The organism is Clostridium sediminicola (assembly GCF_050402865.1).
GTDB lineage: Bacteria > Bacillota > Clostridia > Clostridiales > Clostridiaceae > Clostridium_AF > Clostridium_AF sediminicola.
In genome coordinates this window covers 57,672-115,342 of record NZ_BAABMF010000009.1, presented here as the reverse complement: position 1 = coordinate 115,342, position 57,671 = coordinate 57,672, and the positions used below count along the sequence as shown (strand labels likewise).

Below are 57,671 nucleotides of genomic sequence, written 5' to 3'. Positions count from 1 at the left end.
TTAATTCAAACACTAAAAAAGAAAAAAGAAAATCTAAAATCTATAATTTTAACACATTATGATGACTTCAATTATGCTAAAGAAGCTATTAAACTTGGAGCATCAGACTATATTCTAAAATCTAACTTAACTAGTGAAAATTTATTACAGATTTTGAACAAGTTATCTAAAGAAATAGATAAGGAAAAAATATACATGGTTTGTGAAGAAATTAATACCACCAATGAATCCTCTGATTCAATAAACTTCATAGAAAATTATCTATATGAAATGTTTTATGGAAACGATAGTTTAGTAGCTCAAACTAATATGAAGAATGAAAAAATGTTTAGATATGCTGATTTTATAGTTGTTTATAGTTCTATCTACAAAGATGTAAGTAAAGGTTATCACTATTATGGTAAGAATTCAACATTTAGAAACACTGTTTATAATATTTCAAATAATGTTTTTGATAATTTACAAATTAATAAGTATATTACATTTGTTAATGATAACATAGTATACCTTTTAAATTTCCCCAAAATTAACAATGTAGTAGATTCAACGAGAAAAATATATAATCTAATAGATTCTTTAAAAAGAAATATAATACAATTTCTTGATGTTGATATGTATATAGGTGTTAGTGGAATGGAATCTAATATTAACTCAATTCCTAAATTATTTGTACAAGCTAAAACTGCTCATGAAAAAAATTTCTTTGATAACAATAAAATTACCATTTATACGAAAAACACTAACAATGATTTCAAAATTGATTATAATGTATCATTACAACAATTAAATGAATATTTAATCACTTATGATGAAACTGAATTAGCTAATTATATAAACTCTATATTCGATAATTTAAAGAAAATAAAAAAAATTAATCTTGTAAAAAATACACTAGGAGACTTTATGAGTTATGGAAAAATATTAGCTGAACAACTTAACTTAAGTGATTTCACTTCTAAAAAAATCGATAGATTTAATTATAGTAATATAAACAAATTTAAAAAATTCGATCATATGAGGCAATATGTTTTAGACTTATATTCTGAGATGCTACATGCTAAAAAACATAATAACATCCATAATTATTCATACGCCGTTTATAAGAGTATTGAATTTATCAAAAAAAACTATCAGCACAATATATCTTTATCCGATATTTCCGAACATGCAGAAATAAGCAAAAGTTATCTTAGTGTACTTTTTAAACAAGAAACAGGAATTAATTTTAGCACCTATTTAATACAATATAGAATTGAAAAAGCCAAAAAACTTTTGTTAGAAACTAATTATAAAATGTACGAAATAGCTGAAATGGTTGGTTTTCTTAATCCTTATTATTTTAGTAAAGTATTTAAAGATATTACTGGATATACTTGTAAACAATTTAAATCATTAAAATATTAAAAGAGACTCAAAGGAGTCTCTTTTAATATTTTATTCTTGATAATTTGATATAGTATTTTGAGCTTGTTGACAAGCATCTTCCACAGCATTTAAAGTTTGTTGAATTTTTTGTTTGTTTTGTGGTTTTTCCACTGTGCTAATCGCTTGATTTAATTGAGATTTACATGTTTCAAGTTCATCACATACTTGTTGAACGTTTTGTCTTGCATTTTTTCCTTGCATAGTATTACCTCCATAAATTCAGTAAAATTTTAATTAAAGTTTCTAACAACTTTAGTATGTGAAAAACTCTTAAAAAAATTCACAAATGCGCCAAATTTTATTCTATTTTTTACTTCTATTATTTTTTTCAATTATATTCTTAATGTCTTAATCTGTTCATATGCTATGACTTGATCTTCAATAGTAAATAAATATTCTGTAGAATTCATTCTTAAATCATAACTCATAGGTCTCTCTCTATTATGTTTTACTTTATGCCTTACAAATTCCTCCATATTATTTCTAACTGATATAGTAACATAATCACCAAAAGGATTTGTGCCTACTTTATAAAGTTTTATTGCCTTTATAATACTTAAATAACAATGCTGTACCAAATCCTTAAACTCATAATCTGGTATATGATACTTAGAAGCTTCCTTAATTGCTAACGGAGTATATTTTTTTATTATTTGCTGAATAGCTTGAGAATCTCCATTTTTCGCTCTCAAAATTAACTCTTTCACTTAACAACACCCCTTACGATTTCAAAAATTCAATTATTCTCATATAACAAATACTAACCTATTTGGTTTATCTAGTGATGCTTTGTCATAATCTTACAGTTTCAATACTCGCTATTAAATAGCGTCTCTTTTCTTTTTTATTCGTCTGTATAACTCACAATTGTGTATTGAATATAACTATATTACACCAAATCATAAGGTTTTTCATCACCCAAAATGGGTGATTTTTTGTTAATTTGAATTTAAATAAAATTTGAATTCAAATTAACAAGCATTACATTGATTCTTTAATAACACCATCATATTTATAGTATTTAAACTTTTATAATACAATTTTCTTCAAGAAAATTGTAATTTATGATATAATTATGTATCAAAATTAAAGGTGATGCTATGAAAGATAACAAATTTATTTCTAACAATATTATAAACAGACAATCTGAACTTCAACTACTAAAGGACTCTTTTGAATATATAAAAAACCAAAATAGTAAAGTTATTATTATAAAAGGTGAAAGTGGAATAGGTAAAACTAGTTTAGTTACCAAAGGATTGTACAAAGAAATTACAGAAAAAGCTTTTTTTGGATACGTTAAATATTTAAATATCCAAAATACTCCTTACTACGGTATTATTTCAATATTAGATATCCTTTTTGCCAAAATTCTTTGCGAAAATAACAAATCATTTTCTTTTTGGAAAGAAAAAATTTCAAAAGGTCTATCATCTAATAGCAAATATTTAGCCAATGTATCAATTAATTATAGAAAAATTTATGGTATAAATAGTTCTGTTAAAAATTTAGACTTTTCAAACCTATCCACTAATCTCCAAAATAGTTTTATGGATATTCTAAAAATCTTTTCAAGAAACGGAAAACCGTTAGTACTATTTATTGATGATTTGCAATGGGCAGATAAGGAAACTATTTCCTTTTTAGATGCCTATTATGATCAAATTATGGATTTAAATATACTTTTTATTTTAAGCCATAGATGTAATGAGCTTGAAGATAATAAAGCTGCTAATAATTTTATTAATGGTATAAATACTTTATATGATATAGAAGAATTAGAACTTAAAAATTTTTCTATAGAGGAAATCCAAAAATTTTTACTCCAAAATTTTACTTTTAAAGAAAACGATTTGGAACTATTAGCTAAATATCTCAAAGAAAAGACTTTAGGAAATCCCTATTTTTTAACTGAACTTATAAAACTTCTATATGACAATGGATTGATAATTTTGGACGAAAATAATCAATATCTTAGTATAACTGAAGATTTATTTATTCACGAAATAACAATAAACAATGAACTTATCCAATTAATTCTCAATAAACTTCATACTCTTAGTGAAGATGATAAAAATATATTAAAATATATTACTTGTATTAAAACTAATTTCACTTTAGAATATCTAAAAGAATTAACTCACTTTGATGAATTTGAACTAAAATCAAGTCTAAACATACTTATTAATAAAGGAATTATAATAAATAAAGGTAGCAATTCATATGGATTTTTTCACGACAAAGTATATACTGCTGCATTAAATATGTTTGAGGAAAATATCTTAGAAGAAATAGATGTAAAAGTTGGTTTTTACCATTTACACCACCAAGAAATAACTGATAAAAATATTTTAAAATATATCTATTTTATTAATAAGACAACTAAAGATATAAAAGATTTAAAACTATTAAAAAGAATTTGTAATTTTAATATCTTAGCTGCAGAACAGTCTAAAATGATAGCTTATTTTAGCCAAGCTCTAAATTACTTAAATCTTGCCTATTCTATTTATAAAGATATAGATTTACAAGAGAATGAATTATCTTTTACGATTTTATTTGAAAAAGCAAACATGCATTATCTATTGGGTAATTTAGGTGAATCCGAAAAAATTATAGATTCATTATTTTTCACTAAATTAACTGATTTTCAACTATCAGATTTGTATACACTTAAGTTACAGATATCTTTAAATTACGAAAATTACTCGTTATCTATTGATTATGGTAAGAAAGCATTATCAAAACTAAAATTTTATTTCCCAAGAAATAAGCTTCTCTTACTTTTTTTACTAAAGGAATTAATAAATTTAAAATGGGTTCTCAGAAATAAAACTAAGGATGATTTATTAAACCTAAATGTTCCAGAAGACTCTATTTTCGAAAAACAAATGAATATTATTCTTTATGTTATTCCATGTACTTTCTTAGTAAATCAAAATTTATTTGCTTATATTACTATAAAATCTATTATTCATTCTATAAAAAATGGTAATTCTAAACTAGCTTCTATTTATTACGCAGGACTTAGTGTTATTTATTATTATATATTTAATAATTATGAAAAAGGATTGAAAATATACAATGTATCAAAAAGTCTTTTAGATAACAATAACGATTGCATGGTTTCAAGTTTTTCTAATTATACATTAGGTGTTTTTGTTTCTCATAAACATTTTCATTACTTAAAAAGTAAAGATCACTGTGAAACTGCAATTATAGATGGTGAAAAATGTAATAATATTATTTTTGTAAGTTATAGTATGATAGGGATATATGAAATTTTATCCTTTTCAGGTAATAATCTAGAGATTTTATATAATACTTGTGAAGATCACAAAAACTTTACAATTAAGAATAATTTATCTATGCAAATTAGTGCTATTTCAAATTATCAATTGTATGTAAAACTGTTGCAAAATTATCCATTTGATACAAAAAAAACAAAAGGTTTATTTGCATATAATATTAATGAAATAGAGCATATTGAACAGACTTTTAATTTGAACATGCTAATAGTTATAATTTTTACAATTTATGGTGAATACACTACAGGGCTTCACCTTTCTAATATCCTAATAAAAAAGATTGGTGAGCAAAAAACATATATCGAATATATAAGAACTTTATTCTACGACTGTATTCTAATTTTAAAGAATTTTAATAAATTTAGTGGATTTGAGAAAGTCAAATATAGATCAAGACTAAAGAAGCACCTTAAAATAATAAAAAAAGCAGCCTATCATAATCCTTCCAATTATGAGTGTAGGTATATTCTGCTATTGGCAGAATATGATAGAGTATTTAAAGTAAGTGATGGTGCTTTGCTTAATTATAATAAATCAATTGAAAGTGCCAAAAAAAATAAATTTACTTTAATTGAAGCTATGGCAAATGAATTTGCTTCTTCATATCTTATGGAAAACAAATTAAAGTCAAAAGCAACAGATTATTATTTATCTTCTACTAAATTATTTAATAAAATCGGTGCTTATGGTAAGCTATTTCATATGCAAAAAAATGAGGTTTTATTAATGAATGATAATTTTGAAAATCAGTCTTATAGTGAAAAAATGGAAACTTATTTTAATAAAACCATATTTGATACATCAGGAAATCTTCTAAAGTTATATGGTCTTATGGAAGATACAAATAGAAGTTCAAATCAAAATATAATTGAATTTTTTGTTAAATTTCTTAAAAGTGATTTAATCACTGATAAAATATATCTAATTCATGAAGAAGATGATGATTTTATTATTGCTGAATATTTCGATAAAAATATTCCATCTGCTGTTGTTGGGAAAAGTATTGATAATATTGGAGAAATTCCTGCTAAAATTATAAGATTCTGTTGTAGAACAAATGAAGACTTTATAAGTTTTGATAATAGTAAAAATAACAATTTGTTTTTAAATTTCAATAACTACTTAAATAAAGATAAGACATTAATTTGTTTGCCTATTATCAAAAATAATGGTCTTGTATCTATTTTATATATTGAAAAAACAGGCGGATACAAACCACAAAACATATACTTAATTAAAAATATATTTAGACAAGTTTTAAGCTGCATTAAATTTGAACCTAGCTGTACTAATATAAATAATTCAACAATAAATACTTTTGAAAAACTTACCTCAAGAGAAATAGAAGTGATAAGACTTGTTTCTAAAGGAAATACTTATACTCAAGTTGCAACCATTTTATCTTTAAGCCCAAATACTATAAAAACTCATATGAAAAAAATTTACTCTAAATTTTATGTATCAAAAAAAGCTGATGCTTTAAAAATTGCAGAAAAAGAGGGGTATTTAAACAATAATTAATAGTAATAAACTATCTTATAAACCTAGTAGATTCACCTATCTACTAGGTTGTGTTTTTTAATTACGAAAATATACAATATTATCACCAATATTTTTTTAATGACATATTTTATTAAAAATTGCTGTAATAACAGTGAGCCACCTACAATCTGCAATCCATAATCTTCGAATAGTATAAATAATAAAAATAGCTGTAGATACTTTTTATGATACAGCTATTTTTTATATTTGTGTTGTTTGCTTTAATATATTCAACTATTTACAACTTTATTTAGAAATTTACCAAAACTTGTTGTTACAAATCTTTTAAAAATATTTATTTTACATTTAAAATAATATGGAGCATCATTCCACCCTTTTTCTATCCAGTACTGGCTATCTAAACCTATCAATTTATATGCAAGAACTTTTTGAACTTGAAAATTTATAAGAGCACTAAATGAAGGTTTATAATTTTCCTTATTTTTACGAAGATGTTTTACAAAATTTTCACATTCACTATTTTCTATCTCATTATCTATATTCCTAATAGTTCTTCCTATACTACCTGTATAAAAACCACCCCACTGAATAACCACTCTTTTTAAGTACTTTAAAGTTGGTTTTAAGCCTGAGCCCTTTGTTGTTGATACAACCAGAACCGGCTTACCATAGATATCCGGGCGATGAAACCAACTACAAGTTCTATCAATAAATGTCTTTAGTTTACCAGATACATTTTCTAAATAAACTGGTGAAGTTAAAATTATGCCATCCATTGACTTTATTTTCTCCATAATCTCAAAAGCCTGATCCTTAAACACACACCCTCCTTTAACTAAACAATGTTCACACCCAATACAGGTTTTTATATCGTAATTAAATAAATTTATTATTTCTACATCAATATTGTCTCTTTGTAAAATCTCCTTCAATTGTACAATAAGACCATATGTATTCATCTTTCTATTGCTTGAATTTATCGCAAGTACCTTTATCATAAGTAATATTTTCCCCTTTTCTTCCTAATTATTAAAACATACACTTCTACAATTAGTAATATAACTATACTTACAATTGTAGTGATCATTATTAAAGGATATTTACCTATTATTTCAAATCATCCCTTCTATATATATTATATATCATTTAAATTCACATTAATATACTAATAAAAAATCAAAATATTTAGTAATAAATTTGTAAATAATCATATATTATATAGTAGTATTTTATATTGGAGGAAATTATTATTAGCAAAATTAATTATGAAATGCATAAAAGAGATAAGTATTCAGATCCTTCCCCTTACCCGGAAGTAAAAGTTCTTGAATCAAATATAAACTATGCAGAAATCTTGATGGATGATTATGCAGGTTTAGTAAGTGAATTTACTGCAATAAGTCAATACCTTTATCATTATTTTTTCTTTAAAGACACTGATGAAGAACTTGGAGAACTTTTAGAAAATACAGCTATTACTGAAATGCTGCATATGGAAATATTGGCAGATGTGATAAAAAAACTGGGTGGTAACCCTGTAATAAGAGGCTCTTATAGCACATGTATGATGCCTTGGAATGGAAGTTTCGTCTATTATGGTACAACATTATGTGAAAGATTGAAAGCAGATATTGATTCAGAATACAAAGCTATTAAAGAATACAAAAAGCATATAAACATTATTGAAGACCCATACGTAAAAGAAATACTTGAAAGAATTATACTCGATGAAAAAGTCCATATACATCTTTTCAATGAAGCTCTTCTTAAGTTTTGTGGATGTACCTATAAACCTTTAAGTTCCTAAATAACAACAAAAACTGAACCAGTAGATTCAAATCTCTACTGGTTCATATTCTAATTGATTTAAACCACAAACCAAAAAACAACTCCATAATCTGTATTTTCTACTCCGTATTCACAACCATGACCTTCCAAAATTGTTTTTACAATAGAAAGTCCTAACCCAGTTCCTCCAGTTTCTCTGCTATGAGAAATATCTATTTTATAAAATCTATCCCAAACACGTTGTAACTGTTCTTCTGTAAAAGATGTACATTCATTAAAAAATTCAACTTTAGTTTTATGATTTATTGAAGTTCCTTTTATAATAATTTCAGAATCATTATTACAATATTTCACTGCATTACTCAAAAGGTTAGTTATAACTTTCTCAAATTTAGATTTATCAATATTTACTTTAGGAAATTTGCCTATGCTTTTAATTTTTACGTTTTTATATTCCAATAAATCCTCTTTAAATATTGAAATATTTCCCTTTATCATTTCTTCTAAATCCGTCTTTTCTTTAATATATATTATTTTTTCCTCATCTAGCTTTGAGAGTTGAAGCATTTCAATAATTAACTCATCCATTTTTTCAGCTTCATCAAGGATTACACTAATATAATACTCACGTTTTTCTTTTTTTATATTATCTCGTACAGCTTCAGAAAAGCTTTTTATTACTCCTAATGGAGTTTTAAGTTCATGTGATGCATTAGCTATAAACTCTTTTCTCACTTTTTCCTGTTTAAGTTTTTCAGCATAATTTTTCTCTAGCTGTTTATTTGCTGTTTTAAGTTGATTTATTGAGCTAAGCAATTTTTCAGATAATGTATTAATACTCCCTGCAAGTATACCCAGTTCATCATTCCTAATAATATCTGTTTTGATACTAAAGTTCATATTAGCCATTTCATTAGCTACATTAGCAACCTCTATTATAGGTTTTGATACAGTTTTGGAATAAAAAAATGACATGATTGCAGAAATAACAATAGCAAATATTAATAAATACGGTGAAAAGCTCATCAAAGCTGAAGATGCTTCTTCTATTGATTGAAGGGATGTATTAACATATATTTGAGCAATCTTTTTATTCCCTATACTCACTTGTTTTATAAAATTGACTTCCTTATAATTTGAATAAGGAATACTTGTAATTACATATCTAACCCCATCTTTAATTTTAGAAATTTTAGTTGGGATGGATAGTTCCTTTCTTGTTTTATACTCATAAGATGAATTAGAATATAAAGCTGCTTTTGCAAAAACAACTTTACCTTCAAAATAATTTTCCTGTAATAAATTATTTGTATTAATTTTTCCTATATCCTTGTCATTTATTTTCATCACTCTTAAAGTATTGGTATCATTAGTATAGCCCTTTAAATTGAATAAATCACCTTTTTCTATTCCCTTAAGAGTTTTATTGTAGTTTTCTTCAGATATAAAAAATTGTTTTAAATTTCTTTCCTCATCATATACAACCACTATATACCTATTTTCAACTTGGTCATTTCTATCAAAATATTTTATTTTAAAATTGCATGTATTATCAGCTGAGAATTTTTCTCCTTCAATCATTACAGTCTCATAATCCCATTTATTATCTTCAAATTTTGTAGTAAAACTGTTAATATTGCTAATAACACTATTAATTTTATGTGTTTCATAGTATTTATTAAAATAAAACCATTGCGCTGTTATAATTACTGTTATTGTAAGTATAATTAAAGAGAATATCATTAAAAACATTTTAAGAGCTAGTGTCTTTTTCATTCTTCACCTCAAATTTATACCCCACACCTATTACGGTGTAAATATATTTTGCGTATTTTCCAAGCTTTTTACGCAATGTTTTAATATTTGTATCTACAATCCTTCCATCACCAAAATAATCATATCCCCATATATCTTTTATAAGTCTATCCCTTGTCAAAACTGTTCCTTTATTGTCTATCAATTTTTGTAATAATGAAAATTCCTTTATAGTCATGTGTATTTCTTTTTTTTCTATTGTTACCCTATAACCTGATTTATCAACACACAAGTCTCCAATAGCAATTAAATCATTTGTTTGAACAGTCTTTATGTTCCTCTTTAAAAGCGCATTAACACGCGCAACCAACACCTTTGGACTAAAAGGCTTTGTTACATATTCATCAGCCCCAAATTCAAAACCCATTAATTTATCATCTTCACCTATTCTAGCACTTAGTATAATAATAAGTACATCGGATTTTTGGCGAATTTTTCGGCATACTGAAAATCCATCTATTTTAGGCATCATAATATCTAAAATAACAAGATTTATATCTTCTTTTTCAAATAGCTCAAGAGCTTCTAATCCATCATAAGCCTTAAAAACATTATAATTCTCCGTTTCAAGATAATCACATACAATTTCATTTGTTCTTTTATCGTCTTCAATCACTAAAATGTTCTTCATAATTCTTACTCCTTTACTGTCAGCTATAACTTTCCCCCTAATCTATATAAAGCGCAATAAACTGCCGTTAGTACAGCAGTTTATTATATATTGCTTATATTCAATATTTTATCATTTTATTACTTCTTTTCAATAGCAGCTTTAAACTCCTCGACTGTCATACCTTTTAGTTTAGCTTTTTCCTCAATAGTCATACTATCCCATTTTTCTTTTCTTTCTTTTTTATATTTTGCCATTTCTGCTTTGAATTCTTCCACTGTCATTCCTTTTAATTCTGCTTTTTCTTCAATAGTCATCTTAAACCACTGTGCTTTTTCCACTCTAGCTTTTGCCAGTTCTGCTTTATACTCATCCACTGTCATATTTTTTTTCTTAGCTATCTCTTCAATTTTCTTCTCTCTCATTTCTGCTTTCTGTTCATCAGTCATTTTACTCCATTCAGCCTTTTTTTCTGCTATTACAGCTTTGTATTCTTCTACTGTCATGCCCTTTAATTTTGCAATTTCTTCTATGTTCATTTTTTGAAAACGTCTTATATTATTTACATCTTTCACTTTTTTTCCAGATGTTGAACCAAAAGCTGTTGTTGCAGTTGTTAATGCTAATGTTGCCACCATACAAATTAATATTAATTTTTTTTTCATAAAACCACTCCTTTTTTTGATTAACTTTAGTATAACCTTTCCATGTGTAATCTCTGTGAAATTAATATGAAATCCGTACGTTTGCTGTAAAATTATATTAACCCCAAGTTTTTTTCTAATTTCTTTACGAATCTTAACAAACTCATCAAATTGATACATAAATAAAACTTTTTGATCTTTTATTGCATTTCCTTCTGATAAATATCTTCCCAGAATTTTTGGAAGAATTGATTAATATAAGATTCTTTTGAAGTTGTCCCCTCTTGGGTTTGAAAAGAACCTTCTTCAGAAACTTTATTTAAATCTTGCATTTGAGTCTTATTAAGAGTAATTACATGTGCAAATTCATGTACTACCGTTTTAGTAAATTCTTCATTAAAAGTACCATCAGTATTTAGAGCATCTTTTAAATCTATCACTAATCTCCACTGACTTAAATCATCATTTTCTGGTGACACAAAAGCCATTGTATTAGCATAGCCATCTGTATTTATTGCAAATATATTTAGCATGGACATATACTCAACTGGAATAATCTTTTTTATATTTTTAAATATTCCATTTTAATTAAATTAGTATAAAAAACAAGGCTCAAAATGAATATAAACAACCTTTAATTTACAATTATATATTGCCTGGTTATCTTTATAGTATATACAATTATCAAACTCCTTCTTTACAAAATCATAAGGTAGTTGATACTGCTCACAAAGGGTTTTAATTTCTTTATAGTTCTCATGAATATCCTGAATTTCTATAGGCTTATTAACATCTAGTATCTCTACATTTGGGTCTATGCCTATTTCATATAAAATATTCACAAGATGAATATATTCTTGACACCTTTCGATCCCCTTTTTCACCGTTTTATTAAGGATATCATCGTATATATTCCGTTGCATTGTCCAGACTATGACTACATTTTCTTTAGCCATATTATTCATCTTTTTAAGGGCACTTTCTATATTAATAATCCTATAATTAGCGTTGATGCAGTATATACTATCCACTTTATCTATATCAATGTCCTCAAATTTACTATGTAATAATACCACATTATCAATTTTATTAGCTTTCAATTTATTTGATATCTTTTCTAACATATGCTCTGAAAAATCCACTGCAATTATCTTCTCACTTTTATGCGACATAGGTAAAGTAAACTTACCCGTACCACATCCAAACTCCAGTAAAGTTTTATTCTCCCCTACAATACTAAGGAGCTTATCAAATGTATGAGGGGCATAGTCATAAAGAGAAGGATTTTTATCATATTTTTCACTATAATCCTTCCAAAATTCTGCCTCAACTTCATCAAAAAAGCCTCTGCTTCTATTTCTTTCACCCTTACAATGTATAGCCTTTTTCCAAACTTCATTAAAATCTACACCATAATCATTTTTTAAAATCTCTATAAAGTTACTATAATTCATTATTCACCCCTAATTAAAAAACTCAAAATTTTCTATGAGTTTTTTTGTATATGATGATTTTGGATTTTTCATAATATCATCTATCCTGCCCTTATCAACAATTCTCCCTTTATTCATTATAGCTATATGGTCACATACCTTGCTTAATACTTCTAAATCATGAGAAATGATTATATATGTAAGGTTTAATTTATTTTGTAATTCCTTCAGTAGCTTAAGAATACTAGCTTGAGTAGAAACATCAAGCATTGAAGTAGGCTCATCAAAGACAATTATTTTTGGTTCAAGAGATAATGCTCTTGCAATTGCAACCCTTTGAGCTTCTCCCCCACTTATCTGATGTGGATATCTATCAAAAAGAGTATCTTTTAAACTCAGTAGTGCTATTAACTCTCTTATCCTTCTTTCAGACTCTTCTTTTGTATATAGACCATTAATTCTCATAGGTTCTAAAAGGGAATCTTTTATCTTCATTTTAGGGTCAAGAGAACTTTCCGGATGCTGAAAAATAATCTGAATCTGTCTGCTGATTTCTTTTCTTTTTAACCCTTGAATTTTTCTACTATCTATTTCTATGCTGCCTTTTGAGCTGTCTAAAAGTCCTACTATTATTCTTGCTAAACTAGATTTTCCACAGCCGCTATTTCCAGCTATGCCAAAGACAGTTCCCTCTTTTACCTCTATCGTTACATCATCAACTGCAAGAAAATTATTAAAAATCCCTTGTTTAAAACTCTTAGATACATTTTTTATCTTAATCATATAATTTGCACCTCACGAGTCTACCATCATTTAATCTTTTCATATCTATTCTATCAGTTACGCATTTTATATTGCTGCTAGTGCATCTATCATAAAATTTACAACCAGATTTTTCTTTCTTATTAATACCTTCTGGTATGGGTATCATACCATTTTGTGGAGTAGCATTTATCAACCCTTTTGTATAAGGATGCTTAGGACTGTTAAAAACATCCTGAATTTTTCCTGCTTCCACAATCTCACCTTTATGCATCACAACGATATTATCACAGATTTTTTTAGCAAAGTATAAGTCGTGTGTAATAATAATCATACTCTTTGTATAATGTTCTTTGATGTTTAATAGAACTTCATATACACTTTTTCTTAATATGGAATCAAGTCCTTTTGTAGGCTCATCAGCAATAATCCAGTTAGGTTTACAGATAAGTCCCATAATAGATATTATCCTCTGATTCATACCTCCACTTAATTGAAAAGAGTATTTTTTCATAATCTCATTAGCATTATCAAAACCAAATTCTTTTAAGTGTTTTATACAAATACCGTAAGCCTCTTTACCACTCATTTTAAGATGTTTTATAAGGGGCTCTTTAAGTTGTTTTCCTATTGTTAATACAGGATTTAGAGCTTGTATGGGGTTTTGAGCAATTAATCCGATATCTTTACATTTTATCTTTTTTATTTCTTTTCTGTCTAATTTATATAAATCTTTACCTCCATACATACAAGTTCCTGTAACAGTCGCAGTGCTAGGAAGAAGCTTTAAAATAGACATACCTAGCACAGATTTTCCACTACCACTCTCCCCTACTATCCCTGTTATTTGTCCAAATGCAAAATCTACATTAATATTTTCTATCACTTCAATACCAGAAAATCTAGTTGCAAACTTAACGTTAAGATTCTTTATATTAATATTATAGGTTGTCATTTATGCCTCCATTAACATCTAGTTTATCCCTTATATTATCTCCAATAATATGAACACACCAAACAAAAATAACAATACAGGTCCCAGGTGCTAAAGCTAACATTGGATTACTCCTAAAATATGGTCTAGCATCGCTTATCATAATAGCCCAATCAGGCTCAGGGGGTTGTAAGCCAAGACCAAGATAACTCAATGCTGCTACACTTAATATTACAGAACCTATACGGGAAGCAAATAAAATAATAAGACTGTCAGATAAATTAGGAATGATATGTCTTATAAAAATCCAAAAATCACTAGCCCCTAAACTCTTTAATCCATCAATAAAATACTCATTCTTAACATTCATAATTTCTCCTCTAATAATACGTGAGAACCCAACCCATGAGTTAACTACAATTCCTATAAGCAAACTCTTCATACTAGGTCCTAACGCACCAGCAAATGCAATCATAATACTAATGCCTGGAATCCCTAAAAATACATTTGAAACTGTAGTAACTACCATATCTACTTTGCCACCATAATAACCAGAAAAAAATCCAATAGTTGTACCAATCATCATAGATATTATTGTAGCTAGAAAAGCAAGCAAAATAGATTTTCTTCCTCCATGTATTACCCTGCTAAAAGTATCTCTTCCTAAAGAATCAGTACCTAAAAAATGCTCTTTACTATATGATGTAAGCCTATTTGCCATATCTATTTTTTCAGGGTCATACGGGGAAATAAATGGAGCAAGAATGCTAATAATAACAATAACACTTAGAATTACTATGGGTATTATCATATCTTTATTTTTCATTACAATCCCTCCCCTTGTTTGATCTTAGGATTAATAATAAAATATAAAATATCAATAAATAGGTTACATAAAACATAAATCGTTCCAGTTATAAGAACATATGCTTGAATAACAAAATAATCTCTACTAAAAATCCCCTCAATAGCATAACTGCCCAATCCTGGTAGCGAAAAAATTGTTTCTATTACACTTGAGCCACCTAATATTCCTGCAAAATACATTCCAAAAAAAGTAACAATAGGAATTAGAGAGTTTCTAAAAACATGGACACATCCAATTGTCTTATTGCTAAGCCCTTTAGCATCAGCAACTAAAACATACTGTTTAGAAAGTTCTCCTATAAACTTGGCCCTTGCAAGCCTAGCAGATGTCCCTATAGTGCTTAAAGATAGAACTATAGACGGCAATATAAGAGATTTAACACCCTCATACCCACTAGTAGGCAGAAGGTGCAAGAACTCTGCAAAAATAGTTATAAGTATAATAGCCATCCAAAAACCAGGTACAGATACTATAAATGTACATATGCTCCTCAATATCTTATCAATAGCAGTACCTCTTGTCATTGCCATAATACCACCTAACCCAAGTCCAAAAATCACTGTGATTAAAAGGGAGCTAAGAGATAATTTAACCGTCATAGGTAAACGTCGTAAGAGCTCTCCTAATATATCTTCACCAGTATAAATGGACTCTCCTAAATCCCCTTTTGCCACCTTTGACACCCAGTTAAAATACTGGGTGTGCATAGGTAAATCAAGACCTAATTCATGTCTTTTTTCTATTATTTCTTCTTCTGTTGGTTCTGTTATATTATCCCTAGTAAGTGACATATATGCAGGGTCACCTGGAGAAATTATTCCAATAAAAAATGCAAAAATAGTTATTCCAATAAGTACAGGAACTATACTTATAAGCCTTTTAAGTAAATATATTATCATTACTCAGCCCACTTAGTTTTATCTAAAGATACTCCATAATTTAAAGCTTCATAACCTTCTATTTTCTTGTTATATGCTATAAGATTTACATCATTAAAATAAGGTATAGCTGGCAACTCTTCAACTGATATCTCTTGTAGTCTATTATACATTTCTTTTCTTTTTTCCATATCCAATTCCCCAGATACGTTAGCTATAAGTTCATCAACCTCTGTATTACTGTAACCAAAACTCCATGATTTATTAAGTCCACTATCTGTTTGCATCATACTCTTAAATAAACTGTTTGGTTCAGAACTAGATAATCCTTTAATTTTTAAAGACATATTATAGTTACCTGACTTTGTCGCATCTGACCAAGCTGCACTATCAAGGATAGTGATATTAGCATCAATTCCAATTTCAGCTAATTGGCTTTGTAAAAGTTCTGCTTCCTCTTTGTTTGGGTATCTATTTAGTTCTCCACTTTTTAGAATCAACTCTATAGATGCTCTTTTGTCCCCTAATACCTCTTTTGCTAAAGACTTAGCCTTTTCCACATCATGCTCAATCTTGAATTCTTTATAAAAAGGTGTAGATTGATTAAGTACATTAACAGTTGGATAACCAAGCCCTCCATAGAAACTATCTAATATTAAATCTCTATCAATCAATAAACTAACTGCTTGTCTCATTCTCACATCATTAAAAGGAAATCTATTACCATTAACTAGAATATAATGAGTAATTGTATTTGGTTTGTAAGATATGGCAAAGTTTTCATCTTTTATAAGCTCTTTTGCCATAACAGGCTGAATTGCACCCAGGTCTATAACACCCATTACTTCACCTGATTTAAGTGCAGAATATCTTGTATCTGGATCAGATATTACTTTTATTTTAATATTTTTTGCAAGTGCTTTTTCACCATAGTACTCGTCATTTCTTTCAATTATTGTATACTCATCTAGTACATTCTCTTTTAATTTAAAAGGCCCTGTCCCCATAGGTAATCCATTAAAGTTTCCTTCATCATCAAAGTTTTTTGGACTAAACATTGCACTACCAAAATCAGTCATAGCGAAATCAAGCGTTGGTAATGCTTTTTCAAAAACTAACTCAACGGTATAATCGTTAGTCTTATTAACTTCTAATAAACCCGGGTAAGTTTTGTTTATATCCATAGAGTAAAAACTTGATGGCTTTTTGCCAAGTTTCATTCTGTCAAAATTAGCTATTACTGCATCCGCATTTAACACTTCTCCATCATGAAAAGTTACACCTTTATTTAATTTAAATGTCCAAACTGTATAATCCTCATTAGCAGAATATGATTCAGCTAACTTTAGAACTGGGCTACCATCCTCTGCCTTTGTCAAAAGAGGTTCCCAAACCATAAGTACTGAACTGCAATAATAAGCATCCTTCTCTCCAGGTGCTATGTTTCTTGTGCCTGCAATGACAATCTCTTCTGTATTCTCTTTTTTGTTTTCTTCTGCCACATTGTTATTGCTATTACTATTGCTAGAACACCCAACAATTCCTATTGCTAACATTAAAATTAAAAATACTGAAACGATTTTGTTGATAATTTTCATAATAAATTTCCTCCTAATTATTATTTGTGTATATAGAAAAAGCTTTGACTTCCGTATGAAAGTCAAAGCTTAACAAGAAATTTCTATGTATAATAAAACTTTTTTACATAAAAAAATAAATTTTCTCCACTTTGTATTTCAATCTTTCATCGGAAGATCAATACTTACTCTGTATAAGCAGGTTTCCTGACTTATGGATCTTAGCTTTTTCTCACCTTCCCAGAAAATTCCAGTGGCATTATTGAAAAATCGCTCTCCATTTACAGTGGCCGGACCGCTCAGGATTTTCACCTGATTCCCTATTACCTTTGACCAATAGTCAAAGCACTTAAACAGTTTTATTAAATTTTCCCTAACATGTTTAATGTTTCTACAATATTATACACTATTTGTGAATATTAGATATAATAAAATATATATTTCTTGTAATTTGTTTAGAAATTATAAGAAACATATATTTTATTTCTACAGTAAATTGTTATTATTTCTTAAATATTTTAATTAATCTCATTATAGATTCAGTTGTTTTAAGCAAATTTTCTTTGCAATTAATTTTAGCTTTTTCAAAAGGTTCTGGCTTTAAGTTAGTTGTAAAAACTGTTGTTATTCCTTTCTTATAAACTTCTTCAATTTCATCACCAATTGCTCCAACTACAGCTATCACTGGAACATTATATCTTGAAGCCTTTTGTGAAATACCAATAGGAACCTTTCCTCTTAAACTTTGACCATCAATCTTTCCTTCTCCGGTAATTACCAAATCAGCATTAGATACTACTTCATCAAATTTTACTGTATCCAAAACAATATCTATTCCTGATTGTAATTTTGCACCGGTGAAAGCAACTAATCCAGCTCCTAAGCCACCAGCCGCGCCAGCACCTGGTACATTTTGTATATCTATCTCTAAATCTCTAGCTAAAATACCTGCATAATTTTTAAGATTATGATCTAATAATTTTACCATTTCTTCATCGGCACCCTTTTGCGGAGCAAATACATAAGCAGCACCATTAACTCCATATAAAGAATTATTCACATCACAAGCAGCAATTACTTCACAATCATTTAGTCCATCTATTAAACATGAATTATCTATTTTATCTAAGTGCTGTAATCCGCCACCATTTAAATCAATTCCATCTTCATTAATATCTAAAAATTTAACACCTAATGCTGCAGCCATTCCAATTCCACCATCATTAGTGGCACTTCCTCCAATGCCTACAATAATTTTTTTACATCCTTTATCTAACGCATCAATTATCAATTCTCCAGTACCATAAGTAGTCGTTAATAAAGGATTTTTCCTACCCTCAACTAAAGTAATACCGGAGGCAGATGCCATCTCAATTATTGCAGTATTGCCATCAGGTAAAATACCATAATAGGCTTCAACTTCATCCCAAAGTGGTCCTTTTACCCTTACATAAACCTTTTCTCCCCCAATAGCTTCAAGAAAAGCATCCACAGTTCCTTCTCCTCCGTCAGCTATTGGTATTTTTATAACTTCTACATTTTGCATAATATTATTTATACCTTTTTCAATTATGTCACATACTTCTAACGAGCTCATTGTTCCTTTAAATGAATCTGGAGAAACGATTATTTTCATCATTCCCTTTTGCCTCCTTTCCTAGATTAGCTTAATTTCACCTTTGCATAATTCATTTTATAAATTTTATTTGCAGGTTTCATGTTACAAGCCATTGAAAAATATTCTTCTGCCTTCTGTTTATCTTTTATATAATTTAAATATATACCACCTATTTGATTATATATATTAGCTTTATCAGTAGCATCTCCTAATGCCTGCTGGTAATAGGCTATACTATTATCATATTTTTTCTCTCTTATACATTTTAAAGCTAAATAAATGTTTTTGTTATGTGTAGCATATCTTTCTCTTTTGTTTTCATCTTTTATAATCTTTATTAAAGTCTTTACACCCTTTTTATTCTTATGATTTTTTATAACTTCATTAGCATTATCCCATTCTTTAATTTGTATATATATTTCAAATAAAACTCTTGCACAATTATAATCTTCTTTTAAAGATAGAGCATGTTCTAAATTTTCCTTTGCTTTATAAAAACTTCCCATCTCAAAGTAACAAACTCCCTCATAAAAGAATTTTTCATATTCAAGACTTTCAATGCTCTTAACTAATTTTAATGCTTTTTCAACTTTTCCCTTACTTATACAAGTACTTGCATATTTAATTATAATTTTTTGTACAAGATTCATCTACTCACCTCTAAATTATTATAATAAGAACAATGACATAGCACCAATAACAACAATAGCTGTTATACCTTGAACTAAAGTAACCCCAGTCTGACATTTATATGCTGTAGCCGTATCAAGATCTGAAAATTGAGATACTACCCAGAAATAACTATCATTAGCATGTGATACAGTCATAGAACCCGCTCCTATAGCTAGCACAACTAAAACCTTAGCCAACTCTGATGTCATTCCCATTTGTACCATAAGCGGTGCTACCATTGCAGACGTTATAATCATAGCAACTGTTGATGCTCCCATAGCAGTTTTTAATATAGCAGCAATAATAAATGGAACTAAAATTCCTATATTTAATTTTATTAAAGAACTACCTAGCACATCAGCAATTGGAAGTGCTCTTAGTACTGCCCCTAAAGCTCCACCTGCTCCAGTTATAGCTAATATTGAAGCTGAATTAACAATCCCGCTTGATATCCATTCAAATTTATTTTTATCTTCACTCTTTGGTATAAGTCTCAAAGCTAAGAAAACTCCAAATATTAATGCTGTAATAGGATTACCTATAAAATCAAATACTTGTTTTACCATACCAGTTCCAACAGGGTTTGATGGGAAATCAGCTATTGACTTTAAAGCAATTAAAACAATTGGTAATAATATTGGTGAAAATGATGCAAATGCAGGTGGTAGTTCTCCATATTTTTGAAGTAACTCTTCCACAGTTGTTTCAGGATTAGCTGGTACATCATATTTAGATGCAACTTTTATAGCATATATATATCCTGCAATCATTACTGGAATTGATACCAAAGCTCCCACTATAATAACCAATCCAAGATTAGCCTTTAACGTATCTGCCATAATTATTGGTCCAGGAGTCGGTGGCACTAGACAGTGAGTAGCATATAAACCTGAACTTAACGCTGTAGCCATAACTGCAAGAGAAACCTTGGATTTCTCTGCTAGTGCTCTATTAATTGGTGATAATATTACAAACCCAGAATCACAAAATACGGGTATACTAGTTACATATCCAGTTAAACTCATAGTAAGCGGAGCCTTATCTTTACCTACTAATTTTAATATAGTGTTCGCCATAGTAAGTGCTGCTCCTGTTTTTTCTAAAATAGTACCTATAATTGTTCCAGCAATAATAACGATACCAATATTACCCAATATGCCACCGAAACCAGATTTAATTGTACTTAACAAATCATCAACAGACATTCCTGAAGCTAACCCTACAAAATACGCACTAAGTAAAAGTACAATGAATGGATGCCACTTAAATTTTGATATAAGCACTACCATACCTACAACAGCAATAATAATAATAGCAATTAAACCGAAACCTGAACTCATTAAAATTCCTCCTCATTTTTTATTGTTAACTTTGTGAATATATACTAGTAACAACTTAAGTAATACAGAATGATTAAAATTTGTTGTTACTGATAATCCTAATAACTTTTCAATCTTCTTTACTCTGTACACTAATGAATTTTTATGTAAATACAAACATTTTGCGGTTTCACTTAAATTTAAATCGTTTTCAAAAAGTGCTTCAAGTGTATTTATTATCCACACCTCTGGTATCCCTTTATCATTTAAAACTTTTTCATAAATTGGTTTAATAAAATGTTCTAGTTTTTCATTCTCAATTTGGTTTAATAAATAAGTAGTTTGCACATTTAAATTCTTAATATCTTGAACTGATTCATTACTATTATTAAATAATGACTTTGACTCATTATAGGATTCCTTTAATCCATGTATTCCTTCATAGAAACTTCCACATGCTATTCTTATTTCTAATCCACAATTCTCATATATCTTTCTTGACAATTTTTCTAAATATTCTTTTGTAATTTCATCCTTGTAATAACAAAGGCTTTTAAAAACTACAATATTATCATTTATTATCCCAATAATATCATTATTGTCTATAAACCTACTATTCATCATGTATTTTTCTATAATCCTATTATTCTTAAAAACTTCTCCAGAATCCATCTTATCCTTACCAATTAGTTCAATTATTACAGAAACTCTTTTTGTTGAAATTTCTAAACTTGCAACTTTGCAAAGGCATAAAATTTCTTCTTCATTTTTTGTAACATCTTGATATATTATTTTTCTTATTATTTGTTGTTTTAAATCTCCAACAAGTTTAACTTGTTCAGATATAAGATATTGCTCAAAAGCTAACTCAACTGAAGTTTTTACAAGATTTGCAACAATTCTAACTTTATCAGGATGTCCATAAACTCCTACTACTCCAAGTACTTTCCCCTCGATGTTTATAGGCATATTCACCCCTTCTTTTGCACCAGGGTAATTCTTTACATCCTCTGGATATATTTCAACATCTTTATTAGACTTTATAACATCATCTGCGCCTTTATGGAAAGTAGTTATTCTATTTCTATCACCAGAAGCAATAATAAACCCATTCTTGTCCATAATATTTACATTCCTGTTATCAATAATCTCCATAGTCGCATCAACAATCTTTTGTGCAATATCTTGTAATTTCATAGTTTACCTCCGATTTTACTATTATTCTAAAATCAGTGAAGTTCCTGTAGAATTGTAGAAAAACTTATCTTTATATTTTTTAAGTTCCTTTATAGCTTTTTCACCAGTACAATGTGAAATACCCAGTATTTTTATATCTTTTTCTTCAAAATATTCTAAAGTATGCACTATTCTTTTATTATTAGCTTCTACCAAGTGTGTTCCTCCAATTATTCCATAAATGGATTCTCCAGAGCGTTTTGTTATCGTTTCTAAAATATTTACAACTCCGGAATGACAACACCCTAAAATCACTAATAATCCCTTTTCTGTTTTTACTCCTACAACAACTTCATCCTGAAATTTATCCACTACAAACTCATTATTAACTAATTTACGAAATCGTGAATTTATCTCTTCATAATCACAAATCTGTTGAAAATTAGAAAATAAGTATATATCATTAGTAATTTCTACCATATCTTTTTCAATATAGTTTACACTAATTTCTTTCTTTTTTAAATATGTTTCATCAAAATTATTCCCTAAATATTCATATGCTAATCCATTAAAGCCATACTTTTTATCAAAAAAACATTTACTAATATTTAAAGAAAATGAATTTCCCAACTTCTCTACTAAATGAATGAATCCGCCTGTATGGTCATAATGCCCATGACTTAAAACAATTTGCTTAATATTACTTAAATCTACCCCTAATTGTTCCGCATTTTTTAAGAATTTATCACTCTGTCCTGTATCAAATAAAATAGCTTCATTATCTTTTTTTATATAAAAAGAGATACCATGCTCATTAAATAATCCTAAATGTTCACCCTTTTTATTTTCAATTAAAGTAGTAATCTCAATTGTCAAATTACCTTCACCTCATTTCTTTTATTTAATTTAATTATAAATAATTTATTGAGAACTTTCATCGTCTGTTAATACAGTCATAAACCATGTATTTACCTATTTTTTATCTAAAAAAACAAACATAACTTTTTCTAAGCCTCTTTAGTTTAGTGACAAAAATTTTAAATAAAAAAAAGCCAGCCTATATAATGACTAACTTTTTTTCCAAACACTTTTGGTTAACTATTTTAATTAAATATTTATCTTTATTTTAATTGTCCTGCTATTTCAGAAAGAGGAACTCCATCTATAGATACAACTTCAATTTCAGAAGATTGAATCCAATGTATTTTTCCATTACCATCACAAATTGCAACTACAGTAATTGTATCTTCATCTTCTACTGGAAACAAATTACCTCCAAAAAAACTTGGTCTTGTAGCTTTATAAGCCCCAAATCCTGTACCTACTAAAAAATACTTTTCACCATTATTAATATTCTTAACAATTGTTGCCATATTTATCACCCCACCCAATATAAACACTTTGATCGTATTTTCTTCACAAATTAAATTATTATTTATATTTCATATTACTACTTCATTTTACATTAATAGGTGTTATTAATCAATTAATATAAAAAAGAATAAACCCCTACTTGTCCTCTTTTATTTCATAAAATTTTGTTAAGATTGGATTATGAAAAAGAAAATAAGAGGTAGCAACTGATATCATTACACCAAAGGTTGTGTCAATAAAACGATACATTCCATACTCTACAGGCGTATCATTTGGACGAATATTTAGCATAATAGCTATAAAAGCAATGCATGCCACATTTGTAGCAGGCGTTCCCCATATTTTATGACATATGTAAATTATGATACTTACACCCAAACCACAAAACAAGGGATTACCACGAAAATATATAGCAAAAAAAATTCCAATCAACGCACCTATAAAAGTTCCATATATTCTGTTTTTTCCTGTTTTAAATGACTCTAATACATCTGTTTGAGATGTAATAACTGCTGCAATTGTTGCATAAAAAGAAGACTCGATATGAAATATAGGACAAAGTACAATACACAAAAATACAGAAACTCCAGATTGTAATGCTTTTTTATCTATATTCTTCAATGTTAATTTCATAATCTTTCACCCTTTAACTTATAATAAAATACTATTAACTTATATATAATATACATTTTTTAATCAACTAAATCAATATTATCCATGAGGTATTAAACCACAAAAAATAAAGAATCCAATTTCGGATTCTCTATTTACTACGCTCAAATAATTTCTTCCAAGTAAAATTTTTAGAATTCTAATTTCTATTTAATCGATTCTGCGATCTTTTTTAATTCACTTTTTGTAATTTCTCCTCTTCCTGATAAACAATATATTACACCATTAAATTCCCAATCAATATTCCTATCATCAGAAATTATTGCATCCTCTCCATTTACCTTTACTTTTTGGATTTTTCCATCTGTTGACATTGTAAATCCAGTTTCTTCATCTGCAAATCTTTGCTGCATAAAAATCTCTTTTTCTGTTTTTTTATTCATAAAATATAAATTAATATATTTTGTGTTATTAACAATCCCATTATCATCCTTATAAAATTCTGCTCTATCAAATTTATACCCCTCTGGTAGATAGCCAGGAACTATAACATTAAAACATGTATAATCATTTAATTTCTTAGAATCATTAACTATTAGCTTTCCTTCTTTATCCATCTTTTCTTGTTCAGCTTCAGTTATAATCTCACCATCTAAGATTTCTACAATTAGTTCACCATCAGCTGTATAACATTTCCCATCATTTTCTTTTGTAGCTACTTCTATTGGATTTCCACCTTCATCAAAAATTTTACCTTTTAATTCTTCTGCAACAGGAAATGTTTCTTCCATAGAGGGTTCTACTTGCATTGCATTAATATGTCCTACAGAAATTATATTTATTACTTTTTCTACAAGGTCCTGTGCATATGATGATTGGATCAGTGAAAGACCCATTACACCTACTACTGCCGCTGCAATAGCGGAACGTTTGATTTTATTTGATTTCTTCATACTATTATCTCCTCTATTCTCATCTATATCATTTAAAACTCTTTTAAATATATCTTCTTTGTTGCTATTTTTGCTAAAATCATTATCCACCAAATTCTTACCTAGTTGTAAAATATCTTTATATTCTTTTGAGTTTAAATTATTACTATCTTCTATCCCCTTAAAATAAGCATCAATATCAATAGAAAATTTATCTTCAATACTTCTTTTACTCATTTTCTCCCCTTCTTTCAATTTCTTTTCTCAACTTTTTCATTGTACGATAAAGTATTACTCCTACATTACTTTCAGTAATATCTAACATTACTGCAATTTCCTTATTTTTTAGATTTGCGCCAAACTTAAGGGCAACAATATTTCTTTCTTTTGTACTAAGTATTTTTAAAGCCTGAAAAAGTCCTTCATTAGTTTCTTCCCTTATTATAAATTCCTCTGGAGTTTTTTCTTTTGAAACAAAATCCTTAACTACCTCAAGAGAGAAGAGCCTATATTTTTTTAGATTTCTGAAATAATCATTTACTACATTTCTAGCAATAGCAAATACCCATACTTCAAAGGGAGATTTCTTATCCGAAAACGTGCTTATTTTAAGTATTATTTTTTCAAAAACTTCACTAGTGAGATCCTCTGTTATCTCTTGTTTATTAACTCTGTAATAAATATAATTAAATACCCTTTTATAGTAACTATCAAAAATATAAGCAATATCATTTTCTTCGCATATATTTTTATCAGTTTCTCTATTATCCAAGGCCTCAATAATAGCAATCTGTTGCATAATTTATAATCCTTCCTTCATAATTTTTTTACTTAGCTAAGTAACTTCATATGTTAATACGCAAATATTGTATTTTCATTACATACATTATTAAATATTTATATAAACTTGCTTTTCTCTCCAGTATAATATAAAACCAATTGATGTAGTGCTCTTGTACAAGATACATAAAGTAGCCTCTTATCAAAAGAACTTTTATAATTCTCATTAGAAACATCGTATACAAATACAACATCAAATTCTAATCCCTTTGCTAAATATGAAGGTATTACCAATACTGATTTTTTATTTTCATAGCTTTTATCACTCAAAACCTCTATATCAATAATGTTACTTAATTTGTTTTTTATACGCTTTGCTTCTGTTCCACTTTTACATATTATTGCTATAGACTTATATTTCATTTTATAAAATTTTGATACGTCTTCACAAATTCTTTTATCAAGTTCATTTAAATTATCCATAAATTTAACTTTGGGAGCTCCCTCATGCCTTTCAAAGGATATAAACTCCTCTCCATTGTTAAGAAGTTTTTGATTAAAAGCGTTGATTTCAAATGAAGATCTATACCCTTTATTCAAAGAAAGTTTAACACTCTTTTTTTTATGAAGTATTTTTTCTACATATTGGTATAAATTCTTATCTCCAAACTTTTCAAGTGTTTGATTAAAATCTCCTAAAACAGTATATCTTGCGTTTTTAAATAATAGCTTAAAAATATGATAATGAATAGGATAATAATCTTGAGCTTCGTCTATTACCACTTGTTTAATCTCACCAAACTTTTGATTGCCTTCTATTCTAATTTTAATATATAAAAGTGCACCAGCATCCTCATAAGAAATCTTTCCAGTATCAAAATTTTTATTTGTCTCTAATATAATTTCATCAATATTATCTGGTAATTTAATGTCTTTAGATAATTTTTTAAATAATATCTTATCTTTAAATATCAATTTATATAAATCGATATAGTCCACTTCAGTAAAGCTATGAATATACTTCATAAGCTTATTTGCTTCTCTTATAGCCAAAAGTCTACTAAAAGATTTTATCTCAAGAATGTGAGTCTCCGTTGTTCTCTCTACTACTTTTTCTATTTTTTGGAGTCTTTTCTTTCTCAGTGGATAAATCTTATTTAGTATCATTTTCTCAATTCTACTTAACCGTTTTGCTATAGGCATATTAATCTTATTATTAAGAAATATACTTTTTATTTCCTGTGCTGTTTCAATTATTTTTCCATCATAATAAACATCCTTAAAAGGAATCATTTTTCTTTCATAGTAACTAAGGAACTTATCAATTATCTTTACAAATTTATGAGACCCTTTAAATTTTATACTATTAATCTTTAAATCAAACTCTTTGCTTCCTTGTAGATATAATAAATTTTCCATCTGACTTTCCCTTTTTTCTCCTTCAACGAAATCATCAAAAGTTAACTGCTCAACATTTTCTTCCCCTAGCTCTGGAAGTACGTCAGATATATATTTACTAAAAATTGAGTTTGGAGAGATTATTATAATATCATTTATATTTAACTTAGAATTTAATCCCTCATAAAGCAGAAATGCAATCCTATGAAGAGCTATAGATGTTTTTCCACTTCCCGCAACACCTTGAACAATTAGCAAATCATTTTCAGTATCTCTTATGATTATATCCTGTTCCTTTTGAATAGTTCGAACTATACTTTTCATTTTTGAAGACGAATTCCTACTTAAGACTTCTTGGAGTATTTCGTCATTAATTTTTATACTGCTGTCAAAATAATACTTAAATTCTGAGTTCTCAATTTTATATTGTCTTTTAAGTAAAATATCTCCACTAATTAAACTGACTGGAGATTTATATGTCCCTTCTCCTAATTCATTCCTATAAAATAAACTAGATATTGGTGCACGCCAATCATACACATAAATATCATTTGTTTTTGAATCCATCAAATTATATAGTCCTATATATATTTTTTCAGTATCCTCAAAACCATTTTCCTTAAAATCAACCCTTCCGAAATATGGCGAGTTAAGCAACTTATTATATCTATCAATTCTTTTTTCTGTACTTATATAATCTCTCGTTTTCGTATTAACTTCTTCTAAAAATTGATTCATCTCTGATGTTGCAGCAAAATCCTCTGAAGAATGCGAACTCTCTTGCCACATTTCTCTTCTAGATTTTAAAACTTTACCTATCTTCCCATTAATAGCTTCTTTTTCTTCTTTAAGTTGAGATTCAATTACAAATAAAATCTTTTTAAAATAGCTTAATTCTTCCTTATGAATTTTATTATAATTATCCATTGATCCACCCCTTTATTTTTTCACAAATTTACTTGACATCCACGACACTTGTATGGTATAATAATAATGTATGTTATAATTTAATGTATTCTGTCCGTAAACTTTATTATACTTGAAAATAACAATTTTGTAAACATTGAAATAAAAAACAAGGGTCTACTCAGAATTTTGAGAAGACCCTTGTTTTACGAAATTTAATTCTAATAATCCAACCATTTATTTATTAATTGACATGATATAATTAATTACCTATAATTAATATATCTTAATAATGGAATAAAAAACATAAAATATTAAATTTTATAAATCATTGTTAAGTATCAAAATTAAACATTAATTAGTAGGTGTTTTTATGAAATCAAACGAACTAAACGAATCAAACAATAAATTAGATGAACTATTAAATTATGTGGAAACTCCATATATAATTTTTGATACCAATTATTATATTATGTATTATAATCCAGCAGCAAAAAATATCATTTCTGAAGACAACCTTATCTCAAGTATGATAAACAAAGCTTACTGGCCCATAATAAAGAATGGTGTTGAAAATAAGTTTCCATTTATAATTTCGGAAAAACGTAGACTTAACAAAACTGTATTATCTACATCCACTAGTTCCTATAAGCTAGTAGTAAAACCAATTAAAGAAAGTCAATTCCTTATGGAATGTATTGAAATAAATGCAGTTAAAAGATCCAATACATTTCTTATAAAAAAAGTAAAAGATTTTGTTATGAAATCAACTATTCTAGAAAAATTACTGGCTATCAAGTCAAAAGATATTGATATAAAAAATATTAGTGCGATTGAAATTTTGGAATTATTTGAGGAGCAACTAAGTATTCAATTTGAAATTGATGATGCTATTAGTGATATCATAGTTCCTATTATTTCTATGAATGCATCCATTCATGATGTAGCAGATATAATGTTAGCTAAACTAAAACAATTAACCAACTGTGATATAGGCATAATTATTTCTCGTGATTTCACAAATAAGGAATTTAAAATTATTGAAAAATTCGATTCTATTAATATATTCCCAAAACTAGCAACTTCGCAGCAAATATGCAACCATTTCATGAGTTTTAACGATGCTTGTTTTTATAATAACCTAAAAGAGGTCGCTACACTTTCTGGTTTAGACAAAACATTTAATAATAAAATAAAAAATATTTTATTAACGCCTATTTGGGATAAAGATTCAAAAATCGGCGAACTAGTACTATTCAATTGTGAGAATTCATTCAAATCTCATCATTTGGAGATAGCAAAAAGACTTGTTCAATTGTATTCTCTTTCTTACCAAAGGGGCAGGTCAATATATAATCTTGAAATATCAGCCAGCAAAGATGTATTGACAAATTGTTTCAATAGAAGAGCAGGTTTGTTGATGTTAGAAAAAGTATATGAACTATCTAAAAGATATTCTAAAATCTTTTCAATAATTTATCTGGATATAAATGAGTTAAAAACTACAAATGATACCTACGGGCATCAATACGGTGATTCCCTTATTAAATCTACCGCAGAAATTATTGATAATATTTTAAGACGTTCAGATATATTAATTAGATTAGGCGGAGACGAATTTCTTTTAGTTTTACCTAATACAAATTTAGAACAATCAAAAAAAGTAACTAACCGCATACAAGATGAGATAGATGCTTATAATAAATCCGAAAGAAAGCCTTTCAAATTAAGCATTAGTACTGGACAAGCAATGTATGATAAAGATTGTAATTTGACATTAAACGAACTAATAGATAAAGCTGATTCATTAATGTACAAAGATAAACAAAATTATAAACTTACTAAGAAAAATACTGGAGGAAACTTATGAAAATAATACACGTGGACGATTCCAAATTTCAAGCAAGAATGTGTAAAAGAATTCTAAAAGAAACACTAGATGAACTAGAAATTACTTTTTTAAATGACCAGGAAATGTTGGATAACATTGAAAACAATAACACCTTTCAAGATGCAGATGTTTTACTTACAGATTTATTAATGCCCAAAATATCAGGCCATGAAGTTTTGAAGTATGTAAAAAAAGTTAACCCTAGTTGTTGTCTTGTTGTTATAAGTTCCAATATGCAATCTACTGAAAAAACTTTATGTTATGAGAACGGAGCAGATTTCTTTATAGAAAAACCATTAACAACTGCTAAAGTCAATGAATTTAGGGAGTTCTATTATGCTAATAGAAAATAATCAAATCAAATCAGAATTAATAGATGTACTCGAAAAATGTATTAGCCTAGGTCTTGAAAAGGCTGCTAAAGTTATAGGTGAATTAGTCGATTCTGATGTTAGCCTAAATACAGCAAAAGTATATTTAACAGATGGTACTATCAAATTCCCTTTGTTTTCAGAACGCGTTATAGTCCAAGAAATGAATGGCGAAGCCCTAAGCGGAAAAACAGTTTTCTCTATGGGAGATGATGAACTAATTAAGCTAATAAAGTATTTAGAAGGTTTTGACGAAATAGATATCGAAGACGAAGAAAGTTTCGACCTTCTTATTGATACATATCATGAAATTGGTAATATAATACTAGGGAATATAATTTCAACAATGGTTGACTTTTTAAATTTAAGAGTAGATATTAAAGTCCCTTATTTAACTACTCAAAAAATATTTGATTTATCCGACAATATAAATTTTTTAATTGTCGATGTTTTGTTTAAAATTGATAAGCTAGATATTGAAGGAAAACTTTTTTTAGTAAATGATTATAACAGTTATCTTAATTTGATGGAATTAGTAGATGAATCTTAGCAAATAAAAGTACTTGATATATTTGTGAAAACAAAATCTATAATACATCCTTCATGGCATCATATTAAATGAGGAAGATAATGCTCTAGATTAAGCATATCTTCCTCATTTTTAAGAATTTAAAATACAAAGAAATATTCGCTTTAAAGTTAAAAACTCACTATCTCTAAATACCTCTCTAGTGTCTCTTTCCTTATATTACCGCCACCATCATAGGTATAAGTAATTGTATTTCCTAAGACTTCATTATCTTCTCTAATAAGCTCGCTTAGTTCATTATAATAGTATTTTATCTGTTTACCATTTTCAGTTATAGTTTCAAAATTTCCATTTGCATCATTAAGATAAACCACTTCAACTATAAATCTAAGATAATCAACTGCAACTAATAATTAATGCATTGCTAAAAAATGTTGAAGATTCATTATTTTATCCATGCATTAATTAAGTTTACGTATTGTTATCTTTTATATATGTCCAAAACTCATTGGCGCCTGAGATTTTTGACATGTATAGATTAAGTTTACGTAAGGTTTATCTTCTGTATAGGTTATTGTACTACCATTGTTAGTTATAGTACTTACTCTTGTTGTAGTTGAGTTTGCCTCTGCTCCGTCTTCATAAGCATAGTTTGTTGCAAAAGTTATTGTTCCTGTATTTATTATTTTTATATCTAGTCTACCTAGTGAATCATAATCAAAACCTATATTGTTTCCATCGTAGGTAATTGTTTTTTGTTTATTATCTTTGTCATAAGTATAGTCTGTTGAATATGCTTTATCCTCTGTTATACCTTTTATTTTTTCTGTAACATTACTGATATTATTCTCAAAGTCATAGTCATATTTTATACTATTACCGTTAGATCCAACTACTTTTCCAAGTCTTCCTGATAAGTCATAGATATATCTGTAGTTGATTCCATTGACTAAATCTTCGTGGTAACCTAGATTTCCTTCTGCGTTGTATTGGTATTTGAATTTTTCAGTACCAGTACTTGTCCCTTGGTCATCTATTTCTCCATATATTTCTCCTACAACTCTATCTTCATCATCGTAAACTGGTTCTTTATAATGTCCATATAATGTTTTCTTAATCATTTTTATAGCTTCGTTTAGTCTTTATACATGTATTGATATGAATTGTAATGTAATAAAAAAAGGCTTATCAAAGTTAATAAAAACTTTAATAAGCTTTAATCTGTTGACAACCCTATGCCAATAGTTTTCCTTCTAAATATGAATACTTTAAATATTCTGGATTGCTATAATAAACTGAAGAATTAAAATCAGATATCTCATCACTTATAAATGATTGAAATACTTCGTATAACACATCCACTATATTATCTCTTTCTAAACTTACATCTAGTATTAACCTTTGGTATTCTTTACCTATAGATTGAAAACTTGGTATAGTATATTTACATAACCCTACAGAATCAAAATCGCCTTCCAGTATATTAAAATGCTCTATAATCTCGTCTGAAACTTGTTCAAAAGATAAACAATGATTTACATCAGCTAATTCTAGTTGCCTATTCAATTCTTTCTTCCCAAGTATTTTTACAACAGCAGCTCTTCTGTTTTTAGTCTTTCTTCCAATAAATTCTATGAGTGAACAAACGTAAAACAAATTATCTTTTTGAGTATCATTCATTTATTATTTCACTCCTCTCAAATTTAAGACAGTCTAATGCTTTTAAAGTATGAAAACTTATTTGATGAGTTGGATACTTAAACTTTGCTAACTCCCAAAAAATGTTTCTAGTAATATCTCCAGCTAAAAAGTCATTCACATAATTCCAAACAGTATCATCTGCCATTGGACCTTCTACTATATCATAGTCATGTATTAATCCCTTTCTACATGCTGCAATAAAGTCTAACCATTCATCGGTCATTTTATCAAATTTTAATATTTTCAATCCTTTATTTTCTGTGTATGTATAATAATTAACTGTTGCACTTTTTCTATTTCTTCTGGCGCATTTTTTAGCTTGTTGAAAATTATTGGTACAGTAAAATCCCCATGAAAAATCTTTTGTATACCTGCTTTTTCTTACCTCTGGAAATTCAACAACTTCTGCTGATGCATGATACAACATCAAATACTCCCCTCTTTAAATATTTATCTATTTGCTTCACTATTATAATATATTTTAACTTGAACTTTATTTACTTATTTATATTATATCATTCTTATAATTCATATTCTATTAATTATAACCTTTTGAATAAATACTATATCCGTATGTTCATCAAAAGGACCTTAATAATATTTTCATATATCTTTATCCTTACCACAATATAATTTATCTATGCGTATAAGTACAACCCCCTAACCCAAAAACTCCCTCAAACCTAGTCTGAGGGAACCTAAAACACACATCAATATTCACTTAAAACCCTTCAAAGCCTTTGATATCAGGCTATTTCTTTACTATCTTCACCACACACTCCACGTGGCTTGTCATTGGAAACATGTCCACAGGCTGTACTTCTTCTACTTTATATCCATGCTTTGTCAAGAACTTAAGGTCTCTTGCTTGTGTTTCAGGATTACAAGAAATATAAATCACATTCTTTGGACTCAACTTCACCAAAGAAGACAGGAATTTTTCATCACTTCCACTTCTAGGAGGGTCCATAATAACTGTATCTATTTTCTGACCAGCTTCCGCCATTTTAACCATAAATTCACCAGCGTCTCCTTCATAGAAGCGTGCATTTTTTATGTCATTTATTTTAGCATTTTTAATTGCATCTTTTACTGCGTCTCTGTTAAGTTCTACTCCAATAACAGACTTGACTTTCTTGCTTAGAATTAGTCCGATAGTCCCAATTCCTGAGTAAGCATCCATTACCACTTCTCTACCTTTGAAATTTGCCATATCAATAGCTTTGTTATATAATTTTTCAGTTTGAATAGGGTTTATCTGATAAAAAGATTTTGGTGATATATTAAAAGTACATCCACACAATATATCTTTAATAGTTCCTTTACCAAATAGAACTTTTTCTCTATCTCCAAGGACCATACTAGTCTTTTTATTGTTTATATTCATTACAATTGTTGTAATCTCCGGATGTTTTTTTAATAGTGCCTTCACAAAGTTATTTTTTGATGGAAAAACATGCGTCCCTGTCACTAACACCACCATAACCTCATTAGTGGCAAAAGCAGTTTTGATAAGTACATGTCTTAAAAATCCTTGCCCCTTTATCTCATCATAAGGCTTCATCTTAAAAGATTTCATAAGTTTTCTAATAGACTCATTAATTTCATCCGCTTTAGGATTTTGAATTATACAGCGTTGAATTGGAATTACTTCATGGCTCTTTTCTTTATAAAACCCTGAGATAATCTCTCCCCTATTTCCATCAGCATAGGTTGAGTGCGCCTTATTTCTATAATTATAAGGATCTTCCATAGTAATAATTTGATTTACCTTCCCATATGTTTTCATAATCTCTTCAACAAATTTCTGCTTAAATTCTGATTGCCCATCATATGACATATGCTGCAGTTGACATCCTCCACATTCGTAAAAATATGGACATTTTGGCTTTACCCTAAAAGGAGAAGCATTCTTTATATGAAGTGCTTTTCCTGTGGTAGGTCTACCTTTTTTTGATAATTCCACTTTAGCTGTTTCACCTTTTAATAAATATGGAACTACCACCTTTTCTCTACCAATGTTTACAATACCTTTTCCTTCTTCATTCATGCTTATACATTTAACTTCTAAACCTTCTCTTTTAGAACCATTTTTCTTGTTTGCTTTATCCTTATTCTTGAGATTTTTCAATTTGTTTTTTGATCTATTCTTGAATTTTTGTTTACCGTTATTCATTATATCCATCCTTTGTTCTTGTAATAGTTTGGTTATATTTTATCTATACATTATAACACTCTAATGGTTAAGCTACAAAAGTAATTTAGTTTACCTTTGTACCAACTCGTTTAACTCCTTGAAAAGGCATAAAATAGTCAGAAGAAACTGTTTCTGTCAAAATTTTTACACCATTTTCATAAACAGTTCGGTATACATTTACTCTATATCCAATACGACCTTCTTTCTCAACTCTTTCTATCCCAACTGGCAGATAAGGGTCTTCAATAATTTTATATGTTGGTGGGTATGTTTTATAAACATCATTTACTACAGTTTCTATAGTTTTATTCAATTCATTATTTGAATATATTATAAAATTAGCAATGTTGTTTTTTGTGTATCCGTATATATATATTGGATATTCTTCGTTATTTCTAAATTTAATATCAAGGTTACCATAATCAACGGTAGCATCTTGACCAATTGGAACATAATTTGAAGGATAAGTGTGATGATGTCTTTCTATAATCTCTAACCCCGCTAATAGAGCTGCGTTATATAAAGTTGAAGATACCTGACAAATACCTCCACCTAACCCATCTACATATTTACCATTTAAAATAATATGCGCTCTTTTATATCCTTTTGCATCAGTTCTAGCACCAACAGTCTCATTAAAACTAAAAATTTCCTCTGGCATTAGAACTGTTCCATTAATAGCTTCAGTTGCAAGAACAATATTTGTTCCTCTATTATATGATGAATTTACAAAACTAGTTGCATATGATCCAACATTAGCATTTACTGTTCTTAGATCATCACCTGTAATTTCTGCATTTATTTCTTTAATAGGTGCAATCAGAGTTAAATTTTCTGCTTCACTTTGAATCTTTTCATTTATGTTGCTAATTAGTTTTTCACTAACTAATTTCACCCCTTTTATATCATCTTCCACTTTAAATCCACCATTTTTTTGATATTTTATTGTAGCATTAATAGCTTCCTTGTCAATATCCTTTTGCATTTTTGTAATAGTTTCTTTAATGGCTTCCTTATTATATGTAAAACTTAAATAGAATTCTTTATTTACACCTTTTTTTATTAATAAATATTTTTGAAAAAAGTTTAGTTCTCTGCAGTATTCATAGGCTTTGTCAACTATTTCTATAATATTATATTCAACATCTAGTTCTCTAAAACTAATAGAATACTTCTTTTCTAATGCTAAAATTTCTACTTCTTTTTCTAAAACTAAATTACCAAAAGTTCTATGTAGTTTTGATATAGTCTCTTCTCTTGTTTTACCTGTAAAGTCTATTCCTTCTATAATAATATTTGGCATCATCAATCCATCCCATTTTCTAACTTCACTATATATATATCCAATAATTAATGAGCTTATAAAAGCAATAGAAAGAACAGTAATAATTAAGTTCTTTTTTGGGTCAATCAATTTTTTCTTTTTTAACTCCATTACCATCTTCCTCTATTATTTCTATCCTTCATAAAATATTTATGAATCAACCCATACTTTTATATCATATTTTAAGGGTTGGCTTGAAAAAATATATTTTCTATAAATAAAAAAGCACCCTTTTAATGGATGCTTAAATAATATTTTGACGCCTTAAAAAATTCTACTGAATCACGTTTACTTCTTTTGCTAAATAATAAAGCGATCTTACAGCAATACCCGTCCCACCTTTTGATAAGATGCCAGCTTCTTTTGTTGACCAGATTGTCCCAGCAATGTCAATGTGAACCCATGGTAAATCACCATTGAACTCCCCGATAAATAGGCCTGCGGTAATTGTACCTGGATTTCCTGCTGCATTGGTTAAATCAGCCTCTTCATGCTTTATGAGGCTTTTATATTCATCAAAGATTGGCATTCTCCAAATTTGCTCACCACTTAAGGTAAAACTGTCATTCACGGCATTGAAGAAGGAATCATCATTACTAATAGCTACTGAAGCTGCATTCCCTGTACAATACAATGCGGCCCCTGTTAAAGTGGCAATGTCTAATACTTTATTAACCTTCTCTTTAGAAACGATATAATGCATGGCATCAATCAACGTTAAACGACCTTCTGCATCTGTATTTCCAATGAATATTGTCTTACCTCCCATAGAATTAATTATATCACCTGGCCTGTAACTATTTCCAGAAATCATGTTTTCGCATGCTGCTACAACAGCCGTTACATTATGCTTAAGCTTACCGTCTGCAATAGCACACATTGCGCCAATAACTGCAGCCGCACCACCCATATCATCCTTCATATTTACCATGCCTGATTTTGACTTGATACATAATCCACCTGAATCGTAGGTCAATCCCTTTCCCACATAACCTAGAATCTCGTCGCTATCTGGATTCCCCTTGTAGCGCATAATTATAAATTGTGGTTCAATAGAGGAAGCTTTTGCAACTGCTAAATACGCTTCCATACCCAATTTTTGAATTCCTTCAAGCCCTAAAACTTCAACTTCAAATCCCTTTTCTTTACCCAATTCACGTACTCTTTGTGCAAGAGATACGGGATGCATAACATTTGCTGGCTGGTTAACTAAGTCTCTGGCGATAAGATTAGCTGATGCAATAATCTTGGCTTCATTAATTATTCCTTCAAATGCCTCTTGTTGGTCCACTACTAAATCTACCCTAATTTCATTAACTTCTTTTTTCTCTGACAAATAGTCATCAAATTTGTAATCCGCCATTAGCATCGCCTCAACAGTTGCTTTTACTAATGTGCTATCCACGTGAAGGTTTCCATTATTAAATATAATTGCCAAGTTCACAACCTTTTGTTTCTTTATCATTCGATAACTATCTGCAAGGGTATTTATTAGCTTTCTATAACTAATTTTCCCCCGCTTTCCTAGTCCAACAAGTACAACCTCTACTAGTTTTCCTCGTTGTTGTAATGTCATTTTATATAAACTTCCCGCTTTGCCTTCAAAACGTTTTGATTCTTCTAATTGCTCTAATGGCAATGTAATTCCTTCTAGATATAATTCCTCCTCATACATTGGAAAAATTAAACCTTCATAATTTGCAATTGTTAATTCATTAATTAAAGAAATTTTCATATATTCCCCTTCTCTTTTTTTATTAGCTTTGGATCTTTGATTAATCAGCATTCATTGTTAACTCATATATTGATTGAGCAAATATATTAGTACACTTTATTAAATTATCAATTTCTATATACTCATCCTTCTGATGTGCACAATCCGGTTCTCCTGGAAATTGTGCTCCAAAAGCAACTGCATTACTCATAGCTCTTGCATAAGTACCACCAGCTATAACTTTTGGTTTAGCTTCACTATCCTTTGTTACTTTTTTATAGGCTTTCATTAATTTTTGAATAAGGACATGTTCTTCATCCATGTATATTGGTTTCATATCATTCTTTACAATAACTTCAATATCAGCTTTATCCAATTCCTTTCTCATATTGTCAATAACTTTTTCTGCTTTTATAGTAATTGGATATCTAACATTTAAAATTATTTCTGCTAAATCTTTGTTAAAATTAATAATTCCTATATTCAGCTTCAATTTCCCAGATATGTCATCTTCAAATCCACATCCAATGGACTGTCCATTATACTCCATGCCTATTTTACTATTATATGTAGCTATAAATTCTTGTAAATCAGAAGAGGCTATATCCAACTCTTCCAACAACATCATCATTTGTGAAATGGCATTCTTCCCTTTTTCTGGAGAACCACCATGAGCAGAAATCCCGTTTGAAATAATTTTCATTTCATCAGAATCTTCCTCTAATAATATTTCACCTTTTTGAGAACTATTAAATTCATCAACAATCTTCTTTATTTTTTCTTTTTCTATTTCATAAACATCTAGTATTGCAGTACAAATCCCCGGTACCATATTAGCCGCTGACCCACCACTTATACTTTTAATTCTAATATTATTCTTAGTAGTATTTTTGAATTTTTTCATTAATTTAATTTCCAAGATTCCCATTTCTCCCTGAATTACAGGAAATTCAGCATCCGGAGAGAATGCTAGATTTGGAGTTTCTTTTTTGCTTAAGTAATATTTAATATCCTCAGAACTTGTTTCTTCACTTGTACCTAATATCAATCTTATTCTTTTATTAATTTCTAATCCAGAATCCATAACAGCTTTCATAGCATATAATGCTGCAATTGCTGGTCCCTTATCATCACTTGTACCTCTGCCGTAGATTTTGTTTTCGTATATTTCCGCTCCATATGGAGGATACGTCCATCCTTCTCCTTCTGGAACTACATCTAAATGTGCTAATATTCCAATAATCTCTTTACCTTGTCCAAATTCTATATGTCCAGCATAATTATCAACATTCTCAGTAATAAATCCGAGATCATTCCCTAAATCCAAAACATATTTTAAAGCATTATATGGGCCTTCTCCAAATGGATAACCATCTTTAGATTCTTCACTAACGCTTTTTATTCTAACTAGTTCCTGTACAGATTTAATTATCTCGCGTCTATACTTTTCAATAATTCCGTGAAACTCCATTTCTCTACCTCCGGATAATTTTATAGAATCATATCAATTTAACCTTACCTTAAAATGCTATCGGTACATAATTACCCTCAGAGGAGGATTTATAAATTGCTTCTATTAGTTTTAATGATTTTACTCCTTCTTCTGCGTTAATATAACCTGTAAAATCATCTTCGATAATACACTGATAAAATTTTCGTATAAGTGTACCGTGGCTTTTTCCCCAATAACCCTTATATTTATTTGAAATATTATTTTCTCTAGTTATATATTCTTTTTTACCATTATAGTCCATCACTAACTGTTCTTCATTGATTCTAAGTATCCCTTTTTCACAGTGTATCTCAATATCAACGGATGAATTTCTGGTAAAACTATTAGTAGCAAAAAATATTCCTACTGCTCCACTTTCAAATTGTAATGTGACATCAGCAGTATCTTCTACTTCAATAACATTCTTCAGCAAACGAGTATCTACATTCCCTTTCAAACTTTTTACTGGTCCTGCAATGTATTGCATAAAATCCAAGGTATGAATAGCTTGATTAATTAGTACGCCTCCACCTTCTGTTTTCCACTTTCCACGCCATAAACTATTTGTATAGTACTCTTCATTTCTATACCAAGTTACTAATCCTTTAATTCCTTTGATGGCACCTAATCTCCCCTCATCTATAATTTCCTTTGATTTGAGATAAGTGCTGTTATATCGATTTTGGAAACAAACTGATAGTTTTCTGTTATTTTCTTTCGCTACCTTGTCCATTTCCTCAGCTTCTGATACATTAATAGCTACTGGTTTTTCTACAAGTACGTGCTTACCTGCTTTCATTGCGTCAATGGCCATAGTAGCATGAAGGTAATGAGGCGTACAAATATGAACCACCTGTACCCCTTCATCTTTAAGCATTTCCTTATAGTCAGTATAAAATTTACAATTATAGATTTCTGATGCTTCCTTTGCTCTTTTCTCATTTATATCTACTACTGCAATTATTTGAGAATGCTGATTCATTTGCAGTGAATCAGCATGTGACTTATATATAGAACCACAGCCTATAATAGCAGATCCTAACTTTTCCATACTACCTTACCCCTTCAATATATAAATTTCACCTTTTTAAAAAGTACCATTCACATCTATAGTTTTACTTTCACTAACTTCCTTTTTGAAAGTAGAATTCTTTATTTTTTCTTGAAGCAATTCATAATATAATTCTTCGTCTAAAGGTAACTCAACCCAATCATCTGTCCATGCTGAAAGATGCATTGCATTAGAGATTGTAAGCCCATTTATACCTTCTTCTCCAGGAGCTAATAATTTAGTCTTTTTTAGAATTGCATCTACCCAGTTTCTCAAAATACCTACATGTTGTGTATTTTCTCCTGTTACTGGAATCTCACATTTCCAAAATTCAGGTTGACCAAATCCACCTGTATATTCCGCATTAAATTTTCTTTCTGGAACACGATTACGCCAAAAAGTCAGTTTATCATCTTCAATTACTATTTTTCCATTATCACCTGTTACTTCAAAACGGTTAGTTCCTGGAGCATCAGCTGTAGATGTTATAAAAACACCCGTAGCTCCATTTTCATATTCTACATATGCAGTTACATCATCTTCTACTTCAATATTGTGATATTTACCAAACCCACAAAATGCTCTTACACGTTTTGGCATACCACAAGTCCACTGCCATAAATCAAGTTGGTGAGGATCTTGGTTAAGCAATACTCCACCACCTTCTCCTGCCCAGCTAGCTCTCCATCCACCAGAATTATAATAACTTTGTGGACGATACCAGTTTGTAATTATCCAGTTAGTTCTTCTTATCTCACCAAGTTCTCCACTATCAACAAGATCTTTTAATTTTTGATATAATGGATTAGTACGTTGATTATACATAATACCAAATACTTTATCACTTTTTTCAGCAATTTCATTCATTTCTCTAACTTGCTTAGTATAAACACCAGCTGGCTTTTCAATTAATACATGATAATCATTTTCAAAAGCTTTTATAGCTAAGGTCGAATGATCATAATGAGGAGTTGCAACAAATACAGCATCCATATATTTTGAAGCAAAAAATTCATCAGTATTATCAAACAATTCGACTTTTTCGCCAAATTTTTCTTTTGCCCATTCTAATCTTTCAGAATTATAATCACATATAGCAGTTAATTCTGCACCAGGCACTTCACCCTTCATTATGTTTTGTACATGAACTGTACCCATATTACCAATACCAATTATTCCAATTCGTACTTTATTCATAATTCCCCTCCAGTATATATAACACACTCTATTCTATTCAGTAATTTCAGTAATCATTCTTTTCAAAGCACCTACTGCTATTTCAAAGCATTTAACTCCATCTTCTTTCGACTCGTGTGTTTCCTTACCAATCTCTAGACCACCTAATCCTTGAAACTCAGTAAGATGAGGCTCTAGTGATAAAAACCCTTTATACCCTCTATTATAGAGTGTAGTTAAAACTTCTTTTACCTTTCCATCTCCATCTCCTGCAGGAACTACATTTCCATCGCTATAGAGTGCATCTTTAATATGAATATAATCAATATAATCTTTTAAAAGTTCATAAGCTTCTGGAAATACTTTTTCATTACATTGCACAAAGTTTGCAGGGTCAAATGTTGCCCTTACATATTCACAATTCATTGTTTGTAGTACATCAAGACATCTTTCAGCAGTATCTCCATAAATATCTTTTTCATTTTCGTGTAAAAGTATTAACCCTGAACCTTCAGCAACTTTTATGAATTGCTTCCATCTATACATAACTTCATCTCTATACTTTACGGGATCTTCTCCCTCTGGTATAAAAAAACTAAACATTCTAATATATTTTGTTTCCATTATTTTAGCAATTTCTATAGTATGCTTAAAAAGTTCTAAATGAGGTTGAAAATCATCAGTGATATAGATTTTACCAACAGGTGACCCTATAGCTGAAATTTTAAACCCTCTTTCATCTAATCTCTTTTTTATTTTATTTACTTCCTCTAGCGAGTATTCACATATACCCTTGCCATCAACTCCTCTAATCTCAATATATGAAATATTATGTTCTTTTAAAACATTCATTTGATTTTCTAGCTCCACATCAATCTCGTCTGCAAAAGCCGATAGAATAAATTCACTCATTTTTAATTTCCTCCTCATATGTTAGTGTTTAACCATTTATAGCATTATCAAGATCATTTATTAATTGTTCTGCATCTTCTAACCCCACTGAAATTCTAATAAGTCCTGGATCTATATCAAATTTTTTGAATTTATCAGTACTATGCCCATGATTTACTGGTAATATAAGACTTTCATAGCCTCCCCAACTACATGCTATCTTGAATAATTTACATGCTTCTGCTACTTTTTTTACATCCTCATATCTTTTTGATTTCATTTCAAAACTTAAAAGTCCAGAGTAACCTTTCAATTGTTTTTTACCTAATTCATAGTATGGACTTGATTTTAGTCCAGGATAATTTACCTTTGAAACATTTTTGTTCTTTTCAAGATACTCAGCTACCTTCATGGCATTTTCTTGATGTTGTTTCATTCTTAAAGGAAGTGTTCTAAGTCCTCTAAGTAAAAGCCATGCTTCAATTGGTGCAGGACTAGCGCCTTGAAGTTGAAATTCGTTGTAAAACATTTTATCTATTATATCTTTTGCAGCTATTGCAACACCTGCAACTACATCCCCGTGTCCCCCAATGTACTTAGAGCATGAGTGAACAGATATATCTATTCCCATATCAAGTGGTTTTTGAAATATAGGAGTTGCCCATGTATTATCAACTATTGTTCTTATCCCTTTTGATTTTGCAAAATCTGCTATTTCTTTTAAATCTACCATCTTAAAAGTTGTAGTTCCCGGACTTTCAATATAAATAACTTTTGTATTAGATTTCACTGCTGCTTCAATTTTATCTATACTCGCATTAATTAAAATATCATGTTCTATACCATATTTTTTTAAATACTCTGCATATTTAAGTGCTGAGCCATAAATATTGTTTACAAATAATATATGGTCCCCTTGTGCTGTAAAAGTATTTATTGATGCTGTTATAGCTGCCATTCCTGAACTAAAGCATTTGGCTGCCTCACCATGTTCAAGAGCAGCTAATTTCTTTTCAAAGATTTCAACTGTTGGATTTGCTCCTCTTGTGTAAGTATACTTTTCTCTTTCATTTTGAAATGATCTGCATATTTCATCATAGTCTTCATATATAAATATAGAATTCTGAAATATTGGTGGAACTACTGCACCATAAAACCTATCATAATCGTCCCCAAGATGTGTGCAAATATTTTTTTCTTCCTCGAACTTATGTGTCATAACCAGCTTCTCCTTTACCATTTCCCTTTTTTATTAATATTTGTATTTATTTTACATTTCAATGTGTAGTCATACCCAAAATTATTTTTAATTGTTACTTCACTCTTTAAGTAACAATCTTTTCATCTTGATATAATTTAACCTTTTAATCCTGATGTACTTATTCCCTCAACGAAATACTTTTGTGCTGAAAAGAATAATATCACAGGTGGAATAATTGATAGAACTGACATTGCCATAATTTGATTCCACTGAGCTTGTTCACCTAAATCAAGCATCATTCTTAATGCCAAAGATAATGGATATTTACTTACACTATTGATATATATTAGTGGATTAAAGAAATCACTCCATGCCCATATAAATTGGAACAACATAGCTGAAAAAATTGCTGGTTTACATAAAGGTAATAGTATCTTAGTTAATATTTGGAATGAATTACAACCATCAATTATAGCAGCTTCATCTAGTTCTTTAGGTACACCTCTAAAAAATTGAACCATCATAAAGATAAAAAATGCATTTGTAGCAAATAATGCTGGTACAATAAAAGGCAAATAACTATCTAACCAACCAAATCTACTAAATAAAAGATACCTGGGAATAATAACAACCGAATTCGGTAACATCAAACCCGCCAACATAACAGTAAAGAAAAATTTCTTTAAAGGAAATTTAAATCTTGCAAAACCATATCCAACAACTGTAGATGAAAGAACTGTAGCAACTGTTAAAGGAATAACCAGTTTAAAAGTATTCATAAAGAAAGTAGAATAACCAAACTGCCCTACACCCTTCCATCCTTCAATATATGAATCGGTAACAAGTTTTTTAGGAATAAGGCTCAGTGATTTAAATATTTCCTGATTATTTTTAAAAGAAGATGAAACCAACCACAACAATGGATAAATCATAACTATTCCTAATACAGCTAAAAAAATAAATACAAGTAACTTTACTACTGATTTCTTTTGTTCTTTTTTTAATACTGCCATTAGAAATCACCTCCGTCTTCATAGTATGCCCAGTGTGATGATGATTTTAATAATCCCCCTGTAACTACAATTATAATAAGAAATAACACCCATGATTGTGCTGAAGCATAACCCATTTTAAAATCTACAAATGCATTATTATATAACATCATTCCATAAAGATATGTAGATTTCATAGGTCCACCATTTGTAATAACAAAGGCTCCTGTAAATTCCTGAAAAGCACTTATTGTCTGCATAACCATATTAAACAATAAAATAGGTGTTATCATTGGTAATGTAATAACAAAGAATTGCTTTATTTTTGAAGCACCGTCAATAGCTGCTGCCTCATATAAATTCTGTGGAATCTGCTTTAAACCTGCTAAAAACAACACCATGGATGATCCAAACTGCCATACACTTAATAAACCTATTGTATACAATGAAATCTTAGGGTCTCCAAGCCATCCAACTGGCGGAATGTTAAAAATCCCCAAAACTTGATTCATTAACCCATCATGCATAAATAGAAATCTCCACATTACTGCTACTGCAATACTTCCACCTAAAATAGATGGCAAATAATACACTGTTCTAAAGAAATTAATACTCTTTAACTTCATATTTAAAAGCATTGCAATAAAAAGAGCAAATACTAATTTCATAGGGACTGCCATAAGTACATAATAAAAAGTTACTTTTAAACTTCCCCAAAACTCTGTATCCTTAGTAAACATCTTTATATAATTCGAAAGACCAATAAACTTAAAATCTCCCATTAACGCTAAATCGGTAAAGGAATAAATAAGGGATGATATAAAAGGATATAATTGAAAAACAAGAAACCCTATAATAAAAGGACTAATATATAACAGTCCTTCATAATCTTTAAAACGTCTTTTTTTAATCTTAAACTGCATTATAAAACGACTCCCTCTTATATTTAGTAAGATATAGAGCACTATTATTATAAATAGTACTCTATATGTTTAGTTCTTTAATCTTTATTACTATTTACTCTTTATTTCTTGCAATTTATCATCTAACGCCTTTAGCATCTGATTAGCCGTTTCTTGTGCTGAAAGTTCACCGTATCCAAATTTTTCAATATGCTCAATTTTTATTTTGGATAACTCTTTGTTTAATTCCGCTTCATTTTGACTCTTACCAGGATATTTTGTAGCTATATCGATAGCTTTTGAAATTATAGGATTAATAGCCTCCGCCTCTAAAAGAACTTTTCGTCCATTCTCTGTAGAATGAACACCTCTTACGTCACCAAGTATTTTAATTGCTTCCTCGTCATTCAACATCCAGTTAATGAATTTTGCTGCTTCTTCTTTATTTGCACCTTTATCATTAACGGCAAATATATTAGTAGCATTTATACTTACTCCACTTGATTCTGCTCCATCCATCATAGGAACTCTTACTACATCAACTTCAAAATTACTAGATAAAGCAGGAATTACTGATGCAACCTGTGCAAACATTCCCATTTCTCCATTTAACCACTTAGGATATTGCTCAGTCTTATCTTGGAATAATGCGCTCTGTTCAAAAGGAACAATAACATTGTTATCAAATAATTTCTGGATATATTCAAAAACTTCAGTAAGTTCTTCTTCATTTACTCCAAGAGTAAAATCTCCTTTTAAAATTTCTTTACCTTGCTGCTCTAAATACATATCAATTAAATTAGTTACAGAATTAGGGAATTCATTTAAAAGGTATTGATTAGGATCAGCTTCATTTACCTTCTTACCTACTTCTATTAATTTATCCCAATTCCAGTTTTCAACATCTTCAGAAATATTATTTTTCTTAAAGAATTCTTTATTATAAATCATTGATACCGCGTTTAATCCTGTAGGTAATCCTTGTAATTCACCATCAACTGAAATTGCATCTAAACTTGCTTGACTGAATCCACTCAAATCAATAATATCTTTCATTTCATTAGGATCTGTAAAAAATTTACCTTGACGTCTTAAATCGTAAAGCCAATTGTAATTTATTTGTATAACATCTGGAGCTGTTTTACCAGCTAATTGTGTGACAAGCTTTTGATAATATCCATCCCAACCACTGTATTCTGCAACGATTTTAACGTTAGGATTTTTTTCCATGTATGCATCTATTGCTGCTAAAGTAGCTTCGTGTCTAGCTTCTCCTCCCCACCATGAAAATCTCAGTTCAACTGTTTCTCCTTTACCGGAATCCTTTTCATTTCCACCAGCATTATTCCCTTGCTTATTACCGCATGCTGATGCCATTACTGTGATAATACAAATCATGCAAATTACACTAATGATTCTTTTGAATTTTCCCATTCTACTACCCCCTAATATTATTTAGTATTTAGGTTAGGTTCTTAACCTAAAACCTTTACACTAAAATTATAGTATTTTTGAATGTCTATATGTAGGATGTAAACTATAGATAAGGTATCACTTTTTGATGATATATTCTTTTGATAAACCTAAGAGTATCATTTCATATTATTTGTTATCATATTCTGTTGTTTGTCTTTGCATGGGAATATTAAAAGTAACTGTAGTTCCCTCTCCATGTTTACTTGTAATATCAAGTTTAGCTTCCAGTCCATACATTAAAAAAAGACGTTTACTAGTGTTTAGTAGTCCTATATGATTATGAGGTACATCATCAGATTCAAGCTTTTCCCTTATTTCTAAAAGTCTCTCCTCATTCATCCCCGCTCCCGTATCTACTACAGAAAACTTAATAAAGTCTCCCTGTTGAAAAATTCTTATTTTTATTTCACTCTTGCCTTCTTTCTCTTTTATGCCATGATAAATTGAGTTTTCAATTAAAGGCTGAAGTACTAAACGTATCATCTTATAATTCAGTATTTGTTCTTCATATTCCCACACTACATCAAACTTATCACGATACCTCACCTTTTGAAGTCTCAAATAACTCTTTGTATTTTTTATTTCATCTCTGATTGTAACTTCATCATCCTTGGTATGAAGTGAGTATTTTAATATATCTGACAAATTCTCAATCATGTCCGTAACCGAATTTGGTTTTCCAGTAAACTGAAAAGACTTCCAGTAAATTGTTTCTAAAGTATTATACAAGAAATGAGGATTTATCTGAGAATTCAGTGCCAAAAATTCTAGAGTCTTCTGCTTATACTTACGTTCTGATAACTGTACCTTAAAATATCTTTGCAAAATATTTGATTCAACTATCTTATTAGTTATATAACCATATTCATCCTTTGCATCTTCAATATATTCAGAAATATTTTCTCCTCTTTCAGCACAATCTAAAACTTTTATTATCTTTATTAGATGCGAAATATTTTTTTTCATTAAATAATACGTCAAAGTAATTCCAATAATTATTAAAACAATCAATATTACTACCACAAAATCAGTAAGTATAAAAGGAATTCTATACAGGTTCTTTTCTGGTACAATAGACAAAAAATTACACCCATATTGGTCCCATTTTAATTTAGATATGATATATGTTTTATTTCCTATTTTGTGACGTATATATTCTTTATCACTTTTAATAAATTCTTCTATTTTTAACTCATGTAAATATGGTAAATCCTTATTCTTAAAAATGATTTCATTATTTTCATCCGTAATAATAATACTTTGCTCAGGAAGGATATCGAGTTTATTTAAAAAATTGTCAATATACTTGGCATCAATATTGAGTACAATAACTCCTTGTTTTCTATTACCTGTATAAGCATTTATGGTACGATATATTGTAACCACTCTTTTCCCAAATTTATCGAATGAATATGACTTGATAATTCTACTTTGCAGCCAAGTATTTTTTTGCATACCCATTTCATTAAATTGTGTTTTCCACTCCATATCGTAATAAGCATCATTTGATATCAAACCTTCTGTTGTTGTTAAAACACGACCGTGATCATTCTCAAAAAAAACATAAATGGAGTGAATATAGTTTCTTGCATTAGCCGGTGCATCAATAAAATTACGGATTGACTCAAGTAATTTATATTCTTCTCTGTTTAATGTAGATTTCCTCAAAATATTTTTTAATTTAATAATTATTTCTGGGTTAGTGCTAAAATTTATATACAAAGAATCTATTTCGTTAAAAATTAATGCCACATTTCCTCTTGCCTGTTCGAGCATATTCATATTATTCTTTTTAATATTTTGCTGAACATACTGTTTAGTTATTCCAATAGAAATACCTCCTAACACAATTACCGGAAGTAACACTGGAATCAAAAAAAGTATAACATTTTTAAAAAATAGTTTTGATTTTTTTATGTTCAAATTAATGTGGTAATTCTCATTATTCTTCACTTTTATCACCATTCCTAAACTTACGTGGACTTTTTCCGAAGTACTTTTTGAATGCCCTGGTAAAATTCTTAGGGCTTGTATATCCTACCAGTTCACTTACCTCATAAGTTTTATACCTTATATCCAATAACAATTCCCGTGCTTTTTCCATTTTAATTTTCAATAAGTAATCCGAGAAATTTTCCCCTGTTCTTTCTTTGAAATATTTACTAAGATATGAAGGACTCATATTAACCTTTTCCGCTACATACTGCAGAGTTACAGACTGATAGTTGTTCTTTGTGATATTCTTTATTGTTATAATCATTTTGTCGTGATAGTATTTATCTTCCTCACATTCTTCCGCAGGTTTGTCCTTTTCCACATTGACCTCTTCTCTATCAAGTTCATCCCTTATTTTAAGAAATATGTTCAATAAATCAGCATATTTAGTCGGTTTTACAATATAATCCCTTACTCCAAAAACAAGAGCTTTCTTAGCATATTCAAAATCCTTATATGCACTTAAAAATATGACTTTTACTTCGCTATGCTGCTCATGTAATACCTGTGCAAGCTGTATTCCTGACATTACCGGCATTTTAATATCACTCAACACCACATCTACATGATTTTTTTGAATTATTTTCAACGCTTCCTTACCATTTTCTACATCTCCAATTACTTCAAAACCCGTTTCTTTCCATGGAAAATAGTTTCTTATTCCTTTTCTTATTTCATACTCATCATCTACTATCAAAATCTTATACATTATTTTCCCCTCCGATTTTAAAAGTCTATCATATTCATTTTTTTGCTTCAGAATCTCTATAGTTTGTCTAAAAACGTTTACTTTTAACTTTAACGCTATATATGCCTTTGTTCTCATCATTTCTCTAATTTGCTTGTGGATTTTTCCAAAAAACCTCTCGGGCTTATTCCTTCTATTTTTCTGAAAACTCTACTAAAATATAGCTCATCATCAAAACCCATTATATGAGCAATTTCTTTTATCTTTTTATCGCCTTCTACCATTAGTGATTTGGCAGCATCAATTTTGCACTGATTAATATACTTTATTGGTGTATAACCAGTATATACCTTGAATATTTGAGTAAGATAATCCGAAGATAAGCTTACTCTATCTGCTAGTTCATTCAGTATAATCTTTTCATTAAGATTATCATGAATATATTTCAATAATATATCCATCTTTAATCGTGACGAAGGATTCAGATTATTAGACCTTGCTTCGTCAAGTATATAGAATAGCAACTGCTGGAACAATGCCCTACAAATAAGTTCAAATCCCAACAATCTTTCATTCCAATATTTATTGAGTTTTTTCATTGTTTCAACTGCCATGTTATAACTTCCAATTTGTTGCACAGATTTTATAGGTATTTTCGTTAAACCAGGCTGAACTTTCCACTCATTATCACTATATCGCACACTAGAATAACTGAAATGAACAGCATAAAAGGCAAAAGGATTCCCCATATCAGATTCAAGAGAATGAACCAATCCAGGATAAAAATAAAACAACATACCACGTTTTGCACTATATTCTTGCCCTTCAATGATAATCCTTCCTTCTCCTTTTTCAATTAAAACAAATTCATGATCTTTAATCTTTCTAGAAGGAATCATCCATTTAGAAGTACACTTTCTATGCACGCTATAACTTATATGTGGTGTTATACCATAAGGATCCACGACCTCACCCTCCCCATATTTAAATAATTAATGTAATTTTATTATACAGTACATGCATTCTGAAATTCAATGTAGTTATAAAAAATATCATCTAGGTTTTATCCATATAACTCTGTTTTGTCTATTTTTTTTATTACTACAAAGTTATAAAATATCTTCATAAACTACTCGAACTTAATGGAGGTTATATTGATGCGATGGAATAGAGAAGAATATATTGAGTTAATGACTTTTGGCAATGCCAAGCAACAAATGTTTGTAGAACTTTTTGGTCCTCTTATAGGACTAGAGGATGAGTGGAAAATACAAGGTGCAACTAAAGGTGAATTAGATTTAGTTGACTTTGACTGGGACTATGTACCTGTTGTGAATTGCGGTGGGAATATTGGTATTAGAGGAGGATTCACTCCTAAAATTCTTGAAGAAACAGATGAACATATAATACAAACTGATGAATTAGGAAGAAAGACAAAGCTTTGTAAAGGATGTGCTACAATTCCGCTACCTATGGACTACCCTGTAAAAGATATGGATAGTTGGCTTAAGATAAAGCATTTATATGAATTTCATGAAGACCGTATAAATTGGGATAGAGTAAATGCAGCTATAGAAGCCCAGAAGAAAGGTGCTCTTGTGTGGGTGGAAATGTTAGGTGGATTTGACCTTCCTAGACAACTTTTAGGTGAAGAAAATATTTGTTTTTGTTACTATGATCAACCAGAACTTATACATGATATTTTAGAAACAGCGGGAAATACAGCATTTAAGGTTCTTGATAGAATCAGTGATAAACTTGTTATTGACAACTTATCTGTTCATGAGGATATGGCAGGTAAGTCTGGCCCTCTAATAGGACCGGATTTAGTATTGGAATTCATAAAGCCATATTATAGAAAAATATGGGATATGTTATCTTCAAAAGGTACTAGAATTTTCAGTCAGGATAGTGATGGAAACATGAATAATCTTATTGATGCTTTCCTAGAATGTGGTGTGAATGCAATTTTTCCACTTGAACCAGCTGCTGGAATGGATATGGTAGCTCTTAGAAAAAAATATGGAAATAAACTTGCATTCAAAGGCGGCATAGACAAACATGTTTTATATAAAAGTAAAGAAGAAATAAGAAAAGAATTAGAATATAAAATGCAACCTCTTATGCTTGAAGGTGGTGTTGTTTTTGGTATTGATCATAGAATACCAAATGGAACTCCTATAGAGAACTATAGATATTACGTTAATACAGCAAGAGAACTATTAGGTTTACCTCCAATAACAAAAGATAAAAAAGGATGGCAAAGAATGGCTTTTTGAAAAGATTAAGTTCAAACACATATTTATTTGTTATAATATATATAAACTAATTCAGTAGAAGGATATTAGGAGATATATAATGAATAAAGACGTACTAAATGAGATTCTTTTAAAGGCATTAGCTTCAGTAAGTGATGGTATCTCTATTTGTGATAAAGAGGGATACATATTATATGTAAATAATGCATGTTGTGAGATTGTAAGAGCTGACAAAGAAGAGCTTCTTAATAAGAAAGTAGATAGTCTCTCTCCAGACAAGCCCATGTTAACAGAGGTGCTTGAAAAGAAAAAAAGTATTATAGATGTAGAGTATTTTTGGAATTTTAAGGGTAGGAGGACCCATCTTATAAATTCTGGTTATCCTATCTTTGATGATGATGGTAATATCATCGGTGCCATAGATATATTCAGAAGTATTGAACGTTCTAGAAAACTTGCAAATACAATTGCAGGACATCAAGCATTTTTTACCTTTGATGATATTGTTGGAGAAAGTAATAATTTAAAAGAAATTATAAAATTAGCGAAGATATTTTCAAAAAGTAATGAAAGTATCTTAATATCTGGTGAAACAGGTACTGGAAAAGAATTATTTGCCCAATCTATACACAATTATAGTAATAGGAAACGGAAACCTTTTGTTGCATTAAATTGTGCAAACTTACCAAACGAACTTATAGACAGCGAACTTTTTGGATATGAAGAAGGTGCTTTTACTGGAGCTAGAAAAGGTGGAAAACCTGGAAAGTTTGAGCTAGCAAATGGAGGAACCTTGTTTCTTGATGAACTAGGCGAAATGCAGATACATATTCAAGCTAAATTATTGCGCGTACTTGAAACTATGTGTATAAATAGGATTGGTGGAAACAAACCTATAAATGTAGATGTAAGAATAATAGCTGCCACAAATAGAAAATTAGAAGAAATGGTTGAAGATGGACAGTTTAGAAGAGATCTCTACTATAGATTAAAAGTTTTATGTCTTGAAATTCCACCTTTAAAAGAACGGGAACATGACATATTATTACTCTCAGACTATTTCTTAAAAAAACTTTCAAAAAAAGAAAATAAACACATTAAGGGAATAGGTAATAGAGCTAAAGAAATGCTCATGAATCACAATTGGCAAGGAAATATTCGAGAGCTTGAAAATGTAATATCTAGATCCATTTTTATATGTGACGGGGAATGGATTACAGAAAAAACACTTTTTATGGCTGGATTTAAAGAACCAATATACGAAGAGATAATAAAAAAGCAATCAATAAAAATAAATAAGAATATTTTAATAGATACATTAAATTCAACTGAAGGAAATAAGAAGAAAACTGCTGAAATTTTAGGTATTTCTAGGCCAACACTATACAAATTTTTGAAAAAGTATGATTTATAACAAAGTGTAAAGCATTTACATGTAAACGCTTTACACTTGATATTTTAAGTAAGAACCTTATAATCAGTAGTACTTCAAAAGAGAAAAGTATCCAAGTGTAAAGCAGTTTACAACTTGGATACTTTTCTCTTTTTGTCTTTAAGTACGATATAACGTTGATACTAAGAGCCTTAAGACATATTCATATGCCTAAAGGCTCAACATTCATATTTTGGAACGATTATTGCATATAAAATATTAAAGAACAAATATGCAAACTGAATTAAGGCATATGAATATGCCTATCTCAAAGGGGGAACCAAAATTGAATAAAAGTATTGATAAATGTATATCGATTGTAGAAAAAGATAAAGAAATGTATGCACAAGCAGGTAAACTTCCATATTTCCCATTGGCCGTAAAGAAAGGACATGGGGCAATAATCGAAGATGCTGATGGCAACGAATATATTGATATGCTTGCAAGTGCTGGTATGCTTAACACAGGTCACTCTCATCCAAAGATTGTAGAGGCAATTACAAATCAAGCAAAGGATTTTGTTCATTATATTTATCCTTACGTATATCATGAACCACTTGTGAAACTTGCAAAAGAAATTATAAATATTACTCCTGGAGATTTCGAAAAAAGGATTATATTTGGACTTACAGGGTCTGATGCTAATGATGGAATGATAAAGTTTGCAAGGGCATATACAGGAAGAAGTAAAATAATATCTTATATTGGTGCTTATCATGGTTCAACATACGGAGCCATTTCTCTTTCAGCATTGAATCTTAATATGCGCAGGAAGATTGGTCCTCTAGTTCCTGAAATGCATCATATCCATTATCCAGACTGCTATCGTTGTAGATTTGGTAAGGAGGAATGTAACTGTAATTTAGAATGTATTAAAGAACTCCAAGAATCATTTAAATATTTTTTACCCCCAGAAGAAGTTGCTGCTATATTATTAGAACCTATTGCTGGAGACTCAGGATTTATAATACCACCTAAGAAGTACATAGATAAACTTTATAGCATATGTAAAGAAAATGGTATATTATTTGTAGTTGATGAAGTACTGCAAGGATTCGGAAGAACTGGCGAATGGTTCGGAATCGATAATTTTGATATAGAACCTGATATGGTTGTGCTTGGAAAATCAATTGCATCAGGCATGCCTTTGAGTGCTATTGTAGGAAGGAAAGAAATTATGGAATCTCTAGACGCGCCTGCTCATACATTTACTGGAGCTGGAAATCCTATTTCTTGCAAGGCTGCCTTGGCAACACTTGAAGTCATAAGGGAAGAAGAACTTATAGAACATTCAAAAACTTTAGGAGAATATATGAAAACATGTTTTAAAGATATGCAAGAAAGGTATGAAATCATTGGAGATGTACGTGGCATTGGAATGACTATTGGGGTTGATCTTGTTAAAGATAGAATTACTAAAGAAAGGAATAATAATGCGGCAGCAAAAATTTGTTATCGTGCATATGAAAACGGAGTATTAGTTACTTTTGTTTCAAGTAATGTTCTAAGAATACAGCCCCCACTGGTAATAAAGAAAGAGCAGATTGATAAATCAATTGATATTATTGAAGAAGCTATAAAGGACTATTTAAAGGGTAATATCCCAGATGAGGTTTTGAAATTTTCAAAGGGATGGTAATACTTAAAATACAAACAACTAGTTGACGGTTGACAGTTTTCAGTTGACAGTACTGGAAGAAAATCATCCTTTACTGTCACTTGTAAACCGTCATCAGAGGTAATCTCTATTCTGCTTTACCAAAACCATATTTTTCAAAGATTTTATAACCACTTTCTTCTGTAATCATATTATATAAAGCCTGTACATTTTTATTGTTTTCAGAGCCTTTCATACTTCCCATCCAATATGCAGCTTTTACATTATATTTTTCAGAAATCTCAATTACTTTCAACTTATCTTTATTATCCATAGTTACATCTGAACCGTATACAAATGCAGCATCAGCCTCTCCAAGTACAACTTTCGCTACCACTTGCTTTACATTATTTTCTTCTGAAACTACATTTTTTAACACTTTCTCTTTATACTCATTGCCAAGACTTTCATCATATGCCTCTAAAACTTGTAATGTATAGTTACCTACAGGAACTTCTTTTTGAGCTATAACTAATTTACATTCATTGATTAAATCTTCAGGTTTTTCTATTTTTGCTGGATTATCTTTTGGAACAACAAGAACTAATGAATTAGAAAGAAAGTTTACCCCTGATGCAATCATCTCTTTTTCATTTAAAGCCTCATAGTGCTTTTTATTTGCGGATAAATATAAGTCTACTTCCATGCCTTGCTCAATCTGTGTTCTTAAACGACTTGAACTATCTAAGTTTAACTGTATCTCTACATTTGGATTTTCTTTTTCAAATACTTCTTTTATTTCTTTCATACTTTCAGTAAGCGATGATGCTGCAAAAACAGTAATAGCTTCCTTTTCTTTATTGCAACCACTAATACCTACAACAATAATCAATAAAATTACTGGAACAATAATTTTTTTTAAAAATTTATCTTTATTTAGAAATGACACTAATCACATCCCCTTCTTTTATGTTTCCACCTTTTAAAACACGTGTGAAAATTCCTTCTCTTGGCATAATACAATCTCCTATTACTTTATAAATGTCACAGTGTGCATGGCACTGTTTGCCGATTTGTGTTACTTCTAGTTCTACTTCTTCTGTCTTTAATATTGTTCCAACTGGAAGCTTAGCTAGATCTATTCCTTGCACAATGATGTTTTCTCCAAAGTCTCCATCTTTTACATCTACGCCTCTTTTTTTAAACGCATCAATCTTTTCATAAGAAAGTAAACTCACCTGTCTGTGCCAATTTCCAGCATGTGCATCTCCTTTTATTCCATGATTTTCTACAAGTACTGCTTCATGAAAATTTTTCTTTTGTATACCCTTCTTTTCACTCATACAAACGGCTAATATTTTTCCCATTTTCAGCTTCCTTTCTTATGATCCTATTTGAAATATTTTTAATAAAATATATTGATAATTTTTTTTAAGCAATTCCTAAAGGAGTAATGTTACTTTCTTTTAATAAAATTTGTATCTTATCTCCAATTTGTATATCCTCATTATGATCCACATGATTTGGGAATAACATTTCTAATTGAAGAAAATTTATATCCAATTTAATTTGTAGTTTACAACTTTCAATGCCATAAATCTTTTTGTTTACTACTCCTTTGAAAATATTATCATTGTTCTCTTTTTTTAATTTATCATCTTTTATAAAAATAATATCTTCAGGTCGAATCCCTAAAAGAATCTTCTCTCCTTTTTCATAATTCAGAGGAAGAGTTCTCAAAATTGTATTTCCAACTGAAACTGAATTTTTATCAACCACTTCACCTGCTATAATATTTTTCATACCAACAAATTTTGCAGTTTGAATATTTCTTGGTCTTCTAAATACCTCTTCTTTAGAACCTATCTGTAAAAACTCACCTTTATTCATAACAGCAATTTTATCTCCAAGGGCATATGCTTCTTCTAAATCATGAGTTACAAAGACCATAGGTATTTGGAGTTCTTCTTTAATATCCAGCAATAATTCTCTCAATTTTCTTCTTCTTCTATTATCTAATGCACTAAAAGGTTCATCCAATAACAAAATTCGTGGTTTTATCATTAACGCTCTAGCAATAGCTACTCTTTGCTGTTGCCCCCCTGAAATTTCGTAAGATTTTTTATCCTTAATATGCATAATTCCTGAAATCTTCAGGAGATTTTGCAGTTTAGACTGTTCTAGTCCATCTTTTACTCCATAGCATATATTCTCCATTACATTCATATGAGGGAACAGATTACTTTTTTGCTGAATATATCCAATATTTCGCTTATATATAGGAATATTTATCTCATCTTCACAATAAATTATTTCTTCATCAAAAGTTATTTTTCCACTGTCGGGAGTAACTACACCTGCAATCAAATTAAGCAATGTTGATTTTCCACATCCAGAAGGCCCTAAAACAGTGAGAATTTCTCCTTTTTGTAAATCAAAATCAGCATCTAAACAAAACCCT

53 protein-coding genes and 1 riboswitch (2 of these 54 cut by a window edge) are annotated in these 57,671 nt (G+C 29.4%); of the genes, 9 read left to right on the top strand and 44 right to left on the bottom strand.

Features of this window, described 5'->3' with window-relative positions:
- A protein-coding gene (locus ACQ3F0_RS15265) for a response regulator transcription factor (RefSeq protein WP_428866187.1) crosses the window boundary here: on the top strand, positions 1-1,404 show its 3' portion. Its footprint begins 195 nt before the window's first position; only the last 1,404 of its 1,599 coding nucleotides appear in the window; its start codon lies off the left edge, out of view; its stop codon occupies positions 1,402-1,404.
- A gap of 30 nt (positions 1,405-1,434) precedes the next feature.
- Here ACQ3F0_RS15265 and ACQ3F0_RS15260 read toward each other — a convergent pair whose 3' ends face one another.
- Both ACQ3F0_RS15260 and ACQ3F0_RS15255 read right to left on the bottom strand, forming a co-directional pair.
- A complete protein-coding gene (locus ACQ3F0_RS15260) occupies positions 1,435-1,626 on the bottom strand; it encodes a hypothetical protein (protein WP_428866186.1) in 192 nt (63 codons plus the stop codon).
- Positions 1,627-1,757: 131 nt separating this feature from the next.
- Positions 1,758-2,132, bottom strand: a complete 375-nt coding sequence (locus ACQ3F0_RS15255) for a helix-turn-helix domain-containing protein (protein WP_428866185.1) — start codon at positions 2,130-2,132, stop codon at positions 1,758-1,760.
- 393 nt (positions 2,133-2,525) lie between these two features.
- Here ACQ3F0_RS15255 and ACQ3F0_RS15250 point away from each other — a divergent pair, with 393 nt between their 5' ends.
- Positions 2,526-6,254, top strand: coding sequence for a helix-turn-helix transcriptional regulator (locus ACQ3F0_RS15250; RefSeq protein ID WP_428866184.1), 3,729 nt, complete (start codon positions 2,526-2,528; stop codon positions 6,252-6,254).
- A gap of 251 nt (positions 6,255-6,505) precedes the next feature.
- Here ACQ3F0_RS15250 and ACQ3F0_RS15245 read toward each other — a convergent pair whose 3' ends face one another.
- A complete protein-coding gene (locus ACQ3F0_RS15245) occupies positions 6,506-7,234 on the bottom strand; it encodes a flavodoxin family protein (RefSeq protein ID WP_428866183.1) in 729 nt (242 codons plus the stop codon).
- A 236-nt stretch (positions 7,235-7,470) separates the two neighbouring features.
- On the opposite strand from ACQ3F0_RS15245, the gene ACQ3F0_RS15240 reads away from it, so the two are divergent.
- Positions 7,471-8,043 carry a ferritin-like domain-containing protein gene (locus ACQ3F0_RS15240; protein ID WP_428866182.1) on the top strand — a complete coding sequence of 191 codons (573 nt, stop codon included), beginning with the start codon at positions 7,471-7,473 and terminating at the stop codon, positions 8,041-8,043.
- Positions 8,044-8,102: 59 nt separating this feature from the next.
- Here the strand turns inward: ACQ3F0_RS15240 and ACQ3F0_RS15235 are convergent, their stop codons facing one another.
- From ACQ3F0_RS15235 to ACQ3F0_RS15140, 20 genes are all read right to left on the bottom strand, one after another.
- The gene (locus tag ACQ3F0_RS15235; protein ID WP_428866181.1) at positions 8,103-9,800 is read right to left on the bottom strand and encodes a sensor histidine kinase; all 1,698 of its coding nucleotides are present in this window, start codon (positions 9,798-9,800) and stop codon (positions 8,103-8,105) included.
- On the bottom strand, positions 9,778-10,470 hold the full coding sequence (locus ACQ3F0_RS15230; protein ID WP_428866180.1) for a response regulator transcription factor: 693 nt from the start codon (positions 10,468-10,470) through the stop codon (positions 9,778-9,780). The genes ACQ3F0_RS15235 and ACQ3F0_RS15230 overlap by 23 nt, the downstream gene beginning before the upstream one ends.
- Before the next feature lie 119 nt (positions 10,471-10,589).
- Positions 10,590-11,114 carry a hypothetical protein gene (locus ACQ3F0_RS15225; protein ID WP_428866179.1) on the bottom strand — a complete coding sequence of 175 codons (525 nt, stop codon included), beginning with the start codon at positions 11,112-11,114 and terminating at the stop codon, positions 10,590-10,592.
- 179 nt (positions 11,115-11,293) lie between these two features.
- A complete protein-coding gene (locus ACQ3F0_RS15220; protein WP_428866178.1) occupies positions 11,294-11,626 on the bottom strand; it encodes a hypothetical protein in 333 nt (110 codons plus the stop codon).
- A 60-nt stretch (positions 11,627-11,686) separates the two neighbouring features.
- Positions 11,687-12,547 carry a class I SAM-dependent methyltransferase gene (locus ACQ3F0_RS15215; RefSeq protein WP_428866177.1) on the bottom strand — a complete coding sequence of 287 codons (861 nt, stop codon included), beginning with the start codon at positions 12,545-12,547 and terminating at the stop codon, positions 11,687-11,689.
- A gap of 9 nt (positions 12,548-12,556) precedes the next feature.
- Positions 12,557-13,309, bottom strand: a complete 753-nt coding sequence (locus ACQ3F0_RS15210; RefSeq protein ID WP_428866176.1) for an ABC transporter ATP-binding protein — start codon at positions 13,307-13,309, stop codon at positions 12,557-12,559.
- Entirely contained in the window at positions 13,302-14,243 is a 942-nt protein-coding gene (locus tag ACQ3F0_RS15205; protein ID WP_428866175.1) for an ABC transporter ATP-binding protein, read from the bottom strand. Before ACQ3F0_RS15205 ends, ACQ3F0_RS15210 begins: the two co-directional genes overlap by 8 nt.
- A complete protein-coding gene (locus tag ACQ3F0_RS15200) occupies positions 14,230-15,048 on the bottom strand; it encodes an ABC transporter permease (protein WP_428866174.1) in 819 nt (272 codons plus the stop codon). Before ACQ3F0_RS15200 ends, ACQ3F0_RS15205 begins: the two co-directional genes overlap by 14 nt.
- Positions 15,048-15,989, bottom strand: a complete 942-nt coding sequence (locus ACQ3F0_RS15195) for an ABC transporter permease (RefSeq protein WP_428866173.1) — start codon at positions 15,987-15,989, stop codon at positions 15,048-15,050. Before ACQ3F0_RS15195 ends, ACQ3F0_RS15200 begins: the two co-directional genes overlap by 1 nt.
- A complete protein-coding gene (locus ACQ3F0_RS15190) occupies positions 15,989-17,566 on the bottom strand; it encodes an ABC transporter substrate-binding protein (RefSeq protein ID WP_428866172.1) in 1,578 nt (525 codons plus the stop codon). Before ACQ3F0_RS15190 ends, ACQ3F0_RS15195 begins: the two co-directional genes overlap by 1 nt.
- A gap of 159 nt (positions 17,567-17,725) precedes the next feature.
- Positions 17,726-17,913: riboswitch (cobalamin riboswitch) on the bottom strand.
- Positions 17,914-18,047: 134 nt separating this feature from the next.
- Entirely contained in the window at positions 18,048-19,184 is a 1,137-nt protein-coding gene (locus ACQ3F0_RS15185; RefSeq protein WP_428866171.1) for a glycerate kinase, read from the bottom strand.
- Between the two features lie 23 nt (positions 19,185-19,207).
- Positions 19,208-19,813, bottom strand: coding sequence for a tetratricopeptide repeat protein (locus ACQ3F0_RS15180; protein WP_428866170.1), 606 nt, complete (start codon positions 19,811-19,813; stop codon positions 19,208-19,210).
- A gap of 18 nt (positions 19,814-19,831) precedes the next feature.
- Positions 19,832-21,175, bottom strand: coding sequence for a GntP family permease (locus ACQ3F0_RS15175; RefSeq protein ID WP_428866169.1), 1,344 nt, complete (start codon positions 21,173-21,175; stop codon positions 19,832-19,834).
- 12 nt (positions 21,176-21,187) lie between these two features.
- Positions 21,188-22,351 (bottom strand): CdaR family transcriptional regulator, encoded by a 1,164-nt coding sequence (locus ACQ3F0_RS15170; RefSeq protein WP_428866168.1) that lies wholly within the window; start codon positions 22,349-22,351, stop codon positions 21,188-21,190.
- Positions 22,352-22,372: 21 nt separating this feature from the next.
- On the bottom strand, positions 22,373-23,206 hold the full coding sequence (locus ACQ3F0_RS15165; RefSeq protein ID WP_428866167.1) for an MBL fold metallo-hydrolase: 834 nt from the start codon (positions 23,204-23,206) through the stop codon (positions 22,373-22,375).
- A 245-nt stretch (positions 23,207-23,451) separates the two neighbouring features.
- Positions 23,452-23,703 (bottom strand): hypothetical protein, encoded by a 252-nt coding sequence (locus tag ACQ3F0_RS15160; RefSeq protein WP_428866166.1) that lies wholly within the window; start codon positions 23,701-23,703, stop codon positions 23,452-23,454.
- Positions 23,704-23,839: 136 nt separating this feature from the next.
- A complete protein-coding gene (locus ACQ3F0_RS15155; RefSeq protein WP_428866165.1) occupies positions 23,840-24,337 on the bottom strand; it encodes an FUSC family protein in 498 nt (165 codons plus the stop codon).
- A gap of 185 nt (positions 24,338-24,522) precedes the next feature.
- Positions 24,523-25,485 carry a DUF4367 domain-containing protein gene (locus ACQ3F0_RS15150; RefSeq protein ID WP_428866164.1) on the bottom strand — a complete coding sequence of 321 codons (963 nt, stop codon included), beginning with the start codon at positions 25,483-25,485 and terminating at the stop codon, positions 24,523-24,525.
- Positions 25,478-26,047, bottom strand: a complete 570-nt coding sequence (locus ACQ3F0_RS15145; RefSeq protein ID WP_428866163.1) for a sigma-70 family RNA polymerase sigma factor — start codon at positions 26,045-26,047, stop codon at positions 25,478-25,480. The genes ACQ3F0_RS15150 and ACQ3F0_RS15145 overlap by 8 nt, the downstream gene beginning before the upstream one ends.
- 98 nt (positions 26,048-26,145) lie before the next feature.
- Positions 26,146-28,353 (bottom strand): HelD family protein, encoded by a 2,208-nt coding sequence (locus ACQ3F0_RS15140; RefSeq protein ID WP_428866162.1) that lies wholly within the window; start codon positions 28,351-28,353, stop codon positions 26,146-26,148.
- A gap of 352 nt (positions 28,354-28,705) precedes the next feature.
- Between ACQ3F0_RS15140 and ACQ3F0_RS15135 the strand changes: the two genes are divergently transcribed.
- Genes ACQ3F0_RS15135 through ACQ3F0_RS15125 form a run of 3 tightly spaced genes read left to right on the top strand, consistent with a single transcriptional unit; the run spans position 28,706 to position 31,144 of the window.
- A complete protein-coding gene (locus tag ACQ3F0_RS15135; RefSeq protein ID WP_428866161.1) occupies positions 28,706-30,202 on the top strand; it encodes a diguanylate cyclase in 1,497 nt (498 codons plus the stop codon).
- A complete protein-coding gene (locus ACQ3F0_RS15130; protein WP_428866160.1) occupies positions 30,199-30,576 on the top strand; it encodes a response regulator in 378 nt (125 codons plus the stop codon). Before ACQ3F0_RS15135 ends, ACQ3F0_RS15130 begins: the two co-directional genes overlap by 4 nt.
- On the top strand, positions 30,560-31,144 hold the full coding sequence (locus tag ACQ3F0_RS15125; protein WP_428866159.1) for a chemotaxis protein CheC: 585 nt from the start codon (positions 30,560-30,562) through the stop codon (positions 31,142-31,144). Before ACQ3F0_RS15130 ends, ACQ3F0_RS15125 begins: the two co-directional genes overlap by 17 nt.
- A 149-nt stretch (positions 31,145-31,293) precedes the next feature.
- Here ACQ3F0_RS15125 and ACQ3F0_RS15120 read toward each other — a convergent pair whose 3' ends face one another.
- The 18 genes from ACQ3F0_RS15120 to ACQ3F0_RS15035 form a co-directional block, all read right to left on the bottom strand.
- A complete protein-coding gene (locus tag ACQ3F0_RS15120) occupies positions 31,294-31,497 on the bottom strand; it encodes a hypothetical protein (RefSeq protein WP_428866158.1) in 204 nt (67 codons plus the stop codon).
- A 114-nt stretch (positions 31,498-31,611) separates the two neighbouring features.
- Positions 31,612-32,244, bottom strand: a complete 633-nt coding sequence (locus tag ACQ3F0_RS15115) for a hypothetical protein (protein ID WP_428866157.1) — start codon at positions 32,242-32,244, stop codon at positions 31,612-31,614.
- A 112-nt stretch (positions 32,245-32,356) separates the two neighbouring features.
- Complete coding sequence (locus ACQ3F0_RS15110) at positions 32,357-32,803, bottom strand: hypothetical protein (RefSeq protein WP_428866156.1); 447 nt, start codon at positions 32,801-32,803, stop codon at positions 32,357-32,359.
- Positions 32,796-33,251 (bottom strand): DUF3990 domain-containing protein, encoded by a 456-nt coding sequence (locus ACQ3F0_RS15105; protein ID WP_428866155.1) that lies wholly within the window; start codon positions 33,249-33,251, stop codon positions 32,796-32,798. Before ACQ3F0_RS15105 ends, ACQ3F0_RS15110 begins: the two co-directional genes overlap by 8 nt.
- Before the next feature lie 324 nt (positions 33,252-33,575).
- Complete coding sequence (rlmD, locus tag ACQ3F0_RS15100; RefSeq protein ID WP_428866154.1) at positions 33,576-35,000, bottom strand: 23S rRNA (uracil(1939)-C(5))-methyltransferase RlmD; 1,425 nt, start codon at positions 34,998-35,000, stop codon at positions 33,576-33,578.
- Positions 35,001-35,085: 85 nt separating this feature from the next.
- Positions 35,086-36,456, bottom strand: coding sequence for a VanW family protein (locus tag ACQ3F0_RS15095; RefSeq protein ID WP_428866153.1), 1,371 nt, complete (start codon positions 36,454-36,456; stop codon positions 35,086-35,088).
- Positions 36,457-36,619: 163 nt separating this feature from the next.
- Positions 36,620-38,080 (bottom strand): leucyl aminopeptidase, encoded by a 1,461-nt coding sequence (locus tag ACQ3F0_RS15090; protein ID WP_428866152.1) that lies wholly within the window; start codon positions 38,078-38,080, stop codon positions 36,620-36,622.
- Positions 38,081-38,120: 40 nt separating this feature from the next.
- Positions 38,121-39,530 carry a dipeptidase PepV gene (gene pepV, locus ACQ3F0_RS15085; protein WP_428866151.1) on the bottom strand — a complete coding sequence of 470 codons (1,410 nt, stop codon included), beginning with the start codon at positions 39,528-39,530 and terminating at the stop codon, positions 38,121-38,123.
- Positions 39,531-39,579: 49 nt separating this feature from the next.
- Positions 39,580-40,602: a Gfo/Idh/MocA family protein gene (locus tag ACQ3F0_RS15080; RefSeq protein WP_428866150.1), complete on the bottom strand. Its 1,023-nt coding sequence runs from the start codon at positions 40,600-40,602 to the stop codon at positions 39,580-39,582.
- A 36-nt stretch (positions 40,603-40,638) separates the two neighbouring features.
- Positions 40,639-41,799 carry a Gfo/Idh/MocA family protein gene (locus ACQ3F0_RS15075; RefSeq protein ID WP_428866149.1) on the bottom strand — a complete coding sequence of 387 codons (1,161 nt, stop codon included), beginning with the start codon at positions 41,797-41,799 and terminating at the stop codon, positions 40,639-40,641.
- 33 nt (positions 41,800-41,832) lie between these two features.
- Positions 41,833-42,690, bottom strand: a complete 858-nt coding sequence (locus ACQ3F0_RS15070; RefSeq protein WP_428866148.1) for a sugar phosphate isomerase/epimerase family protein — start codon at positions 42,688-42,690, stop codon at positions 41,833-41,835.
- A 28-nt stretch (positions 42,691-42,718) separates the two neighbouring features.
- On the bottom strand, positions 42,719-43,888 hold the full coding sequence (locus ACQ3F0_RS15065; protein ID WP_428866147.1) for a trans-sulfuration enzyme family protein: 1,170 nt from the start codon (positions 43,886-43,888) through the stop codon (positions 42,719-42,721).
- Positions 43,889-44,025: 137 nt separating this feature from the next.
- Positions 44,026-44,883, bottom strand: a complete 858-nt coding sequence (locus tag ACQ3F0_RS15060; protein WP_428866146.1) for a carbohydrate ABC transporter permease — start codon at positions 44,881-44,883, stop codon at positions 44,026-44,028.
- Positions 44,883-45,785: a carbohydrate ABC transporter permease gene (locus ACQ3F0_RS15055; protein ID WP_428866145.1), complete on the bottom strand. Its 903-nt coding sequence runs from the start codon at positions 45,783-45,785 to the stop codon at positions 44,883-44,885. Before ACQ3F0_RS15055 ends, ACQ3F0_RS15060 begins: the two co-directional genes overlap by 1 nt.
- Before the next feature lie 90 nt (positions 45,786-45,875).
- Positions 45,876-47,198: an ABC transporter substrate-binding protein gene (locus ACQ3F0_RS15050; RefSeq protein ID WP_428866144.1), complete on the bottom strand. Its 1,323-nt coding sequence runs from the start codon at positions 47,196-47,198 to the stop codon at positions 45,876-45,878.
- A gap of 168 nt (positions 47,199-47,366) precedes the next feature.
- A complete protein-coding gene (locus tag ACQ3F0_RS15045) occupies positions 47,367-49,193 on the bottom strand; it encodes a sensor histidine kinase (protein WP_428866143.1) in 1,827 nt (608 codons plus the stop codon).
- On the bottom strand, positions 49,183-49,944 hold the full coding sequence (locus ACQ3F0_RS15040; protein ID WP_428866142.1) for a response regulator transcription factor: 762 nt from the start codon (positions 49,942-49,944) through the stop codon (positions 49,183-49,185). Before ACQ3F0_RS15040 ends, ACQ3F0_RS15045 begins: the two co-directional genes overlap by 11 nt.
- 116 nt (positions 49,945-50,060) lie before the next feature.
- The gene (locus ACQ3F0_RS15035) at positions 50,061-50,888 is read right to left on the bottom strand and encodes an AraC family transcriptional regulator (RefSeq protein WP_428866141.1); all 828 of its coding nucleotides are present in this window, start codon (positions 50,886-50,888) and stop codon (positions 50,061-50,063) included.
- A 192-nt stretch (positions 50,889-51,080) separates the two neighbouring features.
- Here ACQ3F0_RS15035 and ACQ3F0_RS15030 point away from each other — a divergent pair, with 192 nt between their 5' ends.
- The 3 genes from ACQ3F0_RS15030 (at position 51,081) to ACQ3F0_RS15020 (ending at position 55,252) form a co-directional block, all read left to right on the top strand.
- A complete protein-coding gene (locus ACQ3F0_RS15030) occupies positions 51,081-52,202 on the top strand; it encodes a uroporphyrinogen decarboxylase family protein (RefSeq protein WP_428866140.1) in 1,122 nt (373 codons plus the stop codon).
- A 79-nt stretch (positions 52,203-52,281) separates the two neighbouring features.
- Positions 52,282-53,595 carry a sigma-54 interaction domain-containing protein gene (locus tag ACQ3F0_RS15025; protein WP_428866139.1) on the top strand — a complete coding sequence of 438 codons (1,314 nt, stop codon included), beginning with the start codon at positions 52,282-52,284 and terminating at the stop codon, positions 53,593-53,595.
- Positions 53,596-53,899: 304 nt separating this feature from the next.
- Positions 53,900-55,252, top strand: coding sequence for an aspartate aminotransferase family protein (locus ACQ3F0_RS15020; RefSeq protein ID WP_428866138.1), 1,353 nt, complete (start codon positions 53,900-53,902; stop codon positions 55,250-55,252).
- Positions 55,253-55,358: 106 nt separating this feature from the next.
- On the opposite strand, the gene modA is transcribed toward ACQ3F0_RS15020, so the two are convergent.
- From modA to ACQ3F0_RS15005, 3 genes are all read right to left on the bottom strand, one after another.
- Complete coding sequence (gene modA / locus ACQ3F0_RS15015) at positions 55,359-56,159, bottom strand: molybdate ABC transporter substrate-binding protein (protein WP_428866137.1); 801 nt, start codon at positions 56,157-56,159, stop codon at positions 55,359-55,361.
- Positions 56,143-56,577 (bottom strand): MOSC domain-containing protein, encoded by a 435-nt coding sequence (locus tag ACQ3F0_RS15010; protein WP_428866136.1) that lies wholly within the window; start codon positions 56,575-56,577, stop codon positions 56,143-56,145. The genes modA and ACQ3F0_RS15010 overlap by 17 nt, the downstream gene beginning before the upstream one ends.
- Positions 56,578-56,641: 64 nt before the next feature.
- Positions 56,642-57,671, bottom strand: the 3' portion of a protein-coding gene (locus ACQ3F0_RS15005; protein WP_428866135.1) for an ABC transporter ATP-binding protein. Its footprint extends 32 nt past the window's final position; the window shows 1,030 of its 1,062 coding nt (coding positions 33-1,062); its start codon lies beyond the right edge, outside the window; it ends in the stop codon at positions 56,642-56,644.

What these genes read in the sequence shown, in the direction of transcription:
- ACQ3F0_RS15200 (WP_428866174.1), bottom strand. Translation starts at nt 15,048, where the DNA reads ATGAAAAATAAAGATATGATAATACCCATAGTAATTCTAAGTGTTATT.
- ACQ3F0_RS15180 (WP_428866170.1), bottom strand. Translation starts at nt 19,813, where the DNA reads ATGAATCTTGTACAAAAAATTATAATTAAATATGCAAGTACTTGTATA.
- ACQ3F0_RS15205 (WP_428866175.1), bottom strand. Translation starts at nt 14,243, where the DNA reads ATGACAACCTATAATATTAATATAAAGAATCTTAACGTTAAGTTTGCA.
- ACQ3F0_RS15210 (WP_428866176.1), bottom strand. Translation starts at nt 13,309, where the DNA reads ATGATTAAGATAAAAAATGTATCTAAGAGTTTTAAACAAGGGATTTTT.
- ACQ3F0_RS15110 (WP_428866156.1), bottom strand. Translation starts at nt 32,803, where the DNA reads ATGAATGATACTCAAAAAGATAATTTGTTTTACGTTTGTTCACTCATA.
- ACQ3F0_RS15065 (WP_428866147.1), bottom strand. Translation starts at nt 43,888, where the DNA reads ATGACACATAAGTTCGAGGAAGAAAAAAATATTTGCACACATCTTGGG.
- ACQ3F0_RS15160 (WP_428866166.1), bottom strand. Translation starts at nt 23,703, where the DNA reads ATGGCAACAATTGTTAAGAATATTAATAATGGTGAAAAGTATTTTTTA.
- ACQ3F0_RS15230 (WP_428866180.1), bottom strand. Translation starts at nt 10,470, where the DNA reads ATGAAGAACATTTTAGTGATTGAAGACGATAAAAGAACAAATGAAATT.
- ACQ3F0_RS15125 (WP_428866159.1), top strand. Translation starts at nt 30,560, where the DNA reads ATGCTAATAGAAAATAATCAAATCAAATCAGAATTAATAGATGTACTC.
- ACQ3F0_RS15105 (WP_428866155.1), bottom strand. Translation starts at nt 33,251, where the DNA reads ATGTTGTATCATGCATCAGCAGAAGTTGTTGAATTTCCAGAGGTAAGA.
- ACQ3F0_RS15090 (WP_428866152.1), bottom strand. Translation starts at nt 38,080, where the DNA reads ATGAAAATTTCTTTAATTAATGAATTAACAATTGCAAATTATGAAGGT.
- rlmD (WP_428866154.1), bottom strand. Translation starts at nt 35,000, where the DNA reads ATGAATAACGGTAAACAAAAATTCAAGAATAGATCAAAAAACAAATTG.
- ACQ3F0_RS15150 (WP_428866164.1), bottom strand. Translation starts at nt 25,485, where the DNA reads ATGAGTAAAAGAAGTATTGAAGATAAATTTTCTATTGATATTGATGCT.
- ACQ3F0_RS15170 (WP_428866168.1), bottom strand. Translation starts at nt 22,351, where the DNA reads ATGAAATTACAAGATATTGCACAAAAGATTGTTGATGCGACTATGGAG.
- ACQ3F0_RS15145 (WP_428866163.1), bottom strand. Translation starts at nt 26,047, where the DNA reads ATGCAACAGATTGCTATTATTGAGGCCTTGGATAATAGAGAAACTGAT.
- ACQ3F0_RS15050 (WP_428866144.1), bottom strand. Translation starts at nt 47,198, where the DNA reads ATGGGAAAATTCAAAAGAATCATTAGTGTAATTTGCATGATTTGTATT.
- ACQ3F0_RS15055 (WP_428866145.1), bottom strand. Translation starts at nt 45,785, where the DNA reads ATGCAGTTTAAGATTAAAAAAAGACGTTTTAAAGATTATGAAGGACTG.
- ACQ3F0_RS15250 (WP_428866184.1), top strand. Translation starts at nt 2,526, where the DNA reads ATGAAAGATAACAAATTTATTTCTAACAATATTATAAACAGACAATCT.
- ACQ3F0_RS15260 (WP_428866186.1), bottom strand. Translation starts at nt 1,626, where the DNA reads ATGCAAGGAAAAAATGCAAGACAAAACGTTCAACAAGTATGTGATGAA.
- ACQ3F0_RS15070 (WP_428866148.1), bottom strand. Translation starts at nt 42,690, where the DNA reads ATGAGTGAATTTATTCTATCGGCTTTTGCAGACGAGATTGATGTGGAG.
- ACQ3F0_RS15095 (WP_428866153.1), bottom strand. Translation starts at nt 36,456, where the DNA reads ATGGAGTTAAAAAAGAAAAAATTGATTGACCCAAAAAAGAACTTAATT.
- ACQ3F0_RS15135 (WP_428866161.1), top strand. Translation starts at nt 28,706, where the DNA reads ATGAAATCAAACGAACTAAACGAATCAAACAATAAATTAGATGAACTA.
- ACQ3F0_RS15025 (WP_428866139.1), top strand. Translation starts at nt 52,282, where the DNA reads ATGAATAAAGACGTACTAAATGAGATTCTTTTAAAGGCATTAGCTTCA.
- ACQ3F0_RS15195 (WP_428866173.1), bottom strand. Translation starts at nt 15,989, where the DNA reads ATGATAATATATTTACTTAAAAGGCTTATAAGTATAGTTCCTGTACTT.
- ACQ3F0_RS15075 (WP_428866149.1), bottom strand. Translation starts at nt 41,799, where the DNA reads ATGAATAAAGTACGAATTGGAATAATTGGTATTGGTAATATGGGTACA.
- ACQ3F0_RS15185 (WP_428866171.1), bottom strand. Translation starts at nt 19,184, where the DNA reads ATGATGAAAATAATCGTTTCTCCAGATTCATTTAAAGGAACAATGAGC.
- ACQ3F0_RS15215 (WP_428866177.1), bottom strand. Translation starts at nt 12,547, where the DNA reads ATGAATTATAGTAACTTTATAGAGATTTTAAAAAATGATTATGGTGTA.
- ACQ3F0_RS15115 (WP_428866157.1), bottom strand. Translation starts at nt 32,244, where the DNA reads ATGATTAAGAAAACATTATATGGACATTATAAAGAACCAGTTTACGAT.
- ACQ3F0_RS15140 (WP_428866162.1), bottom strand. Translation starts at nt 28,353, where the DNA reads ATGGATAATTATAATAAAATTCATAAGGAAGAATTAAGCTATTTTAAA.
- ACQ3F0_RS15235 (WP_428866181.1), bottom strand. Translation starts at nt 9,800, where the DNA reads ATGAAAAAGACACTAGCTCTTAAAATGTTTTTAATGATATTCTCTTTA.
- ACQ3F0_RS15225 (WP_428866179.1), bottom strand. Translation starts at nt 11,114, where the DNA reads ATGAAAAAAAAATTAATATTAATTTGTATGGTGGCAACATTAGCATTA.
- ACQ3F0_RS15080 (WP_428866150.1), bottom strand. Translation starts at nt 40,602, where the DNA reads ATGGAAAAGTTAGGATCTGCTATTATAGGCTGTGGTTCTATATATAAG.
- ACQ3F0_RS15175 (WP_428866169.1), bottom strand. Translation starts at nt 21,175, where the DNA reads ATGAGTTCAGGTTTCGGTTTAATTGCTATTATTATTATTGCTGTTGTA.
- ACQ3F0_RS15245 (WP_428866183.1), bottom strand. Translation starts at nt 7,234, where the DNA reads ATGATAAAGGTACTTGCGATAAATTCAAGCAATAGAAAGATGAATACA.
- ACQ3F0_RS15130 (WP_428866160.1), top strand. Translation starts at nt 30,199, where the DNA reads ATGAAAATAATACACGTGGACGATTCCAAATTTCAAGCAAGAATGTGT.
- ACQ3F0_RS15030 (WP_428866140.1), top strand. Translation starts at nt 51,081, where the DNA reads ATGCGATGGAATAGAGAAGAATATATTGAGTTAATGACTTTTGGCAAT.
- ACQ3F0_RS15155 (WP_428866165.1), bottom strand. Translation starts at nt 24,337, where the DNA reads ATGAAATTAACATTGAAGAATATAGATAAAAAAGCATTACAATCTGGA.
- ACQ3F0_RS15010 (WP_428866136.1), bottom strand. Translation starts at nt 56,577, where the DNA reads ATGGGAAAAATATTAGCCGTTTGTATGAGTGAAAAGAAGGGTATACAA.
- pepV (WP_428866151.1), bottom strand. Translation starts at nt 39,530, where the DNA reads ATGGAGTTTCACGGAATTATTGAAAAGTATAGACGCGAGATAATTAAA.
- ACQ3F0_RS15060 (WP_428866146.1), bottom strand. Translation starts at nt 44,883, where the DNA reads ATGGCAGTATTAAAAAAAGAACAAAAGAAATCAGTAGTAAAGTTACTT.
- ACQ3F0_RS15190 (WP_428866172.1), bottom strand. Translation starts at nt 17,566, where the DNA reads ATGAAAATTATCAACAAAATCGTTTCAGTATTTTTAATTTTAATGTTA.
- ACQ3F0_RS15040 (WP_428866142.1), bottom strand. Translation starts at nt 49,944, where the DNA reads ATGTATAAGATTTTGATAGTAGATGATGAGTATGAAATAAGAAAAGGA.
- ACQ3F0_RS15220 (WP_428866178.1), bottom strand. Translation starts at nt 11,626, where the DNA reads ATGCTAAATATATTTGCAATAAATACAGATGGCTATGCTAATACAATG.